46 protein-coding genes, 2 pseudogenes and 1 riboswitch (1 of these 49 only partly in view) are annotated in these 56775 nt (G+C 61.7%); of the genes and pseudogenes, 15 read left to right on the plus strand and 33 right to left on the minus strand.

Features of this window, described 5'->3' with window-relative positions:
- From AC13EY_RS14945 to dacB, 3 genes are all read left to right on the plus strand, one after another.
- Positions 1–158, plus strand: the final stretch of a protein-coding gene (locus AC13EY_RS14945) for a TatD family hydrolase (protein ID WP_228246774.1). It extends 643 nt beyond the left edge of the window; 158 of the gene's 801 nt are visible here — the last part of the coding sequence; its start codon lies off the left edge, out of view; its stop codon occupies positions 156–158.
- Between the two features lie 45 nt (positions 159–203).
- Positions 204–1337, plus strand: a complete 1134-nt coding sequence (locus AC13EY_RS14950) for a PDC sensor domain-containing protein (RefSeq protein WP_228246775.1) — start codon at positions 204–206, stop codon at positions 1335–1337.
- 121 nt (positions 1338–1458) lie between these two features.
- Complete coding sequence (gene dacB, locus AC13EY_RS14955; protein WP_228246776.1) at positions 1459–2934, plus strand: D-alanyl-D-alanine carboxypeptidase/D-alanyl-D-alanine endopeptidase; 1476 nt, start codon at positions 1459–1461, stop codon at positions 2932–2934.
- Positions 2935–2954: 20 nt separating this feature from the next.
- Here dacB and rlmKL read toward each other — a convergent pair whose 3' ends face one another.
- A complete protein-coding gene (gene rlmKL / locus AC13EY_RS14960) occupies positions 2955–5129 on the minus strand; it encodes a bifunctional 23S rRNA (guanine(2069)-N(7))-methyltransferase RlmK/23S rRNA (guanine(2445)-N(2))-methyltransferase RlmL (protein WP_228246777.1) in 2175 nt (724 codons plus the stop codon).
- Between the two features lie 269 nt (positions 5130–5398).
- On the opposite strand from rlmKL, the gene rmf reads away from it, so the two are divergent.
- Positions 5399–5614: a ribosome modulation factor gene (gene rmf / locus AC13EY_RS14965; protein WP_088274068.1), complete on the plus strand. Its 216-nt coding sequence runs from the start codon at positions 5399–5401 to the stop codon at positions 5612–5614.
- Between the two features lie 99 nt (positions 5615–5713).
- Here rmf and AC13EY_RS14970 read toward each other — a convergent pair whose 3' ends face one another.
- From AC13EY_RS14970 to AC13EY_RS14980, 3 genes are read right to left on the minus strand one after another with little or no spacing between them, the layout of a single operon-like run.
- A complete protein-coding gene (locus AC13EY_RS14970) occupies positions 5714–6736 on the minus strand; it encodes a quinone-dependent dihydroorotate dehydrogenase (protein ID WP_228246778.1) in 1023 nt (340 codons plus the stop codon).
- Positions 6737–6796: 60 nt separating this feature from the next.
- Positions 6797–7021: a DUF2835 domain-containing protein gene (locus AC13EY_RS14975; RefSeq protein ID WP_088274066.1), complete on the minus strand. Its 225-nt coding sequence runs from the start codon at positions 7019–7021 to the stop codon at positions 6797–6799.
- Positions 7009–11880 (minus strand): NAD-glutamate dehydrogenase, encoded by a 4872-nt coding sequence (locus AC13EY_RS14980; RefSeq protein ID WP_228246779.1) that lies wholly within the window; start codon positions 11878–11880, stop codon positions 7009–7011. Before AC13EY_RS14980 ends, AC13EY_RS14975 begins: the two co-directional genes overlap by 13 nt.
- Positions 11881–12054: 174 nt before the next feature.
- Here AC13EY_RS14980 and AC13EY_RS14985 point away from each other — a divergent pair, with 174 nt between their 5' ends.
- Genes AC13EY_RS14985 through AC13EY_RS15010 form a run of 6 tightly spaced genes read left to right on the plus strand, consistent with a single transcriptional unit; the run spans position 12055 to position 18864 of the window.
- Positions 12055–13014: an AAA family ATPase gene (locus AC13EY_RS14985; protein WP_228246780.1), complete on the plus strand. Its 960-nt coding sequence runs from the start codon at positions 12055–12057 to the stop codon at positions 13012–13014.
- 3 nt (positions 13015–13017) lie between these two features.
- On the plus strand, positions 13018–13968 hold the full coding sequence (locus tag AC13EY_RS14990; RefSeq protein ID WP_228246781.1) for a DUF58 domain-containing protein: 951 nt from the start codon (positions 13018–13020) through the stop codon (positions 13966–13968).
- Complete coding sequence (locus AC13EY_RS14995; RefSeq protein ID WP_228246782.1) at positions 13965–14426, plus strand: DUF4381 domain-containing protein; 462 nt, start codon at positions 13965–13967, stop codon at positions 14424–14426. Before AC13EY_RS14990 ends, AC13EY_RS14995 begins: the two co-directional genes overlap by 4 nt.
- Positions 14419–15417: a VWA domain-containing protein gene (locus AC13EY_RS15000; protein WP_228246783.1), complete on the plus strand. Its 999-nt coding sequence runs from the start codon at positions 14419–14421 to the stop codon at positions 15415–15417. The genes AC13EY_RS14995 and AC13EY_RS15000 overlap by 8 nt, the downstream gene beginning before the upstream one ends.
- On the plus strand, positions 15407–17203 hold the full coding sequence (locus AC13EY_RS15005) for a vWA domain-containing protein (protein ID WP_482877092.1): 1797 nt from the start codon (positions 15407–15409) through the stop codon (positions 17201–17203). The genes AC13EY_RS15000 and AC13EY_RS15005 overlap by 11 nt, the downstream gene beginning before the upstream one ends.
- On the plus strand, positions 17200–18864 hold the full coding sequence (locus AC13EY_RS15010; protein ID WP_482890424.1) for a BatD family protein: 1665 nt from the start codon (positions 17200–17202) through the stop codon (positions 18862–18864). The genes AC13EY_RS15005 and AC13EY_RS15010 overlap by 4 nt, the downstream gene beginning before the upstream one ends.
- Before the next feature lie 526 nt (positions 18865–19390).
- On the opposite strand, the gene AC13EY_RS15015 is transcribed toward AC13EY_RS15010, so the two are convergent.
- The 10 genes from AC13EY_RS15015 to AC13EY_RS15060 all read right to left on the minus strand — a co-directional run bounded on the left by AC13EY_RS15015 (position 19391) and on the right by AC13EY_RS15060 (position 33558).
- Entirely contained in the window at positions 19391–21745 is a 2355-nt protein-coding gene (locus tag AC13EY_RS15015; protein ID WP_088274058.1) for an efflux RND transporter permease subunit, read from the minus strand.
- A 24-nt stretch (positions 21746–21769) separates the two neighbouring features.
- Positions 21770–22903 (minus strand): YCF48-related protein, encoded by a 1134-nt coding sequence (locus AC13EY_RS15020; protein ID WP_228246786.1) that lies wholly within the window; start codon positions 22901–22903, stop codon positions 21770–21772.
- Between the two features lie 283 nt (positions 22904–23186).
- Positions 23187–25562, minus strand: coding sequence for an efflux RND transporter permease subunit (locus AC13EY_RS15025; protein ID WP_088274056.1), 2376 nt, complete (start codon positions 25560–25562; stop codon positions 23187–23189).
- A 27-nt stretch (positions 25563–25589) separates the two neighbouring features.
- On the minus strand, positions 25590–26717 hold the full coding sequence (locus AC13EY_RS15030; RefSeq protein WP_228246787.1) for a WD40/YVTN/BNR-like repeat-containing protein: 1128 nt from the start codon (positions 26715–26717) through the stop codon (positions 25590–25592).
- Between the two features lie 261 nt (positions 26718–26978).
- The gene (gene pepN, locus AC13EY_RS15035) at positions 26979–29633 is read right to left on the minus strand and encodes an aminopeptidase N (RefSeq protein WP_228246788.1); all 2655 of its coding nucleotides are present in this window, start codon (positions 29631–29633) and stop codon (positions 26979–26981) included.
- A gap of 80 nt (positions 29634–29713) precedes the next feature.
- Positions 29714–30520, minus strand: a complete 807-nt coding sequence (locus tag AC13EY_RS15040) for a DUF2797 domain-containing protein (RefSeq protein ID WP_228246830.1) — start codon at positions 30518–30520, stop codon at positions 29714–29716.
- 32 nt (positions 30521–30552) lie between these two features.
- Complete coding sequence (locus tag AC13EY_RS15045; protein WP_228246789.1) at positions 30553–30819, minus strand: YeaC family protein; 267 nt, start codon at positions 30817–30819, stop codon at positions 30553–30555.
- A 42-nt stretch (positions 30820–30861) separates the two neighbouring features.
- Entirely contained in the window at positions 30862–31698 is an 837-nt protein-coding gene (locus tag AC13EY_RS15050; protein WP_228246790.1) for a rhomboid family intramembrane serine protease, read from the minus strand.
- An 8-nt stretch (positions 31699–31706) separates the two neighbouring features.
- On the minus strand, positions 31707–32666 hold the full coding sequence (locus AC13EY_RS15055; protein WP_228246791.1) for a metallophosphoesterase: 960 nt from the start codon (positions 32664–32666) through the stop codon (positions 31707–31709).
- 7 nt (positions 32667–32673) lie between these two features.
- Positions 32674–33558 (minus strand): NAD(+) kinase, encoded by an 885-nt coding sequence (locus AC13EY_RS15060; protein ID WP_088274050.1) that lies wholly within the window; start codon positions 33556–33558, stop codon positions 32674–32676.
- 97 nt (positions 33559–33655) lie between these two features.
- Between AC13EY_RS15060 and AC13EY_RS15065 the strand changes: the two genes are divergently transcribed.
- Positions 33656–34561 (plus strand): DUF1853 family protein, encoded by a 906-nt coding sequence (locus AC13EY_RS15065; RefSeq protein ID WP_228246792.1) that lies wholly within the window; start codon positions 33656–33658, stop codon positions 34559–34561.
- 22 nt (positions 34562–34583) lie between these two features.
- On the opposite strand, the gene AC13EY_RS15070 is transcribed toward AC13EY_RS15065, so the two are convergent.
- Complete coding sequence (locus AC13EY_RS15070) at positions 34584–35444, minus strand: hypothetical protein (RefSeq protein WP_228246793.1); 861 nt, start codon at positions 35442–35444, stop codon at positions 34584–34586.
- Positions 35445–35676: 232 nt separating this feature from the next.
- Positions 35677–37713 carry an NADPH-dependent 2,4-dienoyl-CoA reductase gene (locus tag AC13EY_RS15075; protein ID WP_228246794.1) on the minus strand — a complete coding sequence of 679 codons (2037 nt, stop codon included), beginning with the start codon at positions 37711–37713 and terminating at the stop codon, positions 35677–35679.
- A 166-nt stretch (positions 37714–37879) separates the two neighbouring features.
- On the opposite strand from AC13EY_RS15075, the gene AC13EY_RS15080 reads away from it, so the two are divergent.
- Positions 37880–38917: an AraC family transcriptional regulator gene (locus AC13EY_RS15080; protein WP_228246795.1), complete on the plus strand. Its 1038-nt coding sequence runs from the start codon at positions 37880–37882 to the stop codon at positions 38915–38917.
- Positions 38918–39139: 222 nt separating this feature from the next.
- On the opposite strand, the gene AC13EY_RS15085 is transcribed toward AC13EY_RS15080, so the two are convergent.
- The 13 genes and pseudogenes from AC13EY_RS15085 to btuB all read right to left on the minus strand — a co-directional run bounded on the left by AC13EY_RS15085 (position 39140) and on the right by btuB (position 51178).
- Positions 39140–39874 carry an adenosylcobinamide-GDP ribazoletransferase gene (locus AC13EY_RS15085; RefSeq protein ID WP_228246796.1) on the minus strand — a complete coding sequence of 245 codons (735 nt, stop codon included), beginning with the start codon at positions 39872–39874 and terminating at the stop codon, positions 39140–39142.
- Positions 39871–40446, minus strand: coding sequence for an alpha-ribazole phosphatase family protein (gene cobC / locus AC13EY_RS15090; protein WP_228246797.1), 576 nt, complete (start codon positions 40444–40446; stop codon positions 39871–39873). The genes AC13EY_RS15085 and cobC overlap by 4 nt, the downstream gene beginning before the upstream one ends.
- Positions 40443–41495, minus strand: a complete 1053-nt coding sequence (gene cobT / locus AC13EY_RS15095) for a nicotinate-nucleotide--dimethylbenzimidazole phosphoribosyltransferase (RefSeq protein ID WP_228246798.1) — start codon at positions 41493–41495, stop codon at positions 40443–40445. The genes cobC and cobT overlap by 4 nt, the downstream gene beginning before the upstream one ends.
- The gene (gene cobU, locus AC13EY_RS15100) at positions 41492–42013 is read right to left on the minus strand and encodes a bifunctional adenosylcobinamide kinase/adenosylcobinamide-phosphate guanylyltransferase (RefSeq protein WP_228246799.1); all 522 of its coding nucleotides are present in this window, start codon (positions 42011–42013) and stop codon (positions 41492–41494) included. The genes cobT and cobU overlap by 4 nt, the downstream gene beginning before the upstream one ends.
- Positions 42006–43466 carry a cobyric acid synthase gene (locus AC13EY_RS15105; protein WP_228246800.1) on the minus strand — a complete coding sequence of 487 codons (1461 nt, stop codon included), beginning with the start codon at positions 43464–43466 and terminating at the stop codon, positions 42006–42008. The genes cobU and AC13EY_RS15105 overlap by 8 nt, the downstream gene beginning before the upstream one ends.
- Entirely contained in the window at positions 43463–44455 is a 993-nt protein-coding gene (gene cobD, locus AC13EY_RS15110) for a threonine-phosphate decarboxylase CobD (RefSeq protein ID WP_228246801.1), read from the minus strand. The genes AC13EY_RS15105 and cobD overlap by 4 nt, the downstream gene beginning before the upstream one ends.
- Positions 44448–45363 (minus strand): annotated as a pseudogene (cbiB, locus tag AC13EY_RS15115) (adenosylcobinamide-phosphate synthase CbiB). The gene cobD and the pseudogene cbiB overlap by 8 nt, the downstream one beginning before the upstream one ends.
- Entirely contained in the window at positions 45360–46157 is a 798-nt protein-coding gene (locus AC13EY_RS15120; protein WP_228246803.1) for a cobalamin-binding protein, read from the minus strand. Before AC13EY_RS15120 ends, cbiB begins: the two are co-directional and overlap by 4 nt.
- On the minus strand, positions 46157–46804 hold the full coding sequence (bluB, locus tag AC13EY_RS15125; protein ID WP_228246804.1) for a 5,6-dimethylbenzimidazole synthase: 648 nt from the start codon (positions 46802–46804) through the stop codon (positions 46157–46159). The genes AC13EY_RS15120 and bluB overlap by 1 nt, the downstream gene beginning before the upstream one ends.
- Positions 46801–48093 (minus strand): cobyrinic acid a,c-diamide synthase CobB, encoded by a 1293-nt coding sequence (locus AC13EY_RS15130; protein ID WP_228246805.1) that lies wholly within the window; start codon positions 48091–48093, stop codon positions 46801–46803. Before AC13EY_RS15130 ends, bluB begins: the two co-directional genes overlap by 4 nt.
- Complete coding sequence (gene cobO, locus AC13EY_RS15135; RefSeq protein WP_228246806.1) at positions 48090–48701, minus strand: cob(I)yrinic acid a,c-diamide adenosyltransferase; 612 nt, start codon at positions 48699–48701, stop codon at positions 48090–48092. Before cobO ends, AC13EY_RS15130 begins: the two co-directional genes overlap by 4 nt.
- Complete coding sequence (locus AC13EY_RS15140) at positions 48698–49273, minus strand: hypothetical protein (protein WP_228246807.1); 576 nt, start codon at positions 49271–49273, stop codon at positions 48698–48700. The genes cobO and AC13EY_RS15140 overlap by 4 nt, the downstream gene beginning before the upstream one ends.
- Before the next feature lie 102 nt (positions 49274–49375).
- A complete protein-coding gene (btuB, locus tag AC13EY_RS15145) occupies positions 49376–51178 on the minus strand; it encodes a TonB-dependent vitamin B12 receptor (RefSeq protein WP_228246808.1) in 1803 nt (600 codons plus the stop codon).
- A gap of 121 nt (positions 51179–51299) precedes the next feature.
- Positions 51300–51529, minus strand: a riboswitch (cobalamin riboswitch).
- 160 nt (positions 51530–51689) lie between these two features.
- On the opposite strand from btuB, the gene AC13EY_RS15150 reads away from it, so the two are divergent.
- Entirely contained in the window at positions 51690–52037 is a 348-nt protein-coding gene (locus tag AC13EY_RS15150) for a DUF5064 family protein (protein WP_228246809.1), read from the plus strand.
- Between the two features lie 543 nt (positions 52038–52580).
- Positions 52581–53259 (plus strand): annotated as a pseudogene (locus AC13EY_RS15155) (IS21 family transposase); the annotation flags it as partial.
- A 444-nt stretch (positions 53260–53703) separates the two neighbouring features.
- Here AC13EY_RS15155 and AC13EY_RS15160 read toward each other — a convergent pair.
- Both AC13EY_RS15160 and AC13EY_RS15165 read right to left on the minus strand, forming a co-directional pair.
- On the minus strand, positions 53704–54381 hold the full coding sequence (locus AC13EY_RS15160) for a metallophosphoesterase (protein ID WP_228246810.1): 678 nt from the start codon (positions 54379–54381) through the stop codon (positions 53704–53706).
- Complete coding sequence (locus AC13EY_RS15165; protein WP_228246811.1) at positions 54378–54935, minus strand: HAD domain-containing protein; 558 nt, start codon at positions 54933–54935, stop codon at positions 54378–54380. Before AC13EY_RS15165 ends, AC13EY_RS15160 begins: the two co-directional genes overlap by 4 nt.
- 52 nt (positions 54936–54987) lie before the next feature.
- Between AC13EY_RS15165 and AC13EY_RS15170 the strand changes: the two genes are divergently transcribed.
- Positions 54988–55380 (plus strand): MbcA/ParS/Xre antitoxin family protein, encoded by a 393-nt coding sequence (locus tag AC13EY_RS15170; RefSeq protein WP_323133563.1) that lies wholly within the window; start codon positions 54988–54990, stop codon positions 55378–55380.
- Between the two features lie 96 nt (positions 55381–55476).
- Here the strand turns inward: AC13EY_RS15170 and AC13EY_RS15175 are convergent, their stop codons facing one another.
- Together AC13EY_RS15175 and AC13EY_RS15180 are read right to left on the minus strand one after the other, a co-directional pair.
- The gene (locus tag AC13EY_RS15175) at positions 55477–55905 is read right to left on the minus strand and encodes a hypothetical protein (RefSeq protein WP_482877083.1); all 429 of its coding nucleotides are present in this window, start codon (positions 55903–55905) and stop codon (positions 55477–55479) included.
- Entirely contained in the window at positions 55889–56527 is a 639-nt protein-coding gene (locus tag AC13EY_RS15180; RefSeq protein ID WP_482877081.1) for a hypothetical protein, read from the minus strand. Before AC13EY_RS15180 ends, AC13EY_RS15175 begins: the two co-directional genes overlap by 17 nt.
- Positions 56528–56775 lie beyond the last annotated feature (248 nt).

Genomic DNA, 56775 nt, shown 5'->3' on the forward strand with positions numbered 1-56775 from the left:
TTGATCCCAAGCCGAAGAACCGGCGCAACGAGCCTGCGTTTTTGCCGGAAGTCGCACAGATGGTTGCCAGCTGCCGGCAGCAGCCGCTGGACCAGCTCAGTCAACACACCAGCGAGAACGCCCGGCGTCTGTTCCGGCTGCCAGCCCCTCGGCAATAGTCTATATTGGCTGCATCACCGCATTGGACGCAGCCAAGGACTCGCATGCCAGATACGAAACGGACCGCTCGCAGCCGACATTCCATTTTCCTTCTGCTGGGCATGCTGCCCATGCTGCTCCTTGGTATTTCCCTGAGTCTGTTTCACTACCAGCAGCTCGACAAACTGATTCGCACCGACGGAGATGCCCTCTTCCAGCGTATCGTCGATCAGGTCAGTGGCGAGCTTGAAAACATCTATCATCCGCCCATGCAGGCGCTGAATATCATGGCCCTGAGCAAGCTGGTGACCACCACCAACCTGTCGGAACGGCTGGACTACCTGCCGATGATGGCACAGGTGCTCAGCGACAACGTGCAGCTCAACTCCGTCTACATCGGCTGGCAAGGCGGCGACTATCTGATGTTGCGCCCGCTTGGAAATCGGCTAAGCCTGCAACGCTTCAGCGCGCCGCGACAGGCCCGCTGGATGGCCTGGCACATCGGCAGCTCAGCAACCACCCGGCAGAACAGCTACCTGTTCCTGAACGAAAACCTGCAGATCATCGAGGCACGCATGGCCCCGGACGAGGGTTATGACCCCCGCGAGCGCCCCTGGTATGCCGCGGCCAGCGCAGCCAATCAGCGCCTTATCACTACGCCCTACCTGTTTTTCTCGACCCGCGAATTCGGCACCACCTTGGCACGAGCAAGCAACGACCTTGCTGTGCTGGGGGCCGACCTGACCCTGGACAGGCTCTCAGAAGCCCTGCGCCAGCAACGCATGACACCTTCATCAGAGCTCATTCTGTATACCTCCGATGGCGTTGTCGTAGCCTATCAGGACCCTAACCGCCTGCTGCACACCACCCAGGGCAGCAACTCGCTGGAGCCCCGCAGATTCAATGAACTGGGCAGCACCCTGCTGGCGACCCTGGCTCAGGACGGCTACGAGCAGGAGCGCCAGACAATCAAGGAGCTGGAGGGCCAGCGCTGGGTCATTCAGCAGCAGAGAATCAACATCCTCGGAACGCCGGACGTTTACCTTGCCGTGCTGATACCCGAAGCCGAACTGCTGTCCGAGGCGTATCGGTTACGCACGCTCGGACTCTGGCTGTCCCTGGCGATCAGTCTGTTGCTGCTGCCACTCAGCTGGCTGCTGTGGCGCAGGCTGCTGGGGTTGCAGCAGGCCGACCGTTGATCTAACAAATTACTTTAACCTCTTGGCCCAAATCATTATTTAAGTGATGATGCGAGAAAACGGCAACTGACGAACAGACAGCTCTGTCGTCAGCAATCCACAGGCTACGGAGCTGGATACCATGTCCAACCTTTTCACGCGCACCCTGCTCTGCCTGATCCCCACGATCAGCCTCATTGCCACCCCACTGCAGGCCGCCGACAGCGGCACCATTCCCGCCCGCGTCAACAGCGCCCTGCAGGCCGCCAAAATCCCGTCCGATGCCCTGTCACTGGCCGTCATCCCGCTTGAAAACCAGGGCATGGCCCGGTTCATCAATGCCGACCAGCCAGTCAACCCGGCGTCAACCATGAAGCTGGTAACCACCTACGCTGCGCTGGAGCTGCTGGGGCCCACCTATCAGTGGAACAGCGACCTGCTGGTAGACGGTCCGGTCGTCGATGGCACCCTGCAGGGCGATCTGATTTTCCGCAGTGGTGGCGATCCCAAGCTGACGCTGGAACGCATGTGGCTGATGCTGCGTGATCTGAAGGCGGCGGGCATTCGCACGATCAACGGCGATCTGGTCCTGCAACCGGCCGACATGCGCTTCCCCGCCGACATCCCGCCGTTCATTGATGACAGCGGCAACCAGAACCGTCCATTTCTGGTCGAGCCCGATCCGTTGCTGACCAACCTGAAGGTATTTGTGCTCAGCAGCTATGCCGAACGCGGCGGCGTGCGCATCAACCTTGAGCCGGCGCTCCCCGAGGTCAAGGTGGTCAACCAGATTGCCCTGCTACCGGCGCCCAACCGCAGCTGTCCGGCACCCAACGTCGCCTACAGCATTCAGGACAGCGGCCACGAGGCCGTGATTACCCTCACCGGCAACCTGCACGAGGGGTGCATGGCCCAGCGCTATCTGACAGCCCTGACCGCGACCACTTACACCGCCAGCACCCTGCGCACGCTGTGGGCCGAAATGGGCGGCAGCATCCTCGGCGGCAACCAGATCGGTCGTGCGCCGGCAAGCGCCCGCCTGGTCTCGCGCAGCACCTCGCCCGACCTGGTTGAAGTGGTCCGCGACATCAACAAATGGAGTAACAACACCATGGCGCGGCAGCTGTTCCTGACCATCGGCCGGGAACATCGCATTGCTGCCGACCGTGACGATCACAAGGCCGCCGTACGGGTCATCAACGCCTGGCTGAACGACAAGGGGATTCGCGCCAACACGCTGGTCATGGAAAACGGCTCCGGCCTCTCACGCATGGAACGCATGACCGCCCGCGAAATGGCGCAGCTGCTCGCGCAAGCCTGGCAAAGCCCCTACAGCGCCGAGTTCATCGCATCCATGCCGCTGGCCGCCATGGACGGCACCATGCGCCGCCGCCTGCGCAATACGCCGGTTGCCGGCCAGGCCCACATCAAGACCGGCTCACTTCGTAACGTCAAGGCCATCGCCGGCATTACCCGCGATGCCAACGGCCAGAGCTGGGCGGTGACCGCCATCGTCAACCACGCCGCCGCCGGCGCCAGTGGTCAGGCGCTGGATCTGGTGCTGCAGGATGTCTACCGCCGGGCACCGACCGACATCGCCAGCGCCAGCAGCCGCTAGAGTGGTAAAGCTCATCGCCCTCAGGGGCGATGAGTGAATTTCCAGGTCCGATGAATCCGGCTGTTACGCTGGAAATCGCGATCCAGTGTCTCGGCCGAGATATCGGTTACCAGATACCGAGCTTCCACCGCCGGATCCATGCGGAAACGCCGGAAGTTATTGGAGAAATACAGTACCCCGCCCGGCGCCAGGCGCTTCATCGCCAGCTCCAGCAAGCGCGCATGATCGCGCTGCACGTCAAATACCCCTTCCAGCTTTTTCGAGTTCGAGAAGGTAGGCGGGTCGATAAAGATCAGATCGAATTGCTGATCCCCTGCCTGCTCCAGCCACGCCATCACATCAGAGCGCACCAGCTTGTGCAGATCAGACAGGCCATTGAGCGACAGATTGCGCCGCGCCCAGTCCAGATAGGTATTGGACAGATCCACACTGGTGGTTGAGCGGGCACCGGCTGCGGCCGCATGCACGGTGGCGGTTGCGGTGTAACAGAACAGGTTGAGGAAACGCTTGCCCTTGGCCTCGGCGGCGATACGCAGACGGATGGGGCGGTGATCAAGAAACAGTCCGGTGTCCAGATAGTCGGTCAGGTTGACCAGCAGACGCACCTGTCCTTCACGCACCTCGAAAAACTCTCCCTGCTGAGCCATGCGCTGATACTGCTGCTTGCCGGACTGACGCTGGCGCTGCTTCAGGGCGATATGCTCGGGTGGCACACCCAGCACCTGCGGCAGCGCCGCCATGACGTCCTGCAGGCGCGCCTGCGCCTTGTCTTCATCAATCGACTGCGGCGGCGCATATTCCTGAACGTGCACCCGATCGCCATACAGATCAACCGCTACGGCGAATTCCGGCATGTCGGCATCGTAGACCCGGTAGCACTCGATGCCCTGCTGACGCGCCCACTTGCCGAGGTTCTTGAGGTTCTTTTTCAGCCGGTTGGCAAACATTTGCGCCGACTCACTGAGGCGGGCGGCTTCGACCGGCGCCGCTGCACCTGCCGGAGTATCGGCTGCCTTGGTGACAAAGCGTTCCGATTGCAGATCCATCAGCAACAACTTGCACGGCAGCGCGCCATTAAACAGGTTGTATTGCTTGTGACTGCGAATCCCCATGCGCTTGCCCAGATCCGCATTGCCGGTAAAGATCGCCGCCTGCCAGCCCTGACACTGCTGACGCAGCACCTCACCCAGCTTCTGGTAGAGATACACCAGACTTGCGGTCGTTCCCAGGCGCTCGCCATAGGGCGGGTTGCAGACCACCAGACCCTTCTGCCCGCGATCCGGGTTTGGCGCGAAGGTCGCCAGTTCACCCTGGAAAACCTTGACCCACTCCCCCACGCCGGCACGTTGAATATTGTTGCGAACCGGCTGCAGCAGACGGGGGTCGGCCTCATAGCCGCGAATCCACAGCGGCGGACGCGCCAGCCCGCGCTCGGCACGCTCGCGGGCCTCGGCCAGCACCTTTTGCCAGAGCACAGGTACGTGCTGCTGCCAGCGGCTGAAGCCCCAGTGCTCGCGCTGCAGGTTGGGGGCAACATCGGCCGCGATCAACGCCGCTTCCACCAGAAAAGTACCCGAACCGCACATCGGATCGGTCAGCGCACCGCCAGCCTCGGCCAGCGCCGGCCAGCCCGCACGGATCAGAATGGCCGCCGCCAGGTTCTCCTTGAGCGGCGCCGCACCCTGCTGAAGACGGTAGCCGCGCTGGTGCAGACTGGCACCAGACAGGTCCAGCGCCAGCTGAACTTCGCCACGGTGACAATGGGCGTTGATGCGCAGATCCGGCCGTACCTTGTCGACGCCGGGCCGGGTACCGTCAGGGCGACGCAGCTGGTCGACGATCGCATCCTTGACCTTGAGCGCACCGAAGTGCGTGTTGTCTACCCCCGCCAGAGTGCCGGTAAAATCAATCGCCAGGGTGCCATCCACCGCCAGGTGATCGCGCCAGTCGATAAGCTGCACGCCGGCATACAGGTCCTCGGCCGTGCCAGCCAAAAAGCGCTTGAGCACCAGCAGTACCCGGTTGCCCAGGCGCGACCACAGACACAGGCGGTAACCGAGTTCGATATCGCCCTGCACTGAGACACCGGCAACGGTTTCCTTGGCAGCATCGGCGCCCAATGCGAGCACTTCATCGCGCAGCAGACCCTCCACACCCTTCGGACAGGTAACAAAAAATTCAAGGATCTCGCGCATGTCGTTGATTTCCGGAATACGATGACGTTTATATTTCAGTGACAGCTAACCAGCTGCCTCAGGTATGCCAAATCGGTCTTTGTAGCGGTGACGACCGATAGGGTACAACAGGGTATGACTTGAGCGGTGACCCTATTAGAAGCCGGGTCCAATACACCTTTTTCGACCGGCTTCCCTGCAGCGTAGACAAACACTGGCTACGCGCTACCTTGGAACGGATCGACGGTTCGACTGTTCCACAATGTCATACCACACGAGGACGCTACCCTATGAGAAGACTCAAGCGTGATCCGATGGAACGAGCATTTCAGCGTGGTTACCAGCACGGAGTGAGCGGCAAATCCCAAGACACCTGCCCTTTCAACAATCCCTCTACCAGACAGAATTGGATCAATGGTTGGCGTGAAGGCCGCGCGGACCGTTGGGATGGCTTTACCGGTATTTCCGGCGTGCACCGACTCAACGAGATGCATGCCGTAGGCTAGACTCCCAGTCAGTCAACTCATCTTTCCCAAGGGCGCTTGCCCATAGCGCCGGGCCTCTGGAAGGCCCACCCAGCCCCCGCTCTGCGGGGGCTTCCATTTTCACCGGGGCATGACCGCAATGGCATCCGCACATTCACGAATCAATTCCGGCCCACGATAGATAAACCCGCTGTAAAGCTGGACCAGGCTGGCTCCGGCGGCGATCTTGTCGGCTGCATCGGCACCACTGAAGATACCGCCCACGCCAATGATCGGCATCTGCCCTTTCAGCTCGGCGGCCAGCAGGCGGATTACCTCGGTCGACATATCGGTCAGCGGCGCACCGGACAAGCCACCAGCCTCACTGGCATAAGGTGAATCGGCTACCGCACTGCGATCCAGCGTGGTGTTGGTCGCGATCACGGCATCCATTCCCTCTGCCAGTAGCGTTGCACCAACCAGGGCCACCTCATCAGCGGTCATGTCCGGCGCAATCTTGATGGCAATCGGCACATAACGGCCACGCTCCTCGGCCAGCACCTTTTGGCACTGCTTGATCTGGCCAAGCAACACCTTCAGGGTCTCGCCGTATTGCAGGGTACGCAGACCGGGAGTATTGGGTGACGACAGGTTGACGGTGACGTAACTGGCACGGTCATAGACCTTGCGCAGACAGTAGAGATAATCGTCAACGGCGTTCTCGACGGGCGTCACCGCGTTCTTGCCGATATTGATACCCAGCACACCCTGGTAGCGCACACCGGCCAGACGCTCCAGCATGGCATCAACGCCTTCGTTGTTGAATCCGAAGCGGTTGATGATTGCCAGTTGCTCGGGCAGACGGAACAGGCGCGGCTTGGGGTTGCCTGGTTGCGGCCGCGGCGTGACCGTACCGACCTCCAGAAAGCCGAAGCCCATTGCTGCCATGCCGTCGACGGCAACCGCGTTCTTGTCCAGTCCGGCAGCCAGCCCGACCGGGTTGTCAAAGGTCAGCCCCATCACCTCTACCGGTTGAGCCGGTACCGGGCGCACCAGCTTCTCGGCCAGTCGCAGCCGCCCGGCGGCGCCGATCATGTCCAGTGCAAGGTCGTGGGAGGTTTCCGCGGGCAGGCGGAACATCAGCGAGCGAAGCAGATCGTACATGGCGGGCATCCAGGGGCAGAAAATCAGGCTGCAGAGTATACCTGAATCAGGCGCCCAGGCTCAGCCGGCCAGACGCTCCAGCTTGAGCAATTTGCCGTCATCGGTAAATTGCATGAGAAAACTGCCGTAAACCCCCTGATGGGTCAGGAAGGGCCGCAGGTGATGGGCCGGCAAACTCACACGCCGGCCATCACGGCTGTACATCAACACCCGCTCGGCGCGGCCCTGATACCAGGCCAGGTAGCGCTCGGCGGGTAACGCCAGATCGATTATCAGTTGCTGCATTCATTGTCCTGAGAGGTGAGACGGGCATGCTGGGCCAAATCCAGCAACTCGCGCATCGCCACCGCCACTATGGGGTAATCACCGGCACCGGCGCTCCTGAGTTCACCCAGCATGGCCTGCCAGCGCAGCACCATCGACTGATTGCGATCGACCCATTCAGCCACCAGTGCCTCCACCGGTGTTGACGCATCGCCGCCCTGCAGAGCAGCAACGGTCATGCTGCGTGCCTGCCAGTCGAGATCATCCCGATAGCTTTCACGCGCCAGCGCCTGCCAGTGGTTATCCACCTGCAAGCCGGCCACCTGTTGACTGAACCAGGGAAGTTGAAGCTGGGAGCCGAGCGCGAAAAATACCTGCGCAACGCGCTCGGCATTCTGCCCGGTTGCATCGGCGGCTTCAACAATGCCAAGCAGCGTGTAGGCATGGCCGGTTCCGGCGACCACCCGAGCGATGGCTTCGGGCACTCCTTCATCGACGTAGTGCTGATAGCGATCATCCCAGAGCTGCCGCACATCCCCTTCCAGCAACTGATCGAAGCGTTCTGCCAGTGTTCGCACGCAAGGCCCGAAGTGTGCCACCTCGCGCTCGGGTGACAGCTCGCTGCGCCGGTTACGAATAAACCAGCGGCTTGCCCGGCGACCAAGTCGCATCAGCTCTTCCATCAGCTCAAGCTGTACCTCTGCCGAAACCTGGTAATCCAGCGCCTCGATACCGGCAAAATGCGTCTGCAGCTCGAACACGTCGCGGGCAACAACCCAGGCCCGGGCGATATCGGCAGCAGCGGCACCGGTCGACTGTTCCAGCCGTCGCAGAAAGGTGATCCCCATATGGTTGACCAGATTATTGGCCAGCTGGGTGGCGACGATCTCGCGGCGCAGACGATGGCGACCCAGCGCGTCGCGCCAGGATTTGAGCAGCACCGGCGGGAAGGCGGTTTCAAGCTCGCGCGCAAGGTATGCATCTTCGGGTACGTCTGAGGCAACCAGCGCCTCCTTGAGATCCGCCTTGGAGTAGGAGATCAGCACCGACAGCTCGGCGCGGGTCAGCCCCTTGCCGCTGGCCTTGCGCTCGGCCAGCTGGTCGTCTTCGGGCAGGAACTCCAGGGCACGATTGAGCTTGCCGCTGCCTTCCATCGCGCTGATGAACCGCTGGTATTCCCCCATGGTCTGCGCGGCCTGGCGCTGGGCCAGGCTGATGGCCTGGGTCTGCTTGTAGTTGTTGCCCAGCACCAGCTCGGCTACCGAGTCGGTCATGCTGGCCAGCAGCCTGTTGCGCTGTTTGGCGGTCATGTCCTGGGCGGCGACCACTTCGTTGAGCAAAATCTTGATATTGACCTCGTGGTCGGAGCAGTCAACGCCGCCAGCATTGTCGATAAAGTCGGTGTTGAGCGCGCCGCCATGGAGGCAGTATTCGATTCGCCCCAACTGGGTCAGCCCCAGGTTGCCGCCCTCACCCACGACCCGGCAACGCAGGTCACGCCCGTTGACCCGCAGCGCATCGTTGGCCTTGTCTCCGACATCGGCGTGGGTCTCGCTGCTGGCTTTCACATAGGTACCAATGCCGCCATTCCAGATCAGGTCAACCGGCGCCTTGAGCAGTTGCTGAATCAACTCGGTCGGGGTCAGCCGTTCGGCACTGATCGCAAAACGTTCACGCATCTGCGGCGTTAGGGTGATCTGCTTGAGGCTGCGAGAAAATACCCCGCCGCCTTCGGAAATCAGGTCGCGATCATAGTCTGCCCAACTCGAGCGAGGCAGGCTGAACAGGCGCTCACGTTCGGCAAAGCTGCGCTCGGGATCCGGCTCCGGGTCGATAAAGATATGCTGGTGATTGAATGCCGCCACCAGCTTGAGCGTGCGCGACTGCAGCAGGCCGTTGCCGAAGACGTCGCCGGCCATATCTCCGATGCCGATCACGCTGATCGGATCGGTCTGCACATTGATGCCCAGCTCCCGGAAGTGCCGCTGCACCGACACCCAGGCACCGCGGGCGGTAATACCCATTTTCTTGTGGTCATAGCCCGCCGAGCCGCCGGAGGCGAAGGCATCACCGAGCCAGAAACCGTAGCCGGCGGCGATCTCGTTGGCTATATCCGAGAAAGTTGCCGTGCCCTTGTCTGCCGCCACCACCAGGTACGGATCATCGGCGTCGTGACGAACCACGTTGGGCGGCGGCACCACCTTGCCGTCGGCCAGGTTGTCGGTAATATCCAGCAGACCCTGAATGAACAGCCGGTAGCAGGCGATCGCCTCCTGTTGGACCTCGTCGCGCGTGCCACCCGAAGGCAGCCGGCGCGGAACGAATCCACCCTTGGCACCAACCGGCACGATGACCGCATTCTTGACCTGCTGCGCCTTCACCAGCCCGAGCACCTCGGTACGGTAGTCCTCCTCCCGATCCGACCAGCGCAGACCGCCGCGGGCGACCTTGCCGCCACGCAGGTGAACCCCTTCCACCCGCGGCGAATAAACAAAGATTTCGAACATCGGACGGGGCAGCGGCAACTCGGGAATCGCCGAGGGATCAAACTTGAGACTGAGGTAATCCTTGCTCTGGCCGTTGGCGTCCGGCTGGTAGAAGTTGGTGCGCAGGGTTGCCTTGATCAGGTCCAGGTAGCGGCGCAGGATACGGTCTTCATTCAGCACGGCGACCTCGTCCAGCGCACCGAGAACGGCCCGCTCAAGCTTCTGCTGCATTTCGCCAAGATCCTCGGCACTCAGCTTGCGGGCCAGATAAAAGCGGGTGCGGAACAGGCGCACCAGTTCGCGTGCAATGTCGGCATGGGCAACCAGGGTACTGGCGATATAGGGCAGTTCGAAGCCCAGGCGGATCTGTTTCAGGTAGCGGGCATAGGCACGCAACAGGGCCACATCACGCCAGGGCAGGCCCGCCAGCAATACCAGACGATTGAACCCGTCATTCTCTGCCTGACCGGACCAGACGGCCTTGAACGCGTCACGAAACAGTTCGTTGGCTTCCTGGATGTCCAGGGTTGCGCCGCCGACGAAGGTAAACTCGAAGTCGTGAATCCAGAAAGCGGTGCCATCGGCCTGGGTAATGCGGAAGGGAAACTCGCCAAGCACCCGCAGCCCCAGATTCTCAAGCACCGGAATCACATCCGACAGCGGCAGAGAATCGCTGAGATGATACAGCTTGCAGTGCAGAATGCCCTGCTGCTGGGCCAGAGGCTGATAGAAGCTCATCGCCAGCGGCGACTCAGGCGTCAGCTCCAGCAGCGTTTGCAGGTCGACGACACCGGTCGCCGGGGTAAAACGATCACTGTAGCCCGGCGGGAAGCCGTCCCCGAGATGGGCCAGCACGTCAGTGGCACGCGCCTCCCCCATGCTTTCCAGCAGCCGGTCACGAAACTCGTCCTGCCAGTTACGGCAGGCGCGCACCACTTCCTGTTCAATTTTCACGGGGTCGATATCCGGATTTTTAGTCGGGTCAACGCGCAGAATAAACTGGGTACGCGCCAGAATGGATTCGGAAAAATAGGTCCAGAACTCGCTTTCGCTCGCCTGCAGCCGCTCCATCAGCACCGTCTGAATCTTCAGGCGGATATCGGTCGAGTAGACATCGCGTGGCACGAACGCCAGGGCGTAATAGAAGCGCCCGTAATTGCCGCGCCGCAGGAACAGGCGTATCTGGTTGCGCTCCTGCATCTGCACGATATTGAGCGAGGTTTGGGCCAGTTCGTCGACCGACATCTGAAACAGGTCATCGCGCGGCAGCACCTGCAGCACCTGCTCCAGTTCCTTGGCCAGATGACTGCGCGGCAGAAACCCGGAGACAGAACGCACGTGCGCGACCTTGCGGCGCACGTGTGGGATATTGTCGACCAGCGCCGAATACACCCGCGAGGTGTAGAGCCCCATGAAACGGTGTTCCTGAACGACCCGACCGTCCGAATCGACCTCGCGTACCGAGACATAGTCCGGGTAGGCCGGTCTGTGCACCCGGCTGAGCTGCGATGCCTTGGCGAACGACAGCAGCAGCGGCGCCTGCAGGTAACGGATCACCTGCTCCGGCAAATCCTGCACACTTTCGTCTCGCGGATTCAGTGCCAGTGCGCCCAGGCTCGCTCCGGTGCGCAGCCCCAGCTGCTGTTGCGGCAACCCCTCATTGATCGCGAAGCACTCATAGCCGAGGAAGGTGAAGTGGTCATCCAGCAGCCACTCGAGAAACGCCACCGCCTCGGTGCGCTCTTCCCTTGCGAAATACTGGCGCTTGCGGCTGCCCAGCATGGCGATCAGTTCAAGTACCCGCTCGCGCATGGCCGGAAAGTCCTTTACCGTCGCCCGGACGTTGCTCAATGCTTCGAGCAGACCATCTTGCAAGGTGCGCAAATCCGCGTTGGTGGTCGCGCGGTCGATCTCGACATACATTACCGACTCGGCACGACCGCCCTTCGCCTCGCTGCCGCCCGGCAGCAGTTGAACAAGCTTGCCGCCCTCGTCGCGCACCACCGTCATGATGCTGTTATAGAGGTTGTGAATCGCATAGCCCTGACGGTTGAGCTCCATGCGCACCGAGTCGACCAGAAACGGCAGGTCGCGGTGCACCACTTCCACCACCGTATGGGTGCTCTGCCAGCCATGCTGCTGGGTATCGGGGTTGAACACGCGCAGCTTTACCTCACCCCCGGGCAGGTTCTGCAGGAAGCGCCAGGCAGAAAGGGTGCAGCCGAGCAGGTCATGATCCTGACGCGAGGCCAGTTCGGCGTGGGAGGCGATGCCGAAGAAGTTGTTGCAGAACAGGCCGATGCTGTCACGGTCGGCCTTGCCGACCAGCGCGCGCAAACGCTCGGTCAATGAATCGATAAATGCCTGCTTGGAGCTGGCCATGATCAACGCCATCTTGCCGACCTCCCGAATCGCGGGGTGTATCTGAGGCGTCTGGCAGATCGGTGCCCGAGGGCCGCAACCTGCTGCGCCGGATTAATTGTGATCAGAGGATAGTCTAGACCAAAGGGATTTCGTTAAAGTGACGTACACTGACGCCAGCCAGTGAACCAGGACAACGGATAACACATGACCCATCGGGAATCCCTGCTGCAGTTGAAGGCCTTTATGGGCCAGCACATTTTCGGCCAGGAGCATCTGATCGATCGCATGCTGATCAGCCTGCTCGCCGGCGGCCACGTGCTGGTCGAAGGTGCGCCCGGTCTGGCCAAGACCAAGGCGATCAAGGCCCTGTCCGAAGGCATCGAAGCGGATTTTCATCGAATCCAGTTCACCCCGGATCTGCTGCCGGCCGACATCACCGGCACCGAGGTATACCACCCGGAAACCACCACCTTCAGTTTCCAGCAAGGGCCAATTTTTCATCACCTGGTACTGGCTGACGAAATCAACCGTGCTCCGGCCAAGGTCCAGTCGGCGCTGCTTGAGGCAATGGCCGAGCGTCAGGTCAGCATCGGTCGCCAGACCTACGCCTTGCCCGAGCTGTTCATGGTGATGGCGACCCAGAACCCGATCGAGCAGGAAGGCACCTACCCGCTCCCTGAGGCACAGCTTGACCGCTTTCTGATGCACGTGCGGATCGGCTTTCCGGATGCGGCGCTGGAGCGTCAGATCCTGCAACTGGCCCGCGGCGAAGCGCGCGGCGACGAACCGAAAATGGCCGAGCGCATCACCCAGCAAAGCATTCTGGCCGCCCGCCAGGAGGTACTGGACCTGTTTATGGCCGAGGCGGTGGAGGAATACCTCATCCAGCTGGTGATGGCGACCCGACGCCCTGACCAGTACAACCCGCAGTTGGCCGAATGGCTCGAAATGGGTGCCAGTCCGCGCGGCACCATCGCCCTTGATCGCTGCGCCCGCGCCCACGCCTGGCTGGCCGGCCGTGATTTCGTCAGTCCGGAGGATGTGCAGGCAATTGCCCACGATGTGCTGCGTCACCGGGTTCTGCTGAGCTTTGAAGCCGAAGCAGCCGGCATCGACAGTGACCAGGCGATCAACCTGCTTATCGACTCGGTCCCTGTTGTCTGAACCATGACGGTCAACCTTGATCCGGCCCTGCACACCAGCCTCGACGCATTGCTGGCGACACGCCGACATTGCCACGAGCTGCCCCTGTTCACCCGCCCGGTACGCAGCGGCCGGCAGACCGGTCAGCAAAACTCGCGCCTGCGTGGCCGAGGGGTCGACTTTGATCAGGTTCGCGCCTACCTGCCGGGCGATGACATTCGCAACATCGACTGGCGGGTAACCGCACGCAGCCAGAAGGTGCACACCAAGGTATTCAACGAAGAACGTGAACGCCCGGTGTTCCTGATCGGCGAGCAGAGTCCCCGGCTGTTCTTCGGCAGCCAGCGCTGCCTCAAATCGGTACTGGCCGCAGAAACCTGCGCCCTGATCGCCTGGACGGCACTGGCACACCACGATCGAGTTGGTGGCATGGTGTTTGGCCCCGGACAATGCCACGAGGTACGTCCACGGCGCGACCGCAAGGCTCTGCTCCAACTGTTGCAGCTGCTGGTTCAGGCCAATCACCTGCTGACACCTGAACCTTCGGAACCGCTTGAGCCGGCTTCCGAGGCGCTCAATCTGGCGCTACGCCATAGTCGGGAAATCATTCGTCCGGGCAGCATCCTGTACATCGTCTGTGATCACGCTGCCATCGATGGTCTGAACCAGAGCCTGCTGGTGCCGCTGGCCGGTCACAACGACCTGATCCTGCTGCCGGTATTTGATCCGCTCGACAGCGAGCTACCCGCCAACGGTGCACTGGATTTTGTCCAGGGAGAACAACGGCTGACCCTCAACAGCGGCGACACCTCGCTGCGTGAAGCCTACACCGCCCAGTTCCAGTCCCAGCGCCAGGCCTGGCTCAGACTCGCTCGCCGCCTGCGCTGCAGTCTGCTGCCGCTGGACACCCGGTCACCCGCCCACGAGCAACTGCGCGACAACTTCGGCAGCCTGCCAAAGGCGCCGCAGACATGACCAGCCCGCTGGAAGGCAGCCTGCTGCTGCCCGCCCTGCCGCCCCCGATCAGCTGGTGGCCCCCGGCGCCGGGCTGGATCGCGCTCGCCCTGCTGCTGTTGCTGCTGGTCATCCTCTCACCACTGGCGATACTGCTGAACCGGCGCCGGCAACGCAGGCGGCTCAAGGCCCAGCGCATTCTTTGGGAAATTGCCGACGACCTCTCGGATCACGACTGGCTGGCCGCACTCAACACCCAGCTCAAGCGCCATCTGAAAAGCCGCGGCGAGGTTGCCGCTACCCGGCTGTATGGCAACGCCTGGGTCAGCTACCTGTGCCAGCACTACCCCAAGCCGCGGGCCGACGTGCTGGCACCACTTGGTGGCACCCTGTACCAGGCCGATGCCCACCTCAGTGTTGCTGATCGCCGCGTCCTGCAACGCGAGCTGCTGCGCTGGATAAGGCACAATCATGTTTGAACTGGCCTGGCCCGCGAGTCTTCTGCTGCTGCCGCTGCCATGGCTGCTGCGCTGGGTGCTGCCGCCGGCAAAACGGCCAGAGGCCGCGCTGCAGATCGCCTTTCTGGCACGTCTGCAGAGGCTGAATGCCGCCCAACTCTCCGCTGCGGGCACCCATCGACGCTCCGCACCGCTCATTCTGATCTGGCTGCTGCTGGTGCTGGCGGCGGCTCGCCCGCAACTGCTCGGCGCCCCCTTGCCGCCCCCGAGCAGCGGCCGCGACATGATGCTGGCGGTGGATCTGTCAGCCAGCATGGACACCCGTGACATGCGCCTGGATGACCAGCCCAGCGACCGACTCAGCGTGGTCAAGCACTGGCTTGATGCGCTGATCGAACAGCGCACCGGTGACCGCATCGGTCTGATCCTGTTCGGTACCCGCGCCTACGTGCAGTCCCCGCTGACATACGATTTGCACAGCGTCCGGCAATGGCTGGATGAAGCCTTTATCGGCCTGGCCGGGCGCGATACCGCCATTGGCGATGCCATTGGCCTGGCCATCAAGCGCCTGATGGAACAGCCAACCAACAGCCGGGTGTTGCTGCTGGTAACCGATGGCGCCAATACCGCCGGCAGCATATCGCCGATTCAGGCCGCAAGACTTGCCGCTGACGAGCATATTCGGATCTTCACCATCGGCGTCGGCGCTGAAAGTCAGGGCAACACGGATCTGATGAGTCTGCTCGAGGGCAATGCCGATCCGGCCAGCGATCTGGATGAACCAACCCTGCAGGAAATCGCCAAGATTACCGACGGCGCCTACTTCAGAGTGCGCGACAGCGCCTCGCTGGCGAGCGCCGTCGAGCGCATCGAGCAGCTTGAACCCAGCCTGCGCAGTGGCCCGGCGACTCGCCAGGCACTGCCGCTTTACCATTGGCCGCTGGCCATCGCGCTACTGATCAGCCTGTTGTGGAGCAGCCCCTCGCTGCGCCGGAGGCTGCATGCCGACTGAACCCATGCTGCCCTTCACCTTTTTGCGCCCGCTCTGGTTGCTCGGCATAGTGCCGATCCTGGCGTTGTGCTGGTACCTGTACCGCCATCGCCGTCAACGCTCGGGCTGGGACAGTCTGCTGCCGACGGCGATGCGCAAGGCGCTGGTAGAGGGTCAGCCGGGCCGGCATTACATCGGCCGCTATCTGCTGCTGGCCGCCGTCTGGACACTGGGTCTGATCGCCCTCGCCGGCCCGGCCTGGGAGTCAACCGACGGCGTACAACGTGAAGACAGCAGCAGCCTGATCCTGGTGCTGCAGGTGTCGCGCAGCATGCTGTCCAATGACCTGCAACCGACGCGGCTGGAGCGCGCCAAACGCAAGATTCGCGACATTCTGGAGCGTTACCCCGACCGCCGGGCAGCGCTTGTTGCCTACGCCGGCAGTGCTCACCTGGTCGCACCGCTGACTCGAGATCACCGCACGCTGATCAATCTGCTCGACGCCCTGCATCCCGACATCATGCCGGTTCGGGGCCAGCAGGCCGACCAGGCCCTGTTGCTGGCCGCCAGCCTGCGCAATGAACAAGGTGACAGCGCCACTCAGGTATTGTTGCTGACCAGCGGTATCGAGGACCTTGACCGCGCTCGTCTTGAACTGGCCGCCGAGCGCTTGGGCGACAGTCTGCAGGTCATTGGCATCGGAACTGCCGATGGCGCACCGGTACCACTGGCAGAGGGCGGCTTCATGCGCGACGACAAGGGGCGCATCCTGCTGCCACGTCTGAATGAACCCGAGTTGGCCGAGTTCGCCTACTCGCATGGCGGACGCTACGCCCGCATGACTCTGGATGACAGTGATATGACCCAACTGCTCAACAGCGAGCAGGCAGCGCAACAGGCGAGCGCCGAACAACGTCAGCGCAGCGACCAGGGCTACTGGCTTGTGCTGCTTCTACTGCCACTAGTGGCCCTTGGCGCACGCCGTGGCTGGCTGCTGCTGATGTTCTGCGCCATCTGGCTGCCACCGCCGGCCTCTGCAATGAGCTGGGCCGATCTGTGGTTACGACCCGACCAGCAGGCCGCAGCCATGATGGCCGAGGGACGGGCAGCGGACGCGGCAGCACGCTTCGAAGACCCGCAGTGGCGAGCCCATGCCCTGCTTGAGAGCGGCGACTACGCCGGAGCGGCAGAGGTCTGGGGCACGCTGGCCGAGCAGCAGCCGGACAATGCGGAACTGCATTTCAGCCACGGTACCGCCCTGGCGCTCGCTGGCGACTACCCCGCCGCGCTCGCGGCCTTCGAACAGACACTGACACGGGCACCCGACCATACCGCAGCACGTCACAACCGCGAGCGGGTTGAAGCCTATCTGGCAGAACAGAAAACCGAACAGACCGCACCCGACGGGACAGAGTCTGCGCCGCAACCCGAAACCGGCGCTGGCAGCGGCAATCGCAGCAGCGACACCGAAGACGGTGCCGGCGTATCGAACGCCAGCGCAGCCGATGCCGACAAACCCGGCGCCCAGACCGGTATATCCGCAAGCTCCGCCAGCAGCTCCGCGAACAATGCCGAAAGCACGGGCAGCAGCAGTGAACCAGCGGTTGCCGGGGAACTGATCGACAGTCCGGAGCTGGAGAACGGCGACAGCACCGTCATGGGCGGCGGTGCCGGCGGTCGGCGACAGATCGAACAGCGCCAGGCTGTGCAACAATGGCTGCGGGACATACCCGATAACCCTGCTGAGCTGCTGCGTCGCAAGTTCCTGTATCAGCACCTGCAACAAAACGACGGACGCCCTCGATGATGCGCCAGCTGCTTTTCACCCTGCTACTGCTAACCATCGGTCTGCCCGCTTTCGCGGCTTTGCAGGCAAGTGTGGATCGCACCCAGTTGATCGAAGGGCAACCGTTGGAACTGACCCTGGAAAGCACTCTGGCAAAGCGCGATGATGCGCCGGACCTGACTCCGCTGGAGCAACACTTCAGGATCGAATCCAGCCGCAAGCTCAATCTGGTCAGTACCATCAACGGACGCAGCCTGCCGGTGACCCGCTGGATCGTGCGCCTGATGCCGCTGCGCACCGGCTTTGTGGTGATTCCTCCGCTGCAACTGGCCGATGAGCGCAGCGAGCCGGTTACCCTGCGCGTGCTGAGCGCCGAGCAGGCTCGCGATATCAGTCCATCCGACATTGCGCCGATCTTCATCGACAGTGAATTGGATACCCGCACGCCCTATGTTCAGGCCCAGGTGCTGCTGACCCTGCGTATCTACCATTCGGTCTCGCTGTACGACGACTCGACCCTCAGCGGGCTGGAAATACCCGATGCCCGCGTTGAGACGCTCGGCGCGCCCAAAACCTACGAGCAGGAGATCAACGGCGTCATCCACGGTGTCATTGAGGTCCGCTATGCCATCTATCCGCAGCACAGCGGCACACTGGACATTCCCTCCCAACTGTTCAGCGCCACCGCGGTGCCGCCGCGCGCCTCCGAAGGCCAACCCGGAACCCATAACGCCCGCTTTATTCAGCTGCGATCGCCGAGCCAGCAACTGACCGTCAAATCCATCCCCGCCACCTACCCTGCAGGCGTTCCCTGGCTTCCCGCCAGACAGGTCAGGCTGAGCCAGAACTGGCAGCCTGATCCGAGTACCGAGCTGACCCGCGGAGAGCCGCTGACAAGAACCCTGTCGATCCAGGCGGACGGGCTAACCGCAACCCAGTTGCCTGAACTCAATACCCTGACCAATGACCAAGACGAGCTGCGCCAATATAGCGACCAGCCCCAGCTGGAGAACCAACTGTCGAGCAACGGCATACTGGGGCTGCGCCAGGAAAGCTCGGCGGTGGTGGCGCGTCACGCAGGACGTTTCACCGTGCCGGCGATCCGTGTGCAATGGTGGAACACCACCACCGACCAGCTGGAAGTGTCCGAGCTCGACGCCGTAACCCTGACGGTTCGCGGCAACAGCAGCTTTAACGACACCAGTGCCCCCTACCCCAGCCAACCCGCCGGCGAGTTGCCACTGCTCTGGCCGTGGCAGCTTGCTACCGCATTGCTGCTGGCGGCACTGGGCTGGGCGCTGCTGCAGCTGCGCACCGCCCGACGTGCCCTGATCGCCCTCGATGAGCTGGGCGAAGATACGGTCAATCTCGAAGCCGATCAGGCCGGGAATCCGCTGGCCGACCTGCAAACAGCCTGTCGTCACAACCAGCCTGCCGAGGCCCGCAAGGCATTGGAGCACTGGGCCAAGCAGCAGGAAAGCGACCTCATCGCCCTCAGCCACGCCCACCCCATCCTTGCCGATGCGCTGGATGACCTGAACGGCTGTCTGTTTGGCCAGACCGAACACGCCTGGCGCGGAAAACCGCTCTGGCGCGCCGTTCGCAAGGTAACCCAAGCCCGCCAGCGCGAGGCCGAAGCGCTGGGTGAAAATGCAATAGAGCCGTTATATCCGGATGTGTAACGCAGACAAACCTTGGTTTGTCGTATCGACGCCCAACAAGGTCTGCCTTGGCAGATCATCGAATCTCATTAACTGAGCCTCCCTACTGTCGGTCCAATACGGCACCGATGGTCGAGTGTGCATCGGGGTTAGTCCCGTTTACGCGGGCGAGTAGCGCAGGGCTGGCGGGAAGAAGGACGGCAGCCTGTTTGAGGAGCGTAGCGACGAGTTCTGCCGGCCCCCGCCAGACCGAGCAACGCAGCGAACCCGCAGGGCCGCGTAGCCGGGTGCCCGGGGGGATTGCTAAGGGGGGCCGGGCAAGCGGTCCCCCTTGGCTCGCCAGGAAAGGCGAAAAATGAGGATCGCGGCAACTCGGCAAACAGCTCTGCTACTCGAATTATCTCTTCCCAGTTACAGCATTACCCCTGCCCTCCCCGGACCGCTGAGCAACGACCTCCAACAGATGCGTTTATCTCGAAACTCAGCGTTGAACCGCCCCCCACAAAAAAACCGCCCGAAGGCGGTTTTTTTGTGCAGCTCAAACTACTCAGCTACGCAGCTTCTCCGGACGGATCAGGAAGCGAGCCAGTGCCGGCAGCAGCCAGAGTGCGCCGAACATGTTCCACAGGAACATGAAGGTCAGCAGGATACCCATGTCGGCCTGGAACTTGATCGCGGAGAAAATCCAGGTCGCCACACCAATGGCCAGGGTGAAGCCGGTGAAGGTCACGGCCTTACCCGTGGTCTTCAGGGTTTCATAGTAGGCCTCCTGCAGCGGCAGGCCCTGACGCAGATAGGTTTCCAAACGGCTGTAGATATAGATGCCGTAGTCGACACCGATACCCACACCGAGCGCAATCACCGGCAACGTTGCCACCTTCACGCCGATGCCCAGGAATGCCATCAGGGCGTTGGCCAGAACCGAGGTCAGGGCCAGCGGGATGATGATACACAGCACCGCGCGGATCGAACGGAAGGTAATCAGACACATGAGGATGACCACCGCGTATACGGTGAGCAGCATCTTGGTCTGGGACGCTTCGATCACGACGTTGGTCGCCGCTTCGATACCGGCATTACCGGCAGCCAGCAGGAACTGCATGTCCTCGGTGTTGTACTCGGCAGCGAACGCTTCCACTTCTGCGGTCGCCCGCTTCAGGGTGTCTGCCTTGTGATCGTCCAGGAAGATCATGACCGGAGCCAGCGAGCAGGCCGAGTTGAACATGCCCGACGGCGCACGGCTGATGGCGTTGTTCAGGTTGTCCTGGTTACGCGAGAGGGTTTGCCACTTCAGGTTGCCCTCGTTGTTACCCATGATCACCTGTTTGGCTACCGTCACCAGCGATACCGCCGACTGGACGCCTTCCAGGTTGTTCATCCGCCATTCCAGCTGATCGATGGCCTCCATGGTCTCGTAGGCCGAGCACATCTCGTCTGGCGTCTTGACCATGACCACCAGAATGTCGGAGCTGGTGGAATAGTTTTCGATGATGAACTGGTTATCCAGGTTGTAGCGCGAGTCGGCACGCAGCTCCGGAGCACCCGGATCCAGGTCGCCGATGGCCACGTTCTTGCCGTGATAGATACCAAAGCCGAAGGCGATGATGGCCAGCACGACCGAAATCGGCGCGACCGTCGGATGAGCAAACTTGGCAACACCGAGCCACAGGCCTTGCGGACGGTTGGCCATGTTGCGGTTGCGCTCGACCGCCTTGCGGCTGATACCGATGTAGGACATCAGGATCGGCAGCAGCATCAGGTTGGTCAGGATGATCACACCCACACCCACGGACGCTGCGATACCCAGCTCACGGATGACCTCGATCTCGATCAGCAGCAGGGTTACGAAGCCGACCGCATCTGAAATCAGTGCAACGATGCCCGGGATGTACAGTGCACGGAACGCGCGACGGGCAGCGGTCTGGCTGTCATCGGCGTTGGTGTACTCGATCGCCATGCCATTGATGATCTGCACACCGTGGGAAATACCGATGGCAAATACCAGGAACGGAACCAGAATCGAGTACGGGTCCAGACCAAAGCCCAGGGTACGCAGCAAGCCAAGCTGCCAGACCACCGCGATAACCGAGCACACCAGTGTGGTGATCGAGCTTTTCAGGCAGCGGGTGAACATCATCAGCAGAACAAAGGTGATCAGCAGCGCAGCACCGAAGAACATCACTACCTTGATGATGCCGTCGATCAGGTCACCAACCTTCTTGGCAAAGCCGACAATGTGAATCTGGATGTTCGGGTTCTCGCCCTGAAACTCGCTGCGGATCTTCTCTTCCAGCTGACGGGAGAAATCGCCGTAGTCGAGCTGAATCAGTTCGCCCTGATTCTCCGGGTTGGGATACGCTTCCTGCAGCGGGATGTCGATGATGGTGGACTTGAAGTTGTTCGCCACCAGACGACCGATTTCACCGGACTTGAGCACGTTTTCGCGCAGCTCTTCCAGGTCGGCCTCGCTCAGATAGGCCGGACGATTGGCAACCGGACCACCATCGAAACCGTATTCGGTCACCTCGGTCCAGCGCACGTTCGGCGTCCACAGCGAGCGCAGGTTGGAGCGGTCAACACCGGGCAGGAAGAACACCTCGTCGTTGATCCGCTTGAGGGTCTCCATGTACTCGGTACTGAAGATGTCGCCATCCTTGATCTCGACAGCGATGCGAATCGAGTTGCCGAGGTTCGGCAGATCGTTCTCGTGCGCGATCATGTTGGCAATGTAGGGATGCTTGAGAGGAATCATCTTCTCGAAGCTGGTATCGGGCTTGACCTGCGCAGCCTGATAACCGAAGAACACGGTCAGCAGCGCGAACAGCAGAAGAACAACAATCCGATTGTTGAAGATCAAGCGTTCCACAAAGGGAGCGCTCGTTTCCTGATGAAGCTTGGACATCCAGACTCTCCTGGCAGCTGTTTGTTATTGGTTTTCGGGCAGGCCGTTGGCTGCCGCCTTGACCACGCCTTGCTGGCCGACCAGCACCAGCTCGCCGTCTGGCAGGCGCTTGGCTGTTGCCAGGGCAACGCGGTCCGGACGAACCGCAACATTGAAGGTCTTGCCATGATCGGTGCTGGTCACTACCACGCCACCGGCGCCAACAACCGACAGCGAACCGTCAGCAGACAGGTTGCCACCCAGCAGGGTTGCTTCCAGCGGGCCGTTGTTCGGGGTGTGCAGCTCGACCTGCTCCCAGCTTTCGCCGAAATCAGCCGAGCGGTACATGTTGCCGCGCAAACCCCAGACTACGACCTGGCCTTCAAGACCGGTACCGGCGGTACCGAACCAGGTACCGTCATAGGGCGACGTCTGCAGGGTTTCCCAGCTGTCACCAAAGTCGGGGGAACGGTACATGGTGCCCATCTCGCCAACCAGGAACAGGCCTGTGCCTTGCACGGCGGTCACCGCGTTGTAGTGGAAGCCATCGGGGTTATCGATGTCGAAAGACAGGTCTTCCCAGGTCTTGCCCGCGTCATCGGTGCGCAGGTAAGTACCATAGGCACCGAAGGCAAAACCGGTGTTGGCATCACGGAACCAGACGTCCATCAGCGGGCGCTCAAGCAGGCCCGGGCCATCCGGATCGGCCGCTTCATCCAGGGCGGGGTCACGGTACTGCAGCTCCCAGCTGGCACCGGCATCACTGGAATGCAGGATCACGCCATCGTGGCCGACTGCCCAGCCGTTATTGGCATCGGCGAAATACACCGCCGTCAGCAGTTGGCGGACCGGAGACGCAGCCTGAGTCCAGCTTGCCCCCTGATCATCCGAATAGACAATATGGCCACGGCTGCCCACGGCCACCAGACGATCGCCGGCAGACGCGACATCCAGCAGCAGAGAGTGACTGGCCAGATCAGACATGATCGCCGGCTTGGGTGCTTCAGCAACGGTATCGGCAGCCAGAGCGGGTGTGATTGATGCGGTCATCAGTACAGCGCCCAGGCCAGCGGCCTTGAGCACACGTGCAGCAAAGGATTGCTTGCGGAACTGCGCCCGCTGGCCGATGGCAAAGGCCAGTTGAGTCGTTTGAGTGCGCCAACGAGTGGGCTCGCGCATACACCATTCCCCCTTATTGTTATCCATCTTTCCGTTATTGAACGGGACTGCCCATGGTAACGAGCACGGGGAGGCGGCGCCAACGGCTCACGGTTATCTTTTGTTAATCACGTTATCAATGCAGAAGCCCGCATTTTCACTGCAATATTTCGTCACACAGTTTATTGAATGCATGATGTATTGGTGCAGGCTGGCGAATAATCCGTGGCACCGGCGATTGAAAGCAGGCGCCAAGACATAAAAAAACCCGCCGGTTGGCGGGTTTCTTTACAGCAGTCAGCTATCAATGAGACAGCTTGCTACCGCTGGACTTCCGTACCTTCTCCGGGTTGATCAGGAAGCGCGCCAGTGCCGGCAGCAGCAGCATCGCACCGATCATGTTGACCAGGAACATGAAGGTCAGCATCAGACCCATGTCAGCCTGGAACTTGATTGCAGAGAAGATCCAGGTCGCGACACCGATCGCCAGACACAGACCGGTAAACAGTACCGCCTTACCAGTGGAGCGCAGGGTCTCGTAATAGGCCTCCTGCAGCGGCATGCCTTGACGCAGGAAGCTCTCCAGACGGCTGTAGATATAGATACCGTAGTCCACACCGATACCCACGCCCAGTGCGATAACCGGCAGCGTTGCCACCTTCATACCAATGCCGAGGAAGGCCATCAGCGCGTTACCGAGCACCGAGGTCAGGATCAGCGGCAGTACGATACAGATGGTCGCCGGCAGCGAACGGAAGGTGATCATGCACATCACACCTACCCAGATGTACACCAGCACCAGAATCAGCAGTTCGGAGCTGGAGATGATCTCGTTGGTTGCCGCCTCGATACCGGCGTTACCGGCCGCCAGCTTGAACTCCATGTCATCGGTGTTGTACTCGGCTGCGAACTCTTCGACGGCCGCCGTGGCGCGCTTGAGGGTGTCAGCCTTGTGGTCATCCAGGAAGACCATGACCGGAGCCAGCGAACAGGCCGCGTTGAACATGCCCGACGGCGCACGGCTGATGGCGTTGTTCAGCACATCCTGGTTACGCGACAGCCCCTGCCACTTCAGGTTGCCCTCGTTGGAGCCCATGATCACCTGCTTGGCGACGGTTACCAGAGACACAGCCGACTGCACGCCTTCCAGGTTCTGCATCTTCCACTGCAGCTGATCGATCGCTTCCATGGTTTCGTAGGCAGAGCATTTCTCCGGCGGAGTCGCAACCATGACAACCAGAATGTCGGAGCTGGTGGTGTAGTTCTGGATGATGAAATCGTTGTCCTTGTTGTAGCGCGAATCCGGACGCAGCTCCGGCGCACCGGCATCCAGGTCACCGACCTTGATGTTGTTCTTCTGGTAAACGAAGCAGGTAGTACCGGCGACCAGAGCAACGATGACCATCCAGGGCGCCACATTCGGATGAGCGACGTTGGACAGGAAGCGCCAGAACGGGTGCTCGCGAACCGCATCGCGCTTGGAGCGCTCAACCGCCTTCTTGCTGATGCCCAGATAGGAAATGGTGACCGGCAGCATGATCAGGTTGGTAAACACGATCACCGCAACACCGATGGATGCACCGATTGCCAGTTCGTGGATCACGTCGATCTTGATGACCAAAAGGGTAATAAAGCCTACCGCGTCAGCCAGAATCGCGATCATGCCCGGCAGGAACAGCTGACGGAAGGTCAGACGTGCCGCCACCAGCGCGTTATCCGCCCCACCGGACTGCAGGGCAATACCGTTGATCTTCTGCACCCCGTGGGAAATACCGATGGCGAAGATCAGGAACGGCACCAGCATCGAATACGGGTCCAGACCAAAACCGACCAGGTTGATCAGACCCAGCTGCCAGATCACCGCAATCACGGTGGTCACCAGTACCGAGACGGTACTGCGAATACACCAGGTAAACATGTACAGCAGAACGAAGGTAATGACGAACGCAATGCCGAAGAAGCCGACAACGCCGATCAGACCATCGATCAGATCACCCACCTTCTTGGCGAAACCGACAATGTGAATCTTGATGTTCGGGTTTTCGGACTGGAAGCGATCACGAATCTTCTCTTCCAGCAGGTGCGAGAACTGCTTGTAGTCCAGACGCAACAGCTCGCTCTGGTTGTCCGGATTGGGATAGAACTCCTGCAGCGGCACCTCGATGATGCTCGACTTGAAGTTGTTCGCGACCAGTCGACCGATCTCACCGGATTTCAGGACATTGGCACGCAGCTCTTCCAGATCCTCCTCGTTGGTGTAGGACGGATGGTTGGTTACCGGGCCACCGTCGAAACCGTACTCGGTTACCTCGGTCCAGCGCACGTTCGGCGTCCACAGCGAACGCAGATTCGAACGGTCTACACCGGGCAGGAAGAAGACTTCGTCGTTGATCTGCTTGAGCGTCTCCATGTACTCGGTGCTGAAAATATCACCGTCTTCGATGGCGACCGCAATGCGGATCGAGTTGCCGAGGTTGGCCAGATCATTCTGGTGCTCAAGCATGTTGACGATATAGGGATGTTCCAGCGGGATCATCTTGGCAAAGCTGGTGTCGGGTCGCACCTGCAGCGCCTGATACCCCAGAAACAGGGACACGAGAGAGAAAATAATCACCACGGCAAGGCGGTTATTAAATACCAACCGCTCCATGAATGGTGCGTTACTCTGGTCAAAAGACATCCAGATTCTCCTGGCTTGTAATTATTATCAGTGAGCTTTCAAGGCGCTTGCCGGCATGGTGGCGACACCATGTTGACCGACCAGCAGCAGTTCGCCGTCACCCAGCGCCTTGGCAGAAGCCAGTGCGATACGGTCAGGACGGGTCATCACGTCAAAGCTGTTGCCGCCATCAGTACTGCTCAGCACAACGCCGCCAGCACCGACGACCACCAGCTTGCCGTCACCGGACAGACCACCACCCAGCAGGGTCGCTTCCAGCGGACCGTTGTTCGGCGTCAGCAGCTCGACCTGCTCCCAAGTGTCACCGAAGTCGGTGGAGCGGAACATGTTGCCACGCAGGCCCCAGACCAGAACCACGTTATCGCTGCTGGTACCGGAAGCGCCAAACCAGGAGCCGTCATAGGGCAGATCGGTCAGGGTTTCCCAGGTATCACCGAAGTCCGGCGAGCGGTACAGGGTACCCATTTCGCCAGCCAGCATCAGGCCGGCACCCTTGACGGCGGTGATCGCGTTGTAATGGAAGCCATCGGGATTATCGATGTCGTAGGAACGGTCTTCCCAGGTTTTGCCGCCATCATCGGTACGCAGGAAGGTGCCGTAGGCACCAATTGCAAAACCGGTATTGGCATTCTTGAACCAGACATCCATCAGCGGACGCTCAAGCAAGCTCGGGCCTTCCGGATCAATCGGTTGATCCAGCTCGGGATCGCGGTATTGCATCTCCCAGTTTGCTCCGGCATCACTGGTATGCAGGATCAGCGAATCGTGCCCCACCGCCCAGCCGTTCTTGTCGTCGGCAAAGTAGACGGCTGTCAGCAGCTGACGGACAGGAACGTTCGCCTGTGTCCAGGTCTTGCCCTGATCATCGGAATAAACGATGTGACCACGGCTGCCAACAGCAACCAGGCGATCACCGGCGACGGCCGCATCGACCAACAGGGTATGGGCTGCCAGATCCGACTTGATTGCAGGTTGAACGCTTTCCTCGGCGACATCGGCGGCATGGGCTGATGCGGCGCCCAGTGCCATCATGCCGGACAGCATCACGGCCTGTGTCAACGCACTGAGAGAAAAGCCTTTCTTAAGATAGTTGCCCGACGCGTTCAGGTCTGTCCGGGCCACGAATGGAGCGCGCCAATTGCACGGCTTACGCATACACCACCCCTCTTTGTTTTTATAGGTGCTTCTGCTCCGCTACGGGAACACGTTTTATTATCAACCCGGACCGCACCCCACACAGGCGCACCCGAATCAGTTATCCCTCCAGCGGACAAGGCATATTAGAGGCCCGCAAGGCGCTGCACAAATACCTCTCGGTAATTTTTTATTAAAATTTCGGCCTTGCGTGTGCTGAGTAACTCATTTATCGAGGCCGACTTCAAGACCCGCGCCCAACACGGGCGCGGGCTCGCCGGGTCAAGCCAGCGACTTGCTGACCACCTCATAGACATCAGGCGACAACGGGCTTTGCGCCATGATGCGCGCCAGCTCCGCCTTCATCAGATCCTGGCGCTTGGGCTCGAACTTGCGCCAGCGGCTGAGTGGCGTTACCAGCCGCGAGGCAATCTGCGGATTACTGCGATCCAGTTCAATGATCCGGTCAGCCAGAAACGCATAGCCACTGCCGTCCAGCGCATGGAAATTGATCAGGTTCTGGTTGGCAAAGGCGCCGATCAGCGCACGCACCTTGTTCGGGTTACGCATGGTGAACAGCGGGTGCTCCATAAGCTTGCGCACGCGGTCCAGCGCGCCGGGCTGGCTGGCTGCAGCCTGAATGGTGAACCACTGGTCCATGACCAGAGGGTACTCCGCCCAGCGCTCGGCGAACTCGGCCAGCGCCGCTTCACGCTGCTGCTCGAACGGCGAATTGACCAGCGCCACCAGCGCGGCCTGGCGGTCAGTCATATTGGTCGCCTCGACAAACTGGCGCACGCACCAGCCCACCACCTGCTGCTCAGCCGTCAGCATCAGATAGCTCAGCAGGCTGTTTTTCAGGCTGCGCGCCGCCATGGCATCGGCCTTGGCGCTGAACGCCCCCGACCCGGCCGCGGCCAGAATCTGATAACGCGCCGACATCTCGTCACGCAGTGCCTCGGCCAGTGCCCGACGCAACCACTCGCGGGTGTAGTGGATGGCATCCACGTCGGCAACCTCGGCCAGCTCGATCAGATAGGCTTCGGAGGGCAGACGGATGATTTCCGCGACCATGGCAGCATCCAGTTCGGCGTCGGCAATCACGCTGCGCATGACCTCGACCAGCCGCTGATCCAGGTTCAGCGGACGACCGGCACGATGAATCTCGACCAGCCCCTGCAGCACGTCAACCGCCAGTCCCTGCGCCGCTTCCCAGCGGTTGAAGCCGTCCGGGTCATGCTTGGCAAGAAACACCCGATCATCGCGGCTGTACGGGTAGCTGAGCTTGACCGGCGCGGAGAAGCCGCGCAGCAGCGACGGCAGCGGGCAGTTCGGTACATTCTCGAACACCAGGGTCTGCTCTGCTTCGGTAATCGACACCACCGCCTCGTTGCCAAGGGCCTTGCCCTCCAGCTGCAACGGAATTTCGTTGCCGTCACGGTCCAGCAGCGCCATGCGCACCGGGATGACCTGGGGCTGCTTCTCGGGCTGACCCGGCGTCGGCGGGCAGACCTGGCTGAAATGCAGGCGATACTCGCGACTGGCCGCGTCGTACTCGCTGCGCACATTCAGGCGCGGGGTGCCGGCCTGGCTGTACCAGCGCTTGAACTGGGTAAAGTCGGCACCGTTGGCGTCTTCCAGCGCCTTGATAAAGTCGTCGCAGGTGACCGCCTGACCATCGTGGCGCTCGAAATACAGGTCCGTGCCCTTGCGGAAGCCCTCTTCGCCCAACAGGGTGTGCAGCATGCGCACCACTTCGGCGCCCTTCTCGTACACGGTCAGGGTGTAGAAGTTGGATATCTCGATAAAGGAGTCCGGGCGCACCGGGTGCGCCATCGGGCCGGCGTCCTCGGCGAACTGGTTGGCCCGCAGGAAGGTGACATCCTCGATGCGCTTGACCGTGCGCGAGTTCATGTCGGCAGAAAATTCCGAGTCGCGGAAGACGGTAAAGCCCTCCTTGAGCGACAGCTGGAACCAGTCGCGGCAAGTCACCCGATTGCCCGACCAGTTGTGGAAGTACTCGTGCGCCACCACCGCTTCAACCCGCTGGAAGGCCATATCAGTGGCCGTGTCCTGGTGGGCCAGCACACAGCTGGAGTTGAAGATATTGAGGCCCTTGTTCTCCATCGCGCCCATGTTGAAGTCGTTGACCGCGACGATCATGAAGATGTCCAGATCGTACTCGCGGCCATAGACCTCTTCGTCCCAGCGCATGGAGCGCTTGAGGCTGTCCATCGCGTGGTCGCACTGGGTGCGGTTTTCCGGCTCGACGTAGATGCGTAGGTCAATGGTACGCCCGCTCATGGTGGTGAAGCTGTCCTGCAGCAGACACAGGTCACCGGCGACCAGCGCAAACAGGTAGGCCGGCTTCGGGAACGGGTCTTCCCAGCTGACCCAGTGGCGCCCGCCTTCGTGCTCGCCCGAGGCAATCGGGTTGCCGTTGGATAGCAGCACCGGATAGCGCTCGCGCTCGGCGATCACCGTGGTGGTGAACCGGCTCATCACATCCGGGCGATCGAGGTAGTAGGTAATCTTGCGGAAGCCTTCGGCCTCGCACTGGGTGCAGAACATGCTGCCAGACTTGTACAGCCCTTCCAGCGCAGTGTTGTTCTGCGGCTCGATACGGGTAGTCAGGGCCAGTTCGAATTGCGCGCGGGTCGGTTGCAGGGTCAGGCTGTCACTGTCGACCTGGTAGGCGCCCTCGCCCAGCTCCTGCTCGTCCAGCACCACCTCTTGCAGCTCCAGTTGCTGGCCGTCCAGCACCAGCGGCGGCAAGGCGGTCTCGGCATGGCGTTCGGTATTCAGGCGCAGGGCCAGACGGCTGTGCACCAATGCATGATCTTCAAACAGCTCGAAGGTCAGCTGGGTCTCGTCGATCCAGTAATCCGGCGCCTTGTAATCCTTGAGGTATATCGTCTTTGGTTGTTCGGTACGCATGTTCAGGCTCCGCTGCGGCCGGACCGGCCGCTGAATTCATGTTCGGCCGCCCCGCTGCAGGGCGGCCCTGCCGAAATGGCTCAACTGGCGCTGAAGGCCAACTGATAGGCAGTGTACTTGCGAATATTGATGACTGCGGTGTCGAGCAGCAGATACTGCCCCTTGATGCCGAGCAGAGTGCCTTCCAGCACTGGCTCCTTGTCCAGGTTGGCCGACTGCGGCTTGGCAACGTACTGCTCGACCGGATAACGAATCTCCAGCGCCTCGGCCTGCGGCAATAGCTGCACGGCCTGCAGCCCGAATCGCGCCTGCAGCTCGGCTATGCCGGCCTCGGCATTATCGAGCAGGCGATCACGCTCGGCGCACAGGTCCAGCGGCTCGGGGTCGCCCTTGAGCAGGGCACGCCAGTTGGTCTTGTCTGCCACCTGCTGACGCAGCAAGTCTTCCACCAGACCGGATTGCTGGCGGGTAGCGACGCGCAGAATCGGCAACGCCTGACTGGCCCCCTGATCGACCCAGCGGGTCGGCACCTGAGAGGCCCGGGTAATCCCCACCTTCAGGCCCGAGGAGTTGGCCAGATAAACGATATGGTCGGTCATGCAGAACTGCTCGCCCCAGGCCGGTTCACGACAGGTACCCTGGTCGTAATGGCACTTTTCCGGGCTCATGATGCAGCTGTCGCACTGCGCCAGCTTGGTAAAGCAGGGGTAGCAGTAACCCTGATTAAAGCTCTTCTTGGTCTTGCGGCCGCAGTGCACGCAGTGAATCGGCCCCATGGCCTCCAGCCGTATGGTCTTGCCCAGCAGGCCGTTCAGCGGCACCCGCTCTTCGCCGATGGGCAGACTGTAATCGACCGGAGCGTCGGCTGTATCGAGCAGACCGATCATCTTGCTGACGTTGCCTTCGAACTGCAAAAGACTCAATGCAGGGTCTCCGAACCGGTCGAAAACAGGATGTTCGGCACCTCTTTCTGCTGCGACTTGCAGCTCTGCGGCCCCATGTAACCGGTACGCTCCTCTTCCGGCAGGTTGTCCTGTTCCCAGGCAATCATCGCCTGAAGGCACAGCTCCTTCTGCTCTTGCGTCAGCTTGCGGCCATCCGGCCACTTGCCGATCTCCACAGCGAGCTTGAGGCTCTGATAAATATCAGGGGTGATGTTGCGCAGCATATCGATGAAAGTGGTCATCGCGCCTCCCGCTGGAATGATGAAAACCGCTATTGTACTCGCTCACCGCAGCCGCTGCAGCGTTCCGGCCACGGCGCCAATGGCGCACCCGGCAACAAAGCCGCTGACATGCGCCGCGTTTGCAATGGCACCAAAGCCCAGCAGCGTGATCAGCCCGGTCATGCACAGCACCAGCCACGCCAGCATCATGATGACCACGCCGCGTGGCAGATCAAAGAACACGTTGGGCGCGAGCTTCTGGTAAACCCAACAGTAGCCCAGCAGGCCATAGAGCACGCCGGAGAGCCCGCCAAACAGGCTGCTGCCACTCCACAGCCACTGGGCGGTGTTGGAAAGCACGCCGATAAGCAGCGTCAGCCCGAGCAGCCAGAACCCGCCGGAGCGCATCTCGATACGCCGACCCAGCTCCCAGTACCAGAGTGCATTGAACGCCAGATGCATGACACCGAAGTGCAGGAAGATCGGTGTAATCAACCGCCACCACTGGGCCATGTCGGGCTGCGCCGCCAGGTAGCCGGAGTCTTCCAGCGGCGTAAAGGTAAACATCACAATGCCACGCGCGTCGCCGCCAAGGCCGGTCAGCAATGCCACCAAAGCGGTAAGCGCCAGTACCGCCAGGGTAACCGGTATCAACCGATGTGCCCGGCGCCAGAACTGCGCTGCCTGGCTGGACGGGCGCTGCGGCGCCGGGCTGTCCGCAAGCGCTTGCGGCCCCTGCGCGTAGGCCGCGCGAACAATCTGGGCGGCCGCTTCGTCGACCACCCAGACCACCTGCATGCCACCCTCTTCCACCACTCGGTGCACCACGCCACGACTGCGCAGAAAACGCACCAGCGGCGACAGGTCCTCATCGAGCTGACAGGTCAAAGCCTTGAGCATGAAACACCTCAATCGAGCCTGGGAACGTCGACCCAGACAAAGTGGTCGCGATCCAGATGGCGCTCGCCGTCCCACCGATAGGCCACCAGCTTGCCGTACTTGACCGCGCTGTAATCCAGGCAGGCCAGATTGGGGCGAATCGGATGCGGCCGCCCCTGCTGCCAGTAATGACCCACAAACAGCATCGGCTGTTCCGGACCATAGATCAGCAACTCGGCGCGCTGATCCTCGCTGAGCGGTCTGGCGGCAATCTCGGTGGGCAGTGCATCGGGCTGAAACACCACATCGCCATAGGTCAGCGGCGCTTCTTCCCAGAACTTGGTGCGAAAGAAGGCCCGGGTAAAGCCGTCCTTGCCGGTCATGGTCATGCCGTGCGGCAAGCGCATGTCGGTGCCGCGCAGCAGTCGGTCAAAGGTCTGGGCGGCAAAGCTGCCCCGCTCAACCGAGGCTTCGATGAACTCGCGATCCACCCGTCCATCTGGATACTGCTCACGCAGCGGCTGTATCAGCCGGGCGTCCCAGCAGGCATGCACCATACGGAACAGGCCAAAATCGAGAAACAGCGGCAGCTGGCCGAACCAGCCGACAAAGTCGCGCCACTCCTGCGGCCAGTTTGCAAACTGCTCCAGGGTGTCGCCGATCTGACGCAGGTGGCGCTCGTTGTGCTCACGCAGATACTCGCGGCCACTGCCGGCCGGTGCGCGGGTTTCCCAGCACAGGGCATTGAACTCATGGTTGCCCATGATGCACTGCGCTTCACCCGCCTCGACCATGCCATGGACCAGATGCAATGCCTCGCGAATACGCGGACCGCGGTCAATAATGTCACCAAGAAACAGCGCCTTGCGCTGCGGGTGGCGCCAGACGCCGGCCTGCACCCGATAGCCCATCAGCTCAAGCAGGCGCTCCAGCGTATGCGCACAACCGTGCACATCGCCAATGATGTCGTAACCCTGATTCTCGACCATCCGTAGCCTACTGATCCGTCAGCCGGCTGGACCAGCCGAGCTTGCTGCGACAGATCGCGTAGAAGTTGTGATCCAGCGGATGCAGCAGACGCAGCTTCTGCGGCTTCTTGCGGATGGTAATGCTGTCACCGGGCGCACAGGAGATGTGCACCTGGCCATCACAGCTGACCTGCGGATAGATACCGCTCTGCTTGGAGATAATGATCTTGAGTTCGCTGTTGCCATCGACCACGATCGGTCGGCTCGACAGCGTGTGCGGGAACATCGGCACCAGCACCACGGCATCCAGCTTCGGATGCATGATCGGGCCACCGGCCGACAGCGCATAGGCGGTCGATCCGGTCGGGGTGGCGACAATCAGGCCATCGGATTTCTGGCTGTAGACAAACTGGCCGTCCACATACAGCTCAAACTCGATCATCCGCGCCGACTTGCCCGGATGCAGCAGCACATCGTTCAGCGCCTCGCTGGTACCCAGCTGCTCCTCGCCGCGACGCACGAAGGCGTCCAGCAGAAAGCGAGTCTCGACCATGTACTGGCCGGCCAGCACATCGCCAACCTTCTGTTCCAGTTCGTCCGGCGGAATATCGGTCAGAAAGCCGAGGCCGCCACGGTTAACCCCCAGCACCGGAATGTTGTAGCGGCACAGCGCCCGGGCCGCGCCAAGCAAGCTGCCGTCACCGCCCACCACGATCACCAGATCGCAGATCTCCCCCATCATCTTGCGCGAACAAACCTGCTGCTGATGACCGGGGAGCAGATCCGCCACCGCATCCTCCAGGATTACCGTATGCCCGGTATCGAGCAGAAAACGCTTGAGGCGTTTGAGGGTATCGACCACCCGCCCGCTGCCGAGGCGTCCGATGAGACCGATATTGCGGAACTGATCCATACCACCTCTTTGCGTTCGTGTCAGAGATGCCCGAGACTGAGCGGACGAGCGCCGATTATTCCGCAGCCAGCCTGGGCTGGCAAATACGAGAGGTTTCATGCTGCCCGTCTTTGCACACGCCAGCGTCCGCGACATGGCCTGGATTGCCTTCAGCCCGCCCCTGCTCAACGACCGGCTGCTGCCCATGCGCGACCCGCTGCAAGGCAGCGCATGGCGGGACGATCCCGAGCAATTGCTGCACGCCCTGCAGACCCTGGACCAGGCCCCTGCTGCGCTCGACGCGCTGCTCGGCGAATCACCGGACCGTCGTCTGGGCAATTATTACGAACGCCTCTGGCATGCCCTGCTCAGCCTTGCTCCCGACACCCGCATCCTGGCCCACAATCTGGCCCTGCGTGACGGCGCGCACACCTATGGCGAACTGGACCTGATCATTGAGGCGGCCGATGGCGCCGTGGTTCACCTCGAACTGGCGATCAAGTTTTATCTCGCCAGACCCGAGCTGCATTCAACTGACAGTGCTGTCAGTGATCCTGCTATCTGGTGGGGCGTGGATCCGCGCGACAATCTGGCCAGCAAACTGCAGCGGCTGCGTGAACACCAGCTGCCGCTGGCGGCGCGACTACCGGAACTGGCGACGGCCCATCGCGCGCTGCCCCTGCCGGACTGCTCGGCCGCCTGGCTGCAGGGAGGGCTGTTTCAGCACCTGCTGCGGCAGGTACCTCCGGTAGAGGGTCAGCAACCGCCCGCCGCACCGCTGCACTGGTGTCATCAACATGAGTTGAAATCGCTGGCCCCCACGCATCGCTGGCAACCCATGGCTCACAAGGCGTGGTTGATGCCGCCTGAGCCAGAAAGCGGAGCAGATCTGGACGTACATCAGATGGGCAGAATAAGCGAGCGCGCAGGAGAGCGCCGCGCCGTGATGTTCTGTACTGCGGACCAGCCACCACTGGCAAGCGAACGACTGCTATGTGTAGGTAATAACTGGCCGAACGGCTGAACCCGCCCTGGCGCTGCGGAGGTTATTCGTGATCGCTTGCGGTCCGATTTTGCACCTTGCCCAGCTCACGCTTGAGGGCAGCGTTGATCCGCTGCTGCTCCGCCAGTTCCTGCTTGATGTCCAGCAACTCGCCCTGAACAATCTCGAGATGATCAGCGTGGATGCCTTTGAGCTCGACCAGTGCCTGATCCTTCTCGATGGCCATGGCCTTGATTCGCGTAGTCAGCGTATCGATCTGCTGGCGCAGGTCGCGTACTTCCCGCGCATGCTGTTCACGCAGTTGCTGAAGCTCGCCTGCACCACTCGGTGCCACAGGTCGCGTGGACGTCAACGGGATGAGGTCATCCACATCATTGACCTGCCCGCCACCGTACCAGGTGTCTTCGGCCGCCATGTGCAGGCGCTCGGGCGCGATGTAGCGAATCGCCTCCTCATCCTCGCCAAGAATACCCAGTGCGTTGTTGGCAACAGCTTCCTTGACCAGCGCCAGATCATTGCTGTTGCCGCGCGTGCCCGGCTTCCACAGCATTGCCCGATACTGCGGCTGCTTGTTGAACCCGAGACAGACCAGCCGAATCGGGCCGCCGCCCATATCCGGGCCGCGATCACCGCGCTCGGCGATTTGCCGCAGCGGCAGGTTCCACAGGCGATTGACGTAGCCATCGAGGTCAAAGTCGATATTGAAGAACACCGCAGCGCGCACGTGCAGCCGGGTATTGATCTGCAGAAACACCGCCTGCACGGTTTCATCGGCGTGCTCGGGTGCTGCCACCAGACCATCCAGCAATGCCTCGAACTCGGGGAACAGCATCTCCTTGCAGATGCCCCGCTCCGAAAAGAACATGACCGCCTCGGTCAACAGCGGCTTTGTTGGCGTATTCATGACCTTTTCTCCTTGCCCCGAGCATCAATGTGCGCCTTTTTCAGGGCGAATGCACCCCGCGATTTCTCAGGCAACAAGTGTAGGCAAAAGGTTCATTCAGGTGTGTGATCGACTTGGCAAGCGATCGGCAGGCTCGGCGCTGTTGAAGGGAAAAAGCGGACATCCGTCGCAGAACGGATGCAAACGGCAGCGCCCGATAACCGGGCGCTGCGCACGGACTACGTCAGGCCGATCAGAGCGCGGCCGCCAGACGCGAGCCCTGATCGATGGCACGCTTGGCATCCAGCTCGGCCGCCACGTCGGCGCCGCCGATCAGATGAACAGTCTTGCCGGCGGCAACCAGGCCATCCTGCAACTCGCGCAGCGGCTCCTGACCGGCACAGAGGATAATGGTGTCAACCGGCAACACCTTCGGCTCCCCGTTTTCGCCAATGCGGATATGCAGGCCCTCGTCGTCAATCTTCAGATAGTTGACCGAGTTGAGCATCTGCACCTGCTTGCTCTTCAGGCCGGCGCGGTGAATCCAGCCGGTGGTTTTGCCCAGCCCATTGCCGACCTTGCTGTTCTTGCGCTGCAGCAGGTAGACCTCACGGGCCGGCGGATGCGGTTGCGGGGTAATGCCGGCAATGCCGCCACGCGCCTTCAGCTCCGGATCAATACCCCATTCCTTCCAGAACAGGTCGATATCCTGGCTTGGGCTGGTGCCCTGGTGGGTGATCATCTCCGAAACGTCAAAGCCGATACCGCCGGCGCCGATCACGGCGACCTTATGGCCAACCGGCTTGCGCTGCAGGATGGCATCCAGATAGCTGATCACCTTGGGATGGTCGATACCGGGAATATCCGGTGTACGCGGCACGATACCGGTGGCGAGAATGACTTCGTCAAACTCCGTCAGATCGCTCGCATCAACACGGCGGTTAAGCTCCAGCTTGACGCCGGTGTTCTCGATCCGCTTGCCGAAGTAACGCAAGGTCTCGTAGAACTCTTCCTTGCCCGGGATAAGCTTGGCGATGTTGAACTGACCGCCGATCTTGTCGGCCGCATCAAACAGGGTGACCTGATGGCCGCGCTCGGCAGCCACGGTGGCAGCGGCCAGACCGGCCGGGCCTGCACCCACTACCGCAATGTTCTTCACCTGGGTGGTCGGGATAAAGTTCAGCTCGGTCTCGTGGCAGGCACGCGGGTTGACCAGACAGCTGGTCAGCTTGCCGCCAAAGGTGTGGTCCAGGCAGGCCTGATTGCAGCCGATACAGGTATTGATCTCGTCGGCACGGCCAGCAGCAGCCTTGTTGACGAACTCGGGGTCCGCCAGGAACGGGCGCGCCATGGAGATCATGTCAGCCGCGCCGTCAGCCAGCAGTTGATCGGCCAGTTCCGGGGTATTGATGCGGTTGGTGGTGACCAGCGGGATCGAGACCTCGCCCTTGAGCTTGGCGGTCACCTTGGCGAAGGCACCACGCGGCACCTTGGTGGCGATGGTCGGAATCCGCGCTTCGTGCCAGCCGATACCGGTGTTGATGATGGTCGCACCGGCCTTCTCAATCGCCTTGGCGAGCATGACGATCTCATCCCAGGTGCTGCCGCCCTCGACCAGATCGAGCATCGACAGGCGATAGATGATGATGAATTCCGGGCCGACCGCCTCGCGTACGCGGCGCACGATCTCGACCGGCAGGCGCATGCGGTTCTCGTAGCTGCCGCCCCAGCGGTCGGTACGCTTGTTGACGTGGGCAACCAGAAACTGGTTGATGAAGTAGCCTTCCGAGCCCATGACTTCGACGCCGTCATAACCCGCTTCCTTGGCCAGTGCGGCGCAGCGGGCAAAGTCGGCAATCTGCTTTTCGATCCCTTCCTCGTCCAGCTCCTTGGGGGTGAACGGGTTGATCGGCGCCTGTACCGCACTGGCAGAGACCTGCTTGGGGCTGTAGGCGTAACGGCCTGCGTGCAAAATCTGCATGCAGATCTTGCCGCCTTCGGCGTGCACAGCGTCAGTGATCACCTTGTGCTGGGCCGCTTCTTCCGGCGTGGTCATCTTGGCCGCGCCATGGGCAACGCAGCCCTCCTCGTTCGGACCAATACCACCGGTAACGATAAGGCCGGCACCCCCACGGGCGCGCTCGGCAAAGTAGGCCGCCTGGCGGTTGAAACCGTTCGGGCGTTCTTCCAGACCGGTATGCATTGACCCCATCAGGGTACGGTTGCGCAGCGTGGTAAAGCCCAGGTCCAGCGGGGCCAGCAGGTGCGGATACAGAGATTGTTCGCTCATCGGTTACTCCGGCATCATCAGGATCGGCGCGGCGGATACCTGTCCGGCGCCTCGTTGTGGAGCCAACAATAGGCCCAGCCGGGTGCTTACTCAATAACCCGAAGTGACACTTTCATAACCCTGAATTACACTGGCGTGCGACCTTCCACAGCGACCCCCACACGCCATGAAACTCGGTGATATCTCCGTTGGTTATCTGCTCAGCCTGCGCGAGGTCGTACAGCAACTCGGCCACGACCCGGCGCCACTGTTGAGCCGTTTCAGAATCACCGACGAGCTGCTCGCCCAGCCCCACGCCCGCATCAGCATTCCCCGTTTCATGCGCCTGGGTAACGCGGCCATTCGCTATACACGCGAGCCCGCCATCGGCCTGTTGATGGGCCAGTCCAGCCGCATCAGCCACCTCGGCCTGACCGGCATGGCAGCGCAATGCGCCCCGACCCTGCGTGCCGCCTTCAGCACCATGATCGAGTTCGAGCTGCTGGGTAGCCAGAATTACCGCGGCCACTCCAGCTTCGAGCCGCCGGCGGTGCGCTTTTACTCGATCAGCCCGTACAACATGTTCAACCTGTTCGTGGTGGACTCGGCGCTGGCGGCGCGGGCCCGGATCGGCCGTGATCTGACCGGCGGGAGGGCGCAGCTGCGCGAGGTACACATCGAGTTTCCGGCGCCGCCCTATGCCGCCCGCTATGAAGCGGTATTCGGCTGTCCTGTGCATTTCGAGCAGTCACACAACCAGATTGTCTGGGAGCCGCGTAGCCTCGACCTGCCGTTGGAGCAAAGCGCCGCCGCCACCCACGCCGATCTGCGCGAGCTGTGCCGGCAGCGCCTGAGCGAACTGACCCGCCATCGGGGATTGCGTGAGCGGGTCGAGACACTGGTTGCGCCTCAGCTGGATGGCCAGCCGCCAACGCTGGCAGAGGTTGCCACAACACTCGGACTACCCGCCTGGACCCTGCGACGGCGGCTCCAGCAGGAGGCCGGAACAGGCTATCAAAACATCATTGACGACATGCGCCGCGACCTCGCGGTGACCTACATCCGCGATACCGAAATGGCGCTGGGGGAGATTTCCTTCCTGCTGGGGTTCTCATCGCCGGAGGCGTTTCAGCGCGCCTTCAAGCGCTGGACAGGCGCTGCGCCCGGGAGTTACCGCAAGGCGATCTTTGCAGAAAATAAAGCGGAGGAATATTTAAAACAATGACTTGGAATACACTTGGAGAAATGACGCGAAGAGCAGTTACAGCTCTTCGGCATCTTCCACGTCGTCGTCCCACTGTTGGGACTGCAGCTCGATCAACTCTTCAATGTAATCACTCATGTGATTTTCCTTCTTTGCGTGTCTGTTGCAGTAACGACCCTAGCGGCCGCAGATGACAGTCAGATGAAGGATAACCACAGAGGTTCCCCAAGGAATTGATCTGCATCAGCCAGGCAGCACAACCAGCGCCACCAGCAACGCCGCCTCCAGCACTTCCACCAACGCGCCTGAGGTATCACCGGTGGTGCCGCCGATCCGCGTACGCAGGCGCTGACGCCAGAACAATGTCAGCAAAGTCGCTACCAGCAGCGCCAGCAACCCGCTCCAGCCAAACAGCAGCACCAGCACGGCATGCAGTACCAGTACCTGCAACAGGCGCGCCCGCGGCATGTGCTCGACCAGTTGTGCGCCCATGCCCTGCGGGCGCACGTAAGGCGTGCTAAACAGCAGGCCCGCCAGCGCGCCACGCGCTACCCACGGCACCAGCAACAAGGCGAGCCAGGCACCTTTCTCAAGCAGACTGACCAAGGCAGCCCACTTCACCAGCAGCACCAGCAGCAGCGAGACAACTCCGATCGGCCCACAGGCCGGGTCTTTCATGATCGCCAGCGTGCGTTCGACGCTGCCCATGCCGCCAACCCAGGCGTCCGCCGTATCGGCCAGCCCATCCAGATGCAGCCCACCGCTGAACCAGACCCAGAACACCAGCAGCAACGCCGCCTTGAGCGGAGCGTCAAGGTCGCCCAGCAATGCAGCCAACAGCAGCAGCGCCAACCCGAGCAACACGCCCACCGTCGGGTACCACAGCACGGAGCGCCCCAACTCCCGTGCATTAGGAGCGCGCCACAGGCGAACCGGAATGCGACTGAGCAACTGCAGCGCCAGACCAAAGGCAATCACGACCGCAGCTCCTCGACAGCACCGCCCGCGTAGCGCAGCTGATGCAGCGCGCCGTGCTCAACTTCAACCTGCAACAGCTGGCTCGGCGGCAAGCCACGTGCCGCCGCCAGCAGCAATCGCATCACTCCACCGTGGGTGACCAGCAGGATCGTCTGCTCAGCGTATTCCCGTTCCAGCTGCGCCAACGCTGCCCAGACACGCTCGGAAAATCGCACCATCGGCTCGCCATCAGGCGGCGTAAAACCATAGGGGTCGTTCCAGAATGCGGCTAACGCATCGGCCTGATCGACCATCAGATCGCGTGGATGACGCCCTTCCCACTGACCGAAGTGAAGCTCGCGCAGGCCGACCGCATACTTCAAAGGCAGTCGGTCACGCAGGCTCAGCTGCAGCGCAAACTGGGCGCAGCGGCGCAGCGGGGAGCTGACGATGCGCTGCCACCGGGGCTGCGCCGGCAACGCCGACCACATCTGCTGCCAACCCTGCTCGGTCAGGTCGTCATCCAGACTGCCGCGCAGACCGCCACCCAACTCGGTCTCGCCGTGGCGCAGTAACAGCAGACTCAAACTCATTTGAAGCTCCCCGACACCGCGGCTTCGGCGAAGGTCGCCATTTCATTGTGCAGCCGACAGGCCGCCTGCAGCAGGGGCACCGCCAGTGCCGCACCGCTAGCCTCCCCCAGCCGCAGGTTCAGCGCCAGCAAAGGCTCGGCGTCCAGCGCCTGCAGCAGCAGACGATGGCCTGGCTCGGCACCACGATGGCTGTAGAACAGCCAGCTGCGCACATCGGCATTCATACGCACCGCGCACAGCGCGGCAGCAGTGCTGATGTAACCATCCACCAGCACCGGCAACCCGTTCTGCGCAGCGGCGATATAGGCACCGGCCAGCGCCGCGACTTCCAGCCCGCCAACCCGGCGCAGGGTCTCCAGCGCATCATTGGCATGGGGACGGTGATGGGCGACCGCGCGCTCGATGATCTTGGTCTTGTGCCGCAAGCCGAGCGCCGTGAGCCCGGTACCCAGGCCCACCAGCTCGCTCACCGGCTGATCCAGCAGCAAGGCCGACAGCGCACAGGCGCTGCTGGTATTACCGATGCCCATCTCGCCGCCGATAAAGAGCTCGGCACCGTCCTCAACAGCACGCTGAACGGCCTCCTGACCAGCACTCAGCGCAGCATCGCACTGGGCGGCAGTCATCGCCGCGCCATGCAGAAAACTCTCCGTGCCCGCCGCCATACCGAGGTGGCGCACACCCGGCAGCGGCGCAATCTCGTGCGCCAACCCCAGATCAACGAGCTCCAGAGGCGCCCCCAGATGCCGCGCCAACACGCTGATGGCCGCACCGCCGCGGGCAAAGTTGGCCAGCATCTGTCCGGTCACCTCCTGCGGGAAGGCCGATACTCCCTCCGTCGCAATGCCGTGATCAGCCGCAAAAATAGTGATCCAGATACGCTCCAGCCGCGGCGCAGCACAGCGCTGCAGGCTGGCCAGTGTGGCCGCGATTTGCTCCAGTCGCCCAAGCGAGCCGGCCGGTTTAGTGAGTTGCACCTCTCTCGCCAGCGCCTGCGCCAGGCGCCCTCTATCCACCGGCTGCGCCGGATGCTGCCACCACGCACTCACAACGGCTCTCCTTTCAACACCTGCGGCAGGCCCGCAACGCAGAACACCACCCGCTCACACTTTGCCGCCAGCGCCTGATGCAGCCAGCCGGCCTCATCGACAAAACGGCGGGTCAACTCGCCCATCGGCACCACACCCAGACCGGTTTCGTTGCTCACCAGCAGCAACCGCCCCGGCAGCGCAGGCAGCGTCTCCAGCAGCGCGCTGCGTTCACGAACCCAGGCTTGCGGGTCGCCGACCAGCAGCAGGTTGCTCAGCCACAGCGTCAGACAATCGACCAACAGGCAGCGATCTTCACGGGCCTGCTCCCGGAGCATCCGCGCCAGCGCGAGCGGCTCCTCGACCAGCGCCCAATGGGCCGGGCGCTGCTTGCGGTGGCGTTCGATGCGCTCGCGCATCTCCGCATCGCGCGGCTGGCAGGTGGCGATATACACCACCTCCAACCCGCTTTCAGTTGCCCGCCGCTCGGCATATCGGCTCTTGCCGGAGCGCGCACCACCGAGTATCAACTCAGCCATGGGCCACCCCGCACAGCTCGCGCAGGGCAGCGGTATCCAGATGCTGTTCGACCAGATCGGCGAGCCGATCCAGGTCGCGTTCGCGCAGGCCGGCGTAGTCCACACCCTGTGCCGCCCGCAGCCCCGCCCAGCCAAGCAGCGCCTGCTGCGCCGCCGGCGACTCGAACAACCCGTGCAGATAGGTGCCAGCCACTTGCCCGTCGTCACTCAGGGCTCCGTCGGCCCGGTCGTCATCCAGCAGCACCAGTGGATTCTCCAGCGCCTCGCCCTCGCTGATGCCGGCGTGAATTTCGTAGCCGCTGACCTCGGCGTGATCGAGACGCAGACGTCCGATTACGTTGCGCAACTGTTTTTGCGCGCGCAGCTCGGTGCTCATCGTCAGCAAACCCAGCCCCGGCTCGGAGCCAGCCTGCCCCTCGAGCCCCAGCGGATCGTCGATCCGGCGGCCAAGCATCTGAAAGCCGCCGCAGATACCCAGCACCCGGCCGCCGTAGCGCAGATGGCGGGCGATATCCTGATCCCAGCCCTGCGCACGCAGATGGCGCAGATCCGCCCGTACGCTCTTGGAGCCGGGCAGAATGATCAGGTCAGCCGGCGGCAGCCTCTGCCCGGCCGAAATAAACTGCAGGTCAACCTGCGGATGCAGGCGCAACGGGTCAAAATCGGTGTGATTGCTGATGCGCGGCAGCACCGGCACGACTACGCGCAGCGCATCGGCAGCGCCGCCGACCTGCCGCGTCTCGACCGCGTCTTCGGCTTCCAGATGCAGGTCGTGCAGGTACGGCAGCACGCCGAGCACCGGTTTGCCGGTGTACTGCTCCAGCCACCGCACCCCCGGTTCTAGCAGCGCGATGTCGCCACGGAAACGGTTGATGACAAAGCCCCTTACCCGGGCCTGCTCTGATTCGGACAGCAGCGCCAGCGTGCCGGCCAGGTGCGCGAATACCCCGCCCTTATCGATGTCGGCAACGATGATCACCGGGCAATCAACCGCCTCGGCAAAGCCCATATTGGCGATATCGCCTTCACGCAAATTGATCTCGGCCGGCGAACCGGCGCCCTCCACCATCACCACCTGCGCCCACTCGCAAAGGCGTCCATGGGCTGCCAGCACCGCCTGCATCGCGGTCGGCTTGTAGGCGTGGTAGCTCACCGCATCCATGCTGCCGATCGGATGGCCGTTGATGATTACCTGCGCGCCCACGTCGGTATTGGGCTTGAGCAGAATCGGGTTCATGTCGGTGTGGGTCGGCAGCCGCGCGGCCTGCGCCTGCACCGCCTGTGCCCGGCCAATCTCGCCGCCATTGGTGGTCACTGCGGCATTCAGCGCCATATTCTGCGGTTTGAACGGCACCACCACCACGTTCTGGCGGACCAGCCAGCGGCACAAGGCGCTGACCAGCGTACTTTTGCCGGCATCGGAGGTGGTGCCCTGCACCATCAGCGTCGTCATTTGCGTTGTCTCATGCTTGTATTCAGGGCCTGCTCCAGTCGTTCCCAGTCACGCTGATGATGGGGCAGGCCAAAACGCAGTCCGTTGAGGGCCGGAAACAGGCGCACCAACACGCCCTGCCGGGCCAGATTCAAATAAATCCGTTCGGCACACTCAGATTCGCGCCACTGGAACAGGGCGCAGCCCGCGCCACCGCTCAGACCGGCCCGGGCCAACAGCGCATCGAGTCGCTCGCTGGCAGCTCTCAGCCGATATCGCCAAAGCTGCTGGGTGCCGGCATCCAACAACGCGGCAAGGCCAACCGCCCGCGCGGGCCCGCTCACGGCCCAGGGACCAAGCTGCTGCTCCAACTCGTTGAGCAGCGCTGGCTGGGCCAAGGCAAAGCCCAGCCGCACGCCGGCCAAACCAAAAAACTTGCCCAAAGAACGCAGCACGATCAGTCCAGCACGGTCGGTATACCCACCAAGGCTGTGCTCGGGGGTAACATCCATAAAGGCTTCATCGACCACCAGCCAGCCGGCGCGGGCGGCCAACTCGGCGTGCCAGCCAAGCAGCTGTTCAGCGTCCAGTCGCCGGCCGGTGGGATTATTGGGGTTCACGACCACCAGCACGTCGAGCTCACCGAGCAGTTGCGGCAGCTCCGCCTGCGTAACGCTGCGCACCGCGTGCCCGGCCCGGCGCCAGGCCTCGGTGTGTTCGGCATAGGTCGGCTCCAGCACCCCTACCCGGCTGTTTGCCCGCAGGAGCGGCAACGCCTGAATGGCCGCCTGCGAGCCGGCCACCGGCAATGCGGCGGGGGCGCCGTAATAATCGCAGGCCACGCCGGACAGGTTGTCGTCGGTTTCGGGCAGCCGCTGCCAGATCGACTGCGGCAGTGCCGGCACCGGCCAGGCAAAGGGCGCGATCCCGGTCGACAGATCCAGCCACTGCTCTACCGGCCGCTTGAAGCGCAGGGCGGCCTCGCGCAAACGCCCGCCGTGTTCAAGCATGGCTGAGCCCCCAGATCAATACGATCACCAGCACCCACAGCAGCACGCTGCGGCGCACCAGCGCCAGCGCGCGGTCGATGTCGACAGCCGTGGCCCGTGGCCCCTCGCCGAGCAACGGTCGCTCTTCAATAACGCCGTGATAGATCGCCGGGCCACCCAACTCCCGCTCCAGCGCGCCGGCGCCCGCGGCCATCACCGGTCCGGCGTTGGGGCTGTCCCACGGGGGGGGCCTGGCTGCGCCAGCAACGCAAGGCCAGCCGCGCGTTGCCACACAGGGCGTAGCTCAAGGCCACCAGCCGGGCAGGAATAAAATTGAGCAGATCATCCAGCCGCGCCGCGACGCGGCCGAACAGCAGAAAACGCGGCGAACGGTAACCCCACATCGCATCGAGGGTGTTGGCCAATCGGTACAGAACAACACCAGGGGCGCCGGCCACAGCAAACCAGAACAGCGCCGCAAACACCGCATCACTTCCATTCTCCAGCACCGACTCGACGGTGGCGCGGGCCACACCCTCCTCGTCCAGCGCGCGGGTGTCGCGGCTGACCATGCGCCCGACCAGCTCACGCGCTCGCGGCAAATCCCCGCGCTCCAGCGCCTGCGCGACGGGCCGGGCATGGGCGCCCAGGCTTTCCCAGCCGATGGCCGCATACAGGCAGACCAGCGATACCAGCCAGCCGATCAGCGGCTGCGCCGCCAGCCACCAGATCAGCACCACCGGCGGCACCACGGCCAGCACCCAGGCCAGCGCACCGCGGGCGATACTGCCGCCAGCCGCCGTATTCAAACGTCGCTCAAGCCCGGCAGCAAGGTTGCCAAAGCCCACCAGCGGATGATGCCGACGCGGCTCTCCGAATAGCGCATCCAGCGCGACCCCGGCCACCACCAGCGGTCCAAGCAGACTCATGACTGCGCCCATTGGCGAATCAGCGCAGCGAGCTGATCCAGCCCGTCGGTCAGCGCGCCGATCCCCGGCTGCAGAATGTCGGCCGATTTGATCTCGAACAGCTGCGCCTGGGCGACCGCGGGCACCGCATCCCAGCCAGCACGCTCGACCACCTGTTCAGGGCGAAAGCGCTTGCCGCACCACGAACCGATGATGATATCGGGCGCACGCCGCACCACCTCAAGCGGGTCGGCGATGATGCGCTGCTTCGCCCGTGGCAGTGCGGCCAGATCACTGAAACAGTCGTCGCCACCGGCCAGGGTGATCAGTTCGCTGACCCAGCCGATGCCACTGATCAGCGGCTCATTCCACTCCTCGAAATACACCCGCGGGCGACGCGGCAGTGCCGCTGCCTGCGCGGCAACCGCCGCCATGCGCCCTTCCAGCTCCTGAACCAGCGCTGCGGCGCGATCTGCAGCGCCTACCAGCGCCCCCAGCGTGCTGATCATTGCCAAAATGCCGGTAATACTGCGCTGGTTGAACAGGTGAACTTCCAGCCCTGCCCGCGCCAGGTCGGCAACCATGTCTGCCTGCAGGTCGCAGTAACCCAGCACCAGATCCGGCTGCAGAGCGAGAATCTCATCGTGCTTGGCGCTGGTGAACGCGCCGATCTTGGGTTTTTCCTTGCGCGCCTGCGGGGGCCGCACGGTAAATCCGGAAATGCCGACAATGCGCTGCTGTTCACCGAGCGCATAGAGCACTTCGCAGGTTTCAGTCGACAGGCAAACGATACGTTGCGGTCCGAACGCGCTCATCAGCGCTCCTCCCATTGATCGGTAAACAGCATGTCTGCCAGCGGTCGGGCCTCGGTCCAGTGCTCCTGCTCCAGCATCGGCCGGCTGTAGAACGCGTCGACCGGGCCCAGACAGAGCACCGCGACCGGGCGCGCACCCGTCGGCAACGCCAGCAGGTCGGCCAGCGCCTGCGGATCAAACAGCGAGACCCAGCCCAGCCCCAGCCCCTCTGCCCGCGCCGCCAGCCAGAGGTTCTGGATGGCGCAGGCAACCGAGGCCAGATCCATGTCCGGCATGGTCCTGCGACCAAACACATGCGCCTCGCGCCCCGGTGGCAACGCCGCGACCAGCAGTTCAGCGCAGCTCAGCACCCCTTCGACCTTGAGCCGCATGAACTCGTCCTCCCGCTCGCCCAGGGCACGCGCCGTCTCCAGCCGTTCCTGCTCGACCAACTGATGGATCGACTCGCGCAGCGCCTGACGGGTAATACGCACAAAGCGCCACGGCTGCATCAGGCCGACACTCGGGGCCTGATGCGCGGCCTGCAGCAACCGCAGCAGTTGCTCCTCCGGTACCTCGCCCGCAGCAAAGTGGCGCATGTCGCGGCGCTCGCGAATGGCCCGGTACACCGCGTCACGCTCCAGCGGGTCAAAGGCGTGCCGGGTCATGGCCGGAACAGCGCCGCCGCAGCCTGCGGATTACTCGGCAGGTAGAAATGGATGTAGGACGCCGTCAGTCGGCCGTCGCGAAACACCGCTTCGCTGGTGCGCCGGTAGTTAGGGCATTCGCCCTGAGCCAGCGGCTCCAGCCGGGTATCCAGCAGCGAGTGATGGAATGTGTGGCCGCGCAGCGAGCCCTCGGGCAAGCGCACCTCCTGCAGCGCCAGTGCGGCAAGGCGCAACTGCATCACCGCCTTGCCCGGCAGCAGGCCGGCCATGCGGTGCTGCACGCCATCACGGTCGGTCAGAGCGTCAAACAGATACAACATGCCGCCGCACTCGGCCACCAGCGGCTTGCCCGCAGCGTGATGCGCGTGCAGCGCCTGCGCCATCGCCTCATTGCCAGCCAGCGTATCGCCGTGCAGCTCGGGATAGCCGCCGGGCAGATACACACTGTCCACCTCCGGCAGTGTCTCGTCGGTCAGCGGCGAGAAGAAGATCAGCTCGGCGCCCATTGCCTGCAGCAGCGCCAGATTGGCCTGATAGACAAAGGCAAAGGCCTGGTCTCGCGCCACTCCGATACGCACACCCGCCAACAGCGGCTGCAGTGCCTCGGCACTCGGCACCGGGAAGCTCACCGGTTCCGGCAGGGGTGCGCCACTGCTCTGCTCCAGCGCATCGGCCGCGGCATCCAGCCGTGCCAGCAGGTCCGGCAACTCTGCCGCTTGCACCAGACCGAGATGCCGGCTGGGCAGTTCCATATCTGTCGACCTGGGCAGGCCGCCATACCAGTGCAGGCTGTCTGGCAGGCTGTCGCGCAGAATCTCGCCATGACGCACGCTGCCGAGCTTGTTGCCCAGCACCCCGGCAAAGCCGAGATCCGGCTGGAAGTTCGCCAGTCCCCAGGCCATTGCCGCAAAGGTTTGCGCCATGCCGGAGCCATCGATCACGCCCAGTACCGGCACGCCAAACTCACGGGCAAGGTCGGCCGCAGAGGGCGTACCGTCGAACAGCCCCATAACCCCTTCAATCAGGATCAGATCAGCCTCGGCCGCCGCTTCCCAGAGCAGCCGACGCGACTGCTCAAGACCCACCATCCAAAGGTCCAGCTGATATACCGGCGCACCACTGGCGGCCTGCAGAATCATCGGATCGAGAAAGTCCGGGCCACATTTGAACACCCGCACCTTGCGGCCCTGCCGGCTGTGCAGGCGCGCCAGCGCGGCGGTTACCGTGGTTTTGCCCTGCCCCGAGGCAGGCGCGGCGATCAGCATCGCCGGACAGCTACGCGCGGTCAAAACTCCACCCCCTTCTGCGCCTTGATACCCGCCTTGAAGGCGTGTTTGGTCATGCCCATCTCCGTCACGGTATCGGCTGCTTCAACCAGCGCCGGTGGCGCACCGCGTCCGGTGACCACCACATGCTGATGCGCCGGTCGCGCCTGAATATCGGCAATCACCTGATCGAGCTGCAGGTAACCGTATTTCAGCGCGATATTCAGCTCGTCCAGCAGCACCAGCGCGACCTGTGGATCGCGCATCAGCTTGACTGCAACGGCCCAGGCGGCCTCGGCCTTGGCGATATCGTCCTGCCGATCCTGGGTTTCCCAGGTGAAGCCGGCGCCCATGACGTGATAGCGCACCTCATCGGGAAAGCGCCGGAAGAAGGTCTCCTCACCGGTGCTGCGCGCGCCCTTGATGAACTGCACGATGCCGACACGCAGACCATGTCCCAGCGCCCGAGCAGCCATGCCGAAACCGGAGCTGCTCTTGCCCTTGCCATTGCCGGTCAGCACCAGCAGCACACCGCGCTCGTCGGGTGCCTGGGCGATTTTCTGATCGACCACCTGCTTCTTGCGCTGCATGCGCTCGCGGTGGCGCTGATCGCGCTCGGCAGACTCACTCATGCGCGCTGGCTCGCGTTACCGAACAGCGCAGCGGCGCTGCGCGCGCCCACGTAAAGAACCACCGCCACAGCAACGTACGCGGCCATAGTGCTCAAGTAGGACGGGTAGTAATGGGCCAGGCGCTCGATCATGCCGGCGAAGGTCGGTTCGGCGTAGCGGCCGGAGAACCAGTAGAAGCCGCCGCTGGTGAAGACCTGACAGACCAGCGCACTGAGCATCATGGTCGGCACCAGAACCAGCAGCGAAGAAGCCTGGTCACGGTGCCAGCCAGCGTACATCCGGCCGCCGAACCAGAGTGCGGCGTAACCGGGCAGCAGCGCCCAGTAGGCGATAGTCATGCAGTGGTGACCGGCATTTACCCAGCCGACCGTCATCACGTCCACTGCAAAAGCGACTGCAAAGAACAGCGGGTAGGCCCAAACCGGGCGCAGCAGCACGCCGACCAGGAAAAACACCGCCCAGGAGGCGCTTGGCAGGTTGAGCTGCGGGAAGTGGCTACCGCGCGTCATGATCATCAGCGCCAGCAGCAGCGCGCCAACCACCAGTTGGGTATGTTTCGAGGTTTTCAGCACAGCCTTTCTCCTTTGCGGTTTATCCAAACGTCAGTGCCGGGCACTGCCCGGCTTTTTATTCAGGGCGCCGCCGCGAACGGCGGCGCCAGTCAAACAACGCGATTACAGCGGCTGATAACGCAGGGTCAGGTACCCAGCGCGGCCCGGCTGCGTGTAGGTCGCGGCGGTTTCATACTCGTTGTCGAACAGGTTGCTGACCCGCGCCTGAACGCGCCAGGCATGGCTGAGCCAATACTCGGCCCGCAGCTCAACCGTGTTGTAGCCATGCAGGTCGCTGGTGTTGGTGGCGTTGTCCCAGCGCCGCCCCTCAGCATGAACACTCGCCCCCAGGCCGATACGGCCGAAGCGGCGGTCGACATCCAGGTTGAAGATTTGCTCCGGCACGCGGCGCAGCAGCAGGTCGTCATCAGCGCTGCTGGAGCGGTTCTCAGGGTCCTGCAGGGTCAGGTTGGCCTGCCAGCTCCAGCCCAGCTGCTGGGTCAGCACTTCCAGTTCCAGACCGGTAATGCGCGCCTTGTCGACGTTCTCGGCCATCGACACCCCACCCACGCGGACACTGGCAATCATGTCGTCGATATCATTGCGGAAGGCGTTGGCCGACCAGCTGCCCCAGCGGTGCTGGCCACGCAGGCCCACTTCCAGGTTGCGCGAGGTTTCCGCCTGAATAGCTGGATTGCCGTAACCGGGGAAATACAACTGGTTGAAGGTCGGCGCGCTGAAGGCCGTGCCATAGCTGGAGGTCAGGCTGATGCTGTCGGTCAGCGCATAGCCGTAACCGACACTGCCGGTGGTGTGCTCACCGTAAGCCTCGTTGTCGTCGTGGCGCAGCCCCAGCTGCCATTCGTGACGGCCGGCGTGCAGCAGGTACTGGGCAAACAGGCCGTGGTTGTAGCGGCTGTCCTCGGGGTAATCGACGCTGCTGCTGATGCTGTCTTGCTGCCAGTCGTAACCGACGGTGAGCAACTGGTTTTCGCTCAGGGCAAAATCGTTCTGCCAGCTGGCACTGTCGCGTCGCGTGTCATAACGCGTGTCAAAGGTGCTGCCCTTGAAGTTCTCGTTCTTGTCCTCACTGTGGCCGACCTGCAGCGTCACATCCCAGAAAGACACCGGAGAATATTTGGCGCGCACGCCATACGCGCTGAGCACACTGTCGGCGTTGGCCTTGTTGCCGGAGTCGTAGTCGTTGTGCGACTCGACCTGCAGCAGGTTGGCATCCAGCAGCAAGCCGTTGGCAAACCGGTAACCACCAGACAGATTGGCCGACAGCTCACGGTAACCATCGTGGTCCACTTCCCGCGACGGGCGCGCATCATAGCCTTCGGTATCCAGGCTGCTGACACCCAGGTTGAACCAGGCGTTGTCATTCCCACCGGACGCACCGGCAGTAGCGGCGCGATGCTGGCGACTGCCAACAGTGGTCGAGAAGTACGGCGTCAGGCCATCACCACCCTTGCGGGTGAAGATCTGCACCACCCCGCCAATGGCCTCGGAGCCATACAGGCTGGAGCGCGGGCCGCGGACGATCTCGATCCGCTCGATCTGCTCAACCGGCAGGTTCTGCAGTGCGGCAACGCCGGAGGTCGCCGAGCCGATACGCACGCCGTCGATCATCACCAGCACGTGTTTGTCGTTGCTGCCGCGAATCTGCAGCGAGGTACTTTTGCCCGGGCCGCCGTTGTTGATCAGGTTGACCCCGGTCGCGCGGCGCAGCAGCTCTTCAGCGGTATTGACCTGCAACCGCTCGATGTCGGTCCGCTCGAACACGGTGGTGGCTGCGATACTGCTGGCCTGGCTGGTGCGGGTGGCAGTGACAACATCACTGCCGAGATCCAGGGTGCCGGCGAAAGAAAGGGAAGAAAGGCCAATAAGGCCCAGCGCCAGAGGGGCGCGTGCAGGAATAGTCATGCTGTGTGGTTGCTCCGTCGTACCCACCCGTACGACATTGTCGAATCGGGACAGACGGAGACGGCAGGAACACGGCATGAACACAACGGAAGACGCCGTACACCTACAGCGCCCACCGCACTGTCGTGAAAGGCATCAGGCCGGTCTCCGGGCTTGCGAGTGGACGTGAGTCCGGCGACCTGAGCCTTCCCATGCATCGAGCACAGTGGCGTTTATCAGGCGCCTCGCCAAATAGGCGGACGTCGCTTACCGTTGCGGGGGCAGCGCCGGAATTGTCTGATCTGGCAGACGCACCGGCTTCCCAGTTTCACCCTCCTCGAGATGGAGGGCACCTGAAGCGCGGCAGAGAGTAGTGGCCACCTCCCGCCCTGTCAAGCTCGGGCTCGGCATACCCCCGGCGCCTCCTACCAAACGACTGTCGGATGCACCACGCTTTCAGCACAACAGTTTCCCCGACACTCAATTAGGCCTATAACTGGTCGAGCGTCCCCACCTTGCCCAGGAGGAAGACATGTTTGAACCGGGCCACCTGCATATCAACCGTATGCGCCTGCTACCCAGCGATAGCGGGTTCAGCATCGACATTCACTACACCATCGCGGACCAGTGCCGTGCAGTCGAGTTCAGCGTCGATGGCACGATTAACGATGCCGAGGTGCACGAACACTTTTCGCTGCCACGCGATACGGCGTTCAACTTCGCCAGCAATATCGATCATATTCTGCGCCGCCACGGGGTGTTGACGCCGGAGTTCATGTCACTGAAAGCGCACCATGAATATGACGCCATGTTCGAAGATATCCGCGCGCGGCTGCATGCCTGGAACGGCGAGCCAATTGACCCCGGCCATCTGGGCTAGCACCGAGGCGACCGAAAAACAGGCACAAAAAAACCCCAGTTCTTGCGAACTGGGGCTTCTTGAATAATGGCGCAGCGGACGGGACTCGAACCCGCGACCCCCGGCGTGACAGGCCGTGCCAGCCAGAAAATGTTAATCGTCCTTATTTTACAACTATTGATTTTAAAGGATTTTATCCCAACCCATCAGCTTTTCAGGCTGATGCAAATTGAGATCACTTGAAGGCAATCATCTGGTCACGGTCACGGAAACCCATGTTTTTAGTGACTAATTTTTAGTCACTTTTAACACCTGTGGTATCGAGGCAGGCACTCGCAACGATGGCTGGAAGAGCAGCTTGCCTAATGGAGCGCGATCAGACCTGACAAAGGCCACGCAGTATGCAGCAGCCCATCCCGACAGCCAAGAGAACCTTATCGATAAATCACCACTGCGGATTCCACGCTCATCCGGCCACCTTTCCGGGCAGGCAGCTACGCAGGCTTAACTCACTATCATTGACCTCTTTTTCGAAGCAAAGGGGGCACTGTGGAGCGCTTATCCATGCGTAAGATTCGAGAGGTGTTGCGCCTCAAGTTTGAGGCCAAGCTATCGGCCCCTCAGATTGCGATCAGCGTGCAGGTCGGTCGTGCCACCATCAGCGACTACCTCAACCACTTTACCTCCAGCGGCCTCACCGACCTGGCCCTGCTCCCTGTCCGACACCGAGCTGGAGCAGCAGTTGTTCCCACCAGCCCCGGCAGTATCCAGCGAACAGCGGCCTATGCCTGACTGGGCCAAGGTACATGCCGAGCTGCGCCGTCCCGGCGTGACCCTAGCTCTGCTCTGGCAGGAGTACCGTATGGACAACCTCAGGGCTTCAAGTACAGCTGGTTCTGCGAGCACTACCGGGCCTAGGCTGGCAAGCTGGACATGGTGATACGTCAGGAGCACCGCGCTGGTGAGAAGCTGTTTCGTCGACTACGCCAGCGGACAGACGGTGCCGGTGATCGACCGTCACACCGGCGAGTTCCAGCCGATGCAGGTGTTTGTTGACGTGCTCGGCACTTCCAGTTACACCGTCGCCGAAGCCACCCGCTCACAGAAGCTATCGGACTGGCTGAGCTCCCACGCCCACTGCTTCGCCTTCCTCGGCGGGGTGCTGGAGATCGTTATGAGATATACAATTGGTTGCGACAAAAGAAAGATAAAGATGGGCAGGTCAGCGATGCTGAAGAGTCATTCCAAGGTTTAATATTCACACTCTCCACCCCAGATGACCTCAGACCTTGGCTTTCCCTACTATTGTCGGAGGTAAGGTATAAAACGGGTGCCGTGAAGCATCTAGCAGTCAGTTGCCCAGGAAAGGCCGACAGCTTTAACCACGCCTCTTCCACTGGAGACTACATTCCATGTGTATCAGCGGCACGGAATGCGCTGGGCAAGATGGGAGTGTTCTTTGCATGACCAATAGAGTAATGAAGTCTACCCATGCAGTAAGCACTCCACCGCACCAGATCACGCAGCCTTATCAATTGGCTCAGAATGAAATCGAGTCGCTTCGGAGTGAGATGCAACAAGCGTATCTGGAAATGCAGTGGCTGCTACAAACCGAATCCCAGCCAGGCTATATACCCGCCTCGCCAACGCCCGAAAACCCGTAGCCAAGCAAGGCTCACTGGGACGGTTATAGGTCCAGCAAGCTACGGGCCTTCATTAAGGTTGGTTTCCCCGTTCGCAATATGGTGTCTATCCATAACTGATTACCGTGTCTTACCCATCGTTCACAGCCGATATGGCCAGATACGACCAAATCGATATTCCGGATGTTGTCGCTGTGTCCCTCAAGATTTTTGCCGCCCCAAGTACAGTGCTTGGCCAGGCCTTCACTGAACTCCAAAGTAGCCAGCTGCTGCCAGTCGGCCACCGGGGCTTGCGCGTGCACCAATCCGATACGCCCTGACTCTGTATTCAAAGTCATGGTGAGCGATAGCTTTTCCTGGATCTTTTCCGCCAACACCCCATGCTGCTCAGGAGCCAAATCAGCCGCCCACTGCCCACCAATGCTGTAGTGTTTATCAGCCCAGGCAGCTTGATAGTGGCTTGCCCAGAACAGCAGCTCATGGTTACCAAGCACACTGTAGCAATAGCAGGTGTTCAGCACCCATTCCAGCGCACGTAATGACTCTGGCCCGCGATCAATCACATCACCAAGCATGAACAACCTATCCTTGGCAGGTTCAAAACCTGAGCCTACAAGCAGCTCCATCAGCAGCTGAAATTCTCCATGCACATCCGAACAAATCCAATCCTCGCCGATTGGGTTGGCTGGGATTTCATGGTGGACAGGAATAGGTCTGATCACCTATCACCTCCGCAAATTCGGGATATGAACTCCAGCTGATGCTCCAAGGCTTTCTGCACATGCCTGCAAGACACGCCTAGTATAGGGTCAGTCTGAATCAAGGCGTCCGCCTGCTCTGATGGCCAACCAGCGGAGTCATCATCAATGGCCAGCCACGGAATGGGAGTGGGTAGACGGCGTAAATAAGCAGAGATTTGTTTGAAGCGTGTTTGGTGATCCCACTCGATGATATCGAGACTGTTTCTACCCATCGCGGAGTGCCATGTGGCGCCTATGACTCGCTCTGCCAGTTTGGTGGGCAAGTATCCGCGTGCCCGACGGAAGCCCAGCACACGCGCCCAACTGGTCGACAGTACGATCCTTAGCTCTGGGTACCCTTCTATAATCTTTTCCAACAGAAGAGCCCACATGAATAGCTCGCCCGGGACTCGCAGCTCGATCTGGCCATTAAGTCGTCGATACACGGCATCAGGATGTAGAACGCCATCATAGTCGAGAAATAAAATCACGTTTATCTCGCTAACTTGATCAGGGAGGGCTTCAATAGGCAGCATACTGCATCTTTGCCCGCAGGCATCCCTCAGTTTTTTATTGACCGGGTACGCTGTGACTACAAACCTCGAAATAATCCAACAAGACAGTCAAACCGCAAAGACAGCTCTCACGGCGATTTTTCGAATTTTGAACATGTGGCACCTGACAGACACCCAACAGGCGAGGCTGCTCGGGCTGCATGATGAGAAAGCCCTTCATAACTGGCGAGCGCATCCAGAGAGTGCTTCCATCTCAACGGATCTGATTGAACGAGCAAGCTACATCCTGGGAATTTATAAATCCCTGCAGATCTTGTTCCCCAACCCTGACAATGCGGATCGATGGCTGATCACCTGTAATGACAATCCCCTCTTCAACGGGCAAGCTCCCATTGAACACATGATGACCGGAAACATTACAGATCTGGCGACAGTTCGGCGCTGCTTAGAGGCGTTGATAAGCTGATCGGCTCCTGGCTCGTCGTTAACAGAGCCAAGCCTTGGGATACCCTCCGGCCCCTCACTGGACTTCGTAAAAGCCGGTGTGATTCAGTACGTCTTTTTAATCGTCGTCATCCCGCTGCAGAAGCCTGTCGAAAGCACCCGGGGCCATTGTGACCTTCCGCTGCTTTCTCAGCTTGGTCACAGTAGGGTCAAAGTTCTGCAGAATGTCACGGTGCGCCTCATACAACCAGTTCTCGGCCTGCCTCCATGCCTCGCTCACATGGTGCTCCACCTCACTAAACTCTCGCTTCTGCTGTCGACAATCAGAGAGAAAGCTGCGCCACCGAACGCTCTCAAGAGCCGCGGCGTTGTTGAACACAAAAAGGGCGAGCAAGTCCTCATCCTCACAAGTGTTCATCATGAAGGCTGCTGGGGTCTGCCCTTGGAATGACTGGCTGAGTTCGACCCAGCGCTGCTGTAGGTACTCACGCCACCTTTCATTCAGCTCGTCAAGCTGCGGCTCCAGCCCCTTAGCATCCAGCCGCATATCCCAGACAAAACCACCCTCTGCCTTCCTTCCGTGGTTTCTCTCCCTCGACATAATCATGGGGGATTAGGCGATGGATCATATCTGCCCCCTGATCCTCCAGCTCGTCTGTTATATGCGTGGCCAGCGAGGTGATTGTGGCGTAATGCAGCTTTTCGTCGATGAGCAGGCGCGCCCAAAGTGAAAACCGTAGCGCATAGTAGTCCCGTTTCTGGTAATCCGCGTTCTCTCTACTGCTCTCCTTATTCTGGAAGTGGTAGTCATCAAGGTCGTAGTCATACACGGTCTCAAAATCGAGCAAGCTGACATTCTCGGCCATGGTCTCGTTGAGCCAAATCATGTCTTCACCGATACCGGTGGTCAGTAGATTCGCCCAGTTATATGCAAGCTTGCCATTGGGTAGATCAAGCCATTCTTCACCGGCATTTTCAGCGGTGCCGGCGGGCTCCTGCAATTCATTCAGCAGCACCGCCTCCACCCTATCACTGGCCGCGTCGTTCATGGTTGCGCGAAACAGCTCCTGCTGCTCAGGCGACCAGGCATGATAAAGGGGGGTGGCTGCCATCAAGGCTTTACGGGCGGCGGCTTGTACTCGGCTTGATTCCATAAACAGCCCCTTCATTCCTCACCAAGCATCGGCTCGCTCCCCAGCCAAATAGCGAGAACCGGGTGCAGTAGCCCATGCTTGTCTGCCAGCAACGCCAACTCCTCTCGGCAGCGGCTCTCTACCTGAACCGCCCCGGGTTTCGCGGAGGCTTCAACTCCTGAGAAGATGAAGCCATGAACAAGACAAACAAGTTTTCCCCTGAAGTCCGTGAACGAGCCGTGCGGATGGTGCAAGAGCATCGCGGCGACTATCCCTCGCTGTGG

The sequence above is a fragment of the Halopseudomonas sp. L-58 genome (assembly GCF_056859475.1).

Bases quoted from the DNA above. Each gene is read 5' to 3' on its own strand.
- AC13EY_RS15005 (WP_482877092.1), top strand. From the start codon at position 15,407: ATGCCGACTGAACCCATGCTGCCCTTCACCTTTTTGCGCCCGCTCTGG.
- AC13EY_RS15050 (WP_228246790.1), bottom strand. From the start codon at position 31,698: ATGCTCAAGGCTTTGACCTGTCAGCTCGATGAGGACCTGTCGCCGCTG.
- AC13EY_RS14985 (WP_228246780.1), top strand. From the start codon at position 12,055: ATGACCCATCGGGAATCCCTGCTGCAGTTGAAGGCCTTTATGGGCCAG.
- AC13EY_RS15065 (WP_228246792.1), top strand. From the start codon at position 33,656: ATGCTGCCCGTCTTTGCACACGCCAGCGTCCGCGACATGGCCTGGATT.
- bluB (WP_228246804.1), bottom strand. From the start codon at position 46,804: ATGACCCGGCACGCCTTTGACCCGCTGGAGCGTGACGCGGTGTACCGG.
- AC13EY_RS15040 (WP_228246830.1), bottom strand. From the start codon at position 30,520: ATGATCGGTCTGCTCGATACAGCCGACGCTCCGGTCGATTACAGTCTG.
- AC13EY_RS15020 (WP_228246786.1), bottom strand. From the start codon at position 22,903: ATGCGCGAGCCCACTCGTTGGCGCACTCAAACGACTCAACTGGCCTTT.
- AC13EY_RS15000 (WP_228246783.1), top strand. From the start codon at position 14,419: ATGTTTGAACTGGCCTGGCCCGCGAGTCTTCTGCTGCTGCCGCTGCCA.
- AC13EY_RS14975 (WP_088274066.1), bottom strand. From the start codon at position 7,021: ATGCAGCAACTGATAATCGATCTGGCGTTACCCGCCGAGCGCTACCTG.
- AC13EY_RS14995 (WP_228246782.1), top strand. From the start codon at position 13,965: ATGACCAGCCCGCTGGAAGGCAGCCTGCTGCTGCCCGCCCTGCCGCCC.
- AC13EY_RS15010 (WP_482890424.1), top strand. From the start codon at position 17,200: ATGATGCGCCAGCTGCTTTTCACCCTGCTACTGCTAACCATCGGTCTG.
- rmf (WP_088274068.1), top strand. From the start codon at position 5,399: ATGAGAAGACTCAAGCGTGATCCGATGGAACGAGCATTTCAGCGTGGT.
- cobO (WP_228246806.1), bottom strand. From the start codon at position 48,701: ATGAGTGAGTCTGCCGAGCGCGATCAGCGCCACCGCGAGCGCATGCAG.
- AC13EY_RS14990 (WP_228246781.1), top strand. From the start codon at position 13,018: ATGACGGTCAACCTTGATCCGGCCCTGCACACCAGCCTCGACGCATTG.
- AC13EY_RS15105 (WP_228246800.1), bottom strand. From the start codon at position 43,466: ATGACGACGCTGATGGTGCAGGGCACCACCTCCGATGCCGGCAAAAGT.
- AC13EY_RS15030 (WP_228246787.1), bottom strand. From the start codon at position 26,717: ATGCGTAAGCCGTGCAATTGGCGCGCTCCATTCGTGGCCCGGACAGAC.
- dacB (WP_228246776.1), top strand. From the start codon at position 1,459: ATGTCCAACCTTTTCACGCGCACCCTGCTCTGCCTGATCCCCACGATC.
- AC13EY_RS15045 (WP_228246789.1), bottom strand. From the start codon at position 30,819: ATGACCACTTTCATCGATATGCTGCGCAACATCACCCCTGATATTTAT.
- AC13EY_RS15070 (WP_228246793.1), bottom strand. From the start codon at position 35,444: ATGAATACGCCAACAAAGCCGCTGTTGACCGAGGCGGTCATGTTCTTT.
- pepN (WP_228246788.1), bottom strand. From the start codon at position 29,633: ATGCGTACCGAACAACCAAAGACGATATACCTCAAGGATTACAAGGCG.
- cobU (WP_228246799.1), bottom strand. From the start codon at position 42,013: ATGGCTGAGTTGATACTCGGTGGTGCGCGCTCCGGCAAGAGCCGATAT.
- AC13EY_RS15180 (WP_482877081.1), bottom strand. From the start codon at position 56,527: ATGAAGGGGCTGTTTATGGAATCAAGCCGAGTACAAGCCGCCGCCCGT.
- btuB (WP_228246808.1), bottom strand. From the start codon at position 51,178: ATGACTATTCCTGCACGCGCCCCTCTGGCGCTGGGCCTTATTGGCCTT.
- AC13EY_RS15165 (WP_228246811.1), bottom strand. From the start codon at position 54,935: ATGCTGCCTATTGAAGCCCTCCCTGATCAAGTTAGCGAGATAAACGTG.
- AC13EY_RS15015 (WP_088274058.1), bottom strand. From the start codon at position 21,745: ATGTCCAAGCTTCATCAGGAAACGAGCGCTCCCTTTGTGGAACGCTTG.
- AC13EY_RS15075 (WP_228246794.1), bottom strand. From the start codon at position 37,713: ATGAGCGAACAATCTCTGTATCCGCACCTGCTGGCCCCGCTGGACCTG.
- AC13EY_RS15055 (WP_228246791.1), bottom strand. From the start codon at position 32,666: ATGGTCGAGAATCAGGGTTACGACATCATTGGCGATGTGCACGGTTGT.
- AC13EY_RS14980 (WP_228246779.1), bottom strand. From the start codon at position 11,880: ATGGCGTTGATCATGGCCAGCTCCAAGCAGGCATTTATCGATTCATTG.
- AC13EY_RS15150 (WP_228246809.1), top strand. From the start codon at position 51,690: ATGTTTGAACCGGGCCACCTGCATATCAACCGTATGCGCCTGCTACCC.
- AC13EY_RS14950 (WP_228246775.1), top strand. From the start codon at position 204: ATGCCAGATACGAAACGGACCGCTCGCAGCCGACATTCCATTTTCCTT.
- AC13EY_RS15080 (WP_228246795.1), top strand. From the start codon at position 37,880: ATGAAACTCGGTGATATCTCCGTTGGTTATCTGCTCAGCCTGCGCGAG.
- rlmKL (WP_228246777.1), bottom strand. From the start codon at position 5,129: ATGCGCGAGATCCTTGAATTTTTTGTTACCTGTCCGAAGGGTGTGGAG.
- AC13EY_RS14970 (WP_228246778.1), bottom strand. From the start codon at position 6,736: ATGTACGATCTGCTTCGCTCGCTGATGTTCCGCCTGCCCGCGGAAACC.
- cobC (WP_228246797.1), bottom strand. From the start codon at position 40,446: ATGAGTTTGAGTCTGCTGTTACTGCGCCACGGCGAGACCGAGTTGGGT.
- AC13EY_RS15060 (WP_088274050.1), bottom strand. From the start codon at position 33,558: ATGGATCAGTTCCGCAATATCGGTCTCATCGGACGCCTCGGCAGCGGG.
- AC13EY_RS15175 (WP_482877083.1), bottom strand. From the start codon at position 55,905: ATGCGGCTGGATGCTAAGGGGCTGGAGCCGCAGCTTGACGAGCTGAAT.
- AC13EY_RS15120 (WP_228246803.1), bottom strand. From the start codon at position 46,157: ATGAGCGCGTTCGGACCGCAACGTATCGTTTGCCTGTCGACTGAAACC.
- AC13EY_RS15025 (WP_088274056.1), bottom strand. From the start codon at position 25,562: ATGTCTTTTGACCAGAGTAACGCACCATTCATGGAGCGGTTGGTATTT.
- cobD (WP_228246801.1), bottom strand. From the start codon at position 44,455: ATGCTTGAACACGGCGGGCGTTTGCGCGAGGCCGCCCTGCGCTTCAAG.